Origin of the sequence: Superficieibacter electus, assembly GCF_002915575.1 — a bacterium.
Classification (GTDB): domain Bacteria; phylum Pseudomonadota; class Gammaproteobacteria; order Enterobacterales; family Enterobacteriaceae; genus Superficieibacter; species Superficieibacter electus.
In genome coordinates this window covers 1-56,520 of the sequence record NZ_PQGD01000001.1, presented here as the reverse complement: position 1 = coordinate 56,520, position 56,520 = coordinate 1, and the positions used below count along the sequence as shown (strand labels likewise).

Sequence of the window (56,520 nt, the reverse complement as noted above, 5' to 3'; positions counted from 1 at the left end):
TAAACCTGCAACCGTAAAAATTACCGTTTTTATTATTCTTTCTATTCTGATCTCTTCCGTTGGTGGTATTATATTCGGCTATGATACCGGGATTATTGGCGGAGCTATTGTCTTTATTGGGAAAGAATTCCAGATTAACGATTTGGTGCAGGGCGTTATCGTCAGTATGTCATTATTAGGGGCGATGATCGGGGCGTTGGCAGCAGGGCCGCTTGCTGACAAATATGGACGCAAAGTGAATTTGTTCATCGCCGGGCTTTGTTTTACTTTCGGCGCAGCAATTTCAGGATTTAGTCATCACATCGAAATACTAACCCTGGCGCGAATTCTCCAGGGGATCGGCGTAGGTGCGTCTTCAGTCCTGGTGCCGGTATACATTGCCGAATTATCGCCAGCCAGAATTCGCGGGGTGCTGGTCACGTCATTTCAGTTAATGATCACGGTTGGTATCGTAATGGCCTATGGCGTTAATACGATGGCTGAAAGTCATGGGGAATGGCGTTTGCCTGTAGGAATAGCCGGAATTTTCGGTGTGCTACTGGCGGCCGGCGTGATTTTTGTGACGGAATCTCCCCGCTGGCTTATCGCTGTAAATCGGCACGATTTGGCCAGGCGTACGTTAATCAGGCTGCGGGGCCATCAGCATGTTGATGCTGAAATTAAAGAAACAGAACGCCTGAACGCTATTGAGCAGGATAACATGCGCTGGCGCGATCTTTTTCGTGGGCATGTGCGGCCAATGATCGTGATTGGCGTGCTGGTGGCGTTCTTTTCCAATGCCTGTGGTATTAACCTGGTGATTTACTTTGCACCACAGATTTTACAGTCCAGTGGATTTACCTCTTCCGCATCATGGATTGGTACCGTCGGGCTTGGTATCACCAACGTCGCTTTTACTGTCGTGGGGATGCTGATTGTTGACCGTGTCGGACGGCGACCATTACTGATTTTGGGGGCCGTCGGATTGACCATCAGTCTTGTTATCCTGGCGGTCCTCTTTTCGGTACCGGTTTTTCCCGGTAGTAACTGGCTGGCTTTAGGGTCGCTGGTCTTTTATATCGTGATGTATGCGGTAAGTCCGGGGATGTTGGGATTTCTGATGATCTCGGAGATCTCTCCGCTCAGGGCAAGGGCGAAAGTGACCAGTCTGTCGATATTTATTATTTTTGCGACTAACCTGGTGATTGCATTGTTGTCACTGCCGATGCTGAACGGGATGGGGGCTTCCGCCACGTTCTGGCTGTTTTCAATAATATGCGTGGCGTTTACGCTCTTCAGTTTCTTCGTTCCGGAAACGAAAGGCAAAAGCCTCGAAGAGGTGGAGCTGTATTTCAAACAGAAATACGCTGGCGCAATAGCGATGAAAAGTACTACCCACGAATAGCCAGTAAAGCCCGCGAGACGCGGGCTTTAGCGTTTTACCCCGCCAGCACGCGCAGAGGCGCAGTGGCTGCAAACAGCCAGGGGCGGGCATCACTGTCAACCAGCGGTGAAAGGGCTTCCCGCACCCGCTGGTGATAGTCGTCAAGCCACTGTTTTTCCTGTTCGCTCAGCATGGCCAGTTCAACCTGACTCAAATCAATCGGGATCAGCGTCAGGGAGGAAAAACGGCAAAATCCCGGTTGGCTTTCCACCACTTCAACCTGGTTTTCGATGCGGATACCGTAGCGATCTTCCAGATACAGCCCCGGTTCGATGGTGATGATATTGCCGGCGACCAGCGGCCATGGGTTAGCTTTCTTTGCCATGCGGTGCGGCTGCTCATGGATCAGCAACTGATGCCCAACACCGTGGCCAGTACCGTGATCATAATCCAGACCCAACTCCCACAGCGGACGTCGCGCGAAGGCGTCAATCTGGTGTCCCTGGGTTCCGGCAGGAAATTGCAGGGTGATTAGCGCCAGAAAGCCTTTTAGTACGGCGGTATAGTGCAGGCGACGCTGGGGATCGAGCGTGCCGAACGCCAGTGTACGGGTCGCGTCCGTCGTGCCGTTCGCGTACTGCCCGCCAGAGTCATTGAGATAAAAATTAGCGCCAGTGATGGCCGCGTTGGTTTTCTCACTGGCATGATAATGACACATCGCAGCGTTGCTGCCTGCGGCTGAGATGGTGCTGAAGCTCTGCTCAATAAATCCCGGTTGCTGCTGACGAAAGGCCAGCTGTTTCTCCTGAGCTTCCAGTTCCGTAAGGGGATGGTGAGCGGCTTCACGGGCAGAGACCTCATGCGCCAGCCAGGCCAGAAAGTTAACCCATGCCGCACCATCATAACGATGACATTGTCGATAGCCTTCCAGCTCAGTTGGATTTTTGTTGGCTTTCATTAACGTCACCGGATCGGCCTGCCAGGCGATAGCGCCGCCCGACTGTTCAACCGCGAAACGCAGCGCAACCGGTGCGTTATCCGCATCAAGCTGAATACGCTTACCCGCTGCAAGCTGCTGGAGACGAGGAAGCAATGCTTGCGGTGCTGAGCGCGTCAGCGAGCTGAGAAGCGCCTCCGGCAGCGCGGCCGTTTTGCCTGCCGCCACAAACCACTCCACCTCACCGGATTGGCTTAACAGCGCAAAAGAAAGTGGTACCGGACTCATCGCCACGTCCGCACCGCGCACATTCAGCAGCCAGGCAATATTATCCGGCTGGGTAATGACGAGATAATCCACCGCTTGTTCGCGCAGCAGAGCGGCAACCCGCTGGCGTTTCACTTCGCTGCGTTCACCCGCAATATCATCGGGCATGAGGCGGATAAGTCCATCCGGTGGGGCCGGGCGCGACGTCCAGATTGTATCGAACGGGTCATACGGCAGGGGGACCAGCTCGCAGTGCGTGGCGTCGAGTGCCTCAAATTGGCTGTTAACGATCAACATTGGCTCAAATGCAATACGGCTATCTGCAGCAAGTTCCTGGGCCAGCCACTGTGCAAGCGGTTCATTATGCAGATGATGGATTTCCCAGGCGCTAAGATCTACCTCATTACGTGCTTGTACCTGATAACGCCCGTCGACAAACAGCAGAGCACGGTCGCGCAGTACCAGCGCCAGCCCGGCAGAACCGGTAAAGCCGGTCAGCCACGCCAGTTTATCATCGTGCGGTGCACAGTCTTCGCTTTGGTGGGCGTCCGCACGAGGGACAATAATACCGTCCAGCGACTGCGTAATAAGCAGGTCGCGGAGTGCTGAAAGAGCATTGTCCATAAAGAGTCCTTATTGCGATTAGCGGAATGGCGGTTCGTTGAATGTACGCAACTTGCGCGAATGCAGGCGTTCACCCTCAGCGCGGAGCAAATCAATGGCGCGGATGCCTATCTGCAAGTGCTCAGAAATCGCCCCTTCATAAAAACGGTTGGCCTGGCCCGGCAGCTTGATTTCGCCGTGCAGAGGTTTATCGGAGACGCACAGCAACGTGCCGTAAGGTACGCGGAATCGATACCCTTGCGCGGCAATGGTAGCGCTTTCCATATCAATCGCCACCGCACGGCTGAGGTTAAAACGCAGGGCTGACGCAGAGTAACGTAGCTCCCAGTTTCGGTCATCGGTGGTCACTACCGTGCCGGTGCGCAGTCGCTGTTTAACCTCTTCACCGGGCATACCGCTGACTTGCTTGGTGGCGTCATACAGCGCACGCTGCACTTCGGCGATACTGGGGATCGGGATGTCCGGCGGCAGTACCGCATCCAGCACGTGATCGTCGCGCAGATAGGCATGAGCCAGCACGTAATCGCCAATCGACTGGCTTTCACGCAGGCCACCACAGTGACCAATCATCAGCCAGACGTCCGGGCGCAGGACGGCAAGATGATCGCAAATGGTTTTGGCATTTGACGGCCCGACGCCAATATTCACCAGCGTGATCCCCTGACCGTCGGCGGTGATCAAATGCCAGGCAGGCATCTGATGTTTCTTCCATGCCAGGTCGGAAATCGCCGCCTCCGGCGCTTCGGTTTCAGCGGTGATCCAGATCCCGCCCGCACACGAGAGGGCAATATACGGACTGTCAGGATCGAGGATCTGACTGCATCCCCAACGCACAAACTCATCTACGTAACGGGTGTAGTTGGTGAACAACACAAATGGTTGAAAATGCTCGACCGGCGTGCCGGTGTAGTGGCGCAGGCGGGCGAGGGAAAAATCAACGCGGCGGGCGTCGAAGTGTGACAGCGGGTAAAACTCCGTCGGGTGAAACAGCCCATCCGCCGTTTCATCACCAATTTGTGCCAGCTCGGTAGTCGGGAAATAGCGGGTCAGTCCGGCACTCATGGAGCGATCAAGAGTGATTTCGGAACCATCAATCACATACGGAAAAGGAATTTCATGCTGCGACAGGCTAACGGTAATGTCGGCATCATAATCCTCATAAAGTAGCGTGAGTTGCTCGGCGAGATAACTGCGGAACAGAGCGGGGCGGGTGACCGTTGTAGTATAGCAGCCCGCGTGGGTAAAACGACCATAAGCACGGGTCTTTTGCGCCTTGTGCGCGTTTCCATCCCAGGTGACCGAAATTTGCGGATAGACAAACAGTCCATCGGCGCGGGTCTTGCTGTCGGGCAATGTGCCGTCGGCGACATAACGGCTGATGGCGTCCCGCAAAGCGCTAACCGACTGTTCATAAAGCGCTTCCAGCCGATCCAGCGCCTGTTCCGGGTTAAGACCGGTACCCGTATTGTTCATCATTCGCTCCTTGTGTCAGATAAACTGAATATACCCGATAGTATGTCACAGGAATGTGAAACGAAAGCCAGCAGATAAAACCGAAGGTAATAAGACGCTATTGATCGGGATGGCGGGATTCCACGGCGATCATGGTAACAAAAGGATGATACTGCCATGGCACGCCGTTGCCCTTTTGGTACATCCGGGAAATGGTGCCGTCGAGATAAAGCATATTGCGTACATTGAGTTTTATGCGGGCGTAGCAGGCGAAATCATAGAAGTTAGTTTCGCGGTCACTCAACATAAACACCGCCTGACCTTGTGCCGTAATGCCCACCGCATTGCGAATTTTACGCGAGCTGGCAGAGGGAAGTAGCCGTCGATTGATAATCCCGTTCTCGATCATCAGTGGCCCAGATTGCACCGCGTAATCCATCCCTCTCGACGTTTTAAATTTATCAAGACTGACGATCCCGGCCTGCTGACCCTTTACATAAAACACCCCGCCGGGGCGAATAAAAAAGTTCCCGCCGCCGGAGGCACGGTTTAACGAAGCTAAACGCTTTCCTTGTTCAATATACAGCCCCAGTGGCACGTAAGATTTGGCATAAATTCCGCCGTTCATCACCATCTTTACTCGCCCGTCGGTATTGATGTCTGCCAGCAGATTTTGCAGTGAACCCCAGGCAGTACCGTCGGTTTTTTTCCAGTACATAACAATGCGTTCCTGCGATGGATTCACCTTATAGCTTTGAACGGTGAGCGCTGGATCGCTGAGCGTGCAGTCGCTGGCAAGCGCGCAAAGGGGGAAAGACGCTATGGCGATGGAGAGCAGAAGACGTGATTTCAAGGTGACGGCTCCTTCGGTTAACACGGCGCACAAACGTGCCTGTCCATTAAAAGATGCGGAGGGTTAAGTATGGGATTTTTTGGCGGGGCAGAAAAGCAAAAAGCCCGCTAAAAAGCGGGCTTCTTTAAATCTGGCTCCTCTGACTGGACTCGAACCAGTGACATACGGATTAACAGTCCGCCGTTCTACCGACTGAACTACAGAGGAATCGTGTGAACGGGGCGAATAGTAGCGATGGTTTTTCACCTTGTCAAAGGAAGGATGCAGGCGCAACGTTCAACTGCTGGCAAAATCAACAATCTGTCGTCTTTCGCGCCGCTTACAAAACGTCTGACGCACTTCGCTGGTGCAATCTACCCCTTTATGGGGCATAGCCATTTCCACTGACTGGATGATGAAAACACCGTTTTAAATCAGAATGTCTTATTATCCAGCCGCTTAGCATCCAGAAAAATACATTTAAAAAAACTGGCAACTATTTTGCAGTAGTCCCGGTAAGACTATTGCCAGCAGTGATACTGGCGTTCCTGACCGGAGGCAAAATGAACTTAAGACGGCTGAAGTATTTCGTAAAAATCGTCGATATTGGCAGTCTGACGCAGGCGGCGGAAGTGCTGCATATTGCGCAGCCCGCGCTGAGTCAGCAGGTTGCCACCCTGGAAGGGGAACTGAATCAACAGTTATTGATCCGCACCAAACGCGGCGTGACGCCGACCGAAGCGGGAAAAATTCTCTATGCTCACGCCCGTACCATCCTGCGCCAGTGTGAGCAGGCGCAACTGGCGGTCAATAATGTCGGGCAAACGCTGCGCGGACAGGTATCGATTGGCCTGGCACCCGGAACAGCAGCCTCTTCCGTTACCATGCCGTTGTTACAGGCGGTACGCGCTGAGCTGCCGGACGTACAGGTGTATTTGCATGAGAATAGCGGGTCGGTACTGAATGATAAATTATTGAGCGGTCAGCTTGATATGGCAGTGCTGTATGAGCGTTCGCCGGTTGCGGGCATTACCAGCCAGCCGTTGCTGAAAGAAGATCTGTATCTTGTCGGGACGCGCGACTGCCCAGGGCAAAGTGTCGATCTCGCTGCGGTAGCGGAAATGAATCTGTTTTTGCCGCGCGACTACAGTGCGGTACGTCTGCGGGTGGATGAAGCGTTTTCGCTGCGTCGTCTGACAGCAAAAATCGTTGGCGAGATTGATTCTATCACCACCCTGACTGCCGCGATAGCCAGCGGAATGGGGGTGACTGTGCTTCCGGAATCGGCTGCGCGTTCTCTTTCCGGGGCGGCTAACGGCTGGATGGCGCGAATTTCTACCCCGTCAATGAGTCTGCCGCTTTCGCTTAATGTCTCTGCACGTGGCGCTTTATCGCCACAGGCACAGGCGGTCAGGGAAATTCTGATGTCGCTGGTCACCCGGCCGGCGCTGGAAAATCGCGAATTGTTGCTCGTTAGCTAGACATATAACAAAAAAGCATAAGTTGCTGGTTTTTATTATTTGTTCTGCCAGGCCCGGGACTTTAACAATAGTGTTATGTCATATGGCCCCGGAGGGTAGGGTGAATTTCCAGCAACTGAAAATTATTCGTGAGGCGGCACGTCAGGATTTTAATCTGACCGAAGTCGCTAATATGCTTTACACCTCGCAATCGGGTGTCAGCCGTCATATCCGTGAGCTGGAAGAGGAGCTTGGGATTGAGATTTTCATCCGCCGCGGCAAGCGGCTGCTGGGAATGACGGAACCGGGAAAAGCGCTGTTAGTTATTGCGGAAAGAATTCTTAATGAGGCCAGCAATGTGCGTCGCCTGGCTGACTTATTCACTAACGATGCCTCTGGCGTTCTCACTATTGCGACGACGCATACGCAGGCCCGTTACAGCCTGCCGCCGGTGATTAAAGCTTTTCGCGAACTGTTCAAAGAGGTGCGTCTCGAACTGGTTCAGGGTACCCCGCAGGAAATTGAAGCGCTGCTGCACAATGGCGGCGCTGATATTGGTATCGCCAGTGAACGTCTTAGCAACGATCCCTCGCTGGTGGCATTTCCGTGGTTTCGCTGGCATCACAGTCTGCTGTTGCCCCACGATCATCCTCTGACGCAGATCCCTGCATTAACGCTGGAAGAAATAGCCCGCTGGCCGCTGATTACCTACCGGCAGGGGATCACCGGGCGCTCACGTATTGATGAAGCGTTTAGTCGTAAGGGACTTACGCCGGATATCGTGCTGAGCGCGCAGGACTCTGACGTCATCAAAACCTATGTGGATTTGGGACTGGGTATTGGCCTGGTGGCGGAGCAGTCCGCCGGAGAACAGGAGAACGGCCGGCTGGTGCGTCTTGATACCCGTCATCTTTTTGATGCCAGCACGGTCTGGCTGGGCCTTAAACGTGGCCAGCTTCAGCGTAATTACGTCTGGCAGTTTATCGAGCTGTGTAATGCGGGACTGTCGCTGGCGGAAATCAAGCGTCAGGCGATGGAGCCTGATGAAGTGGTGATTGATTACCAGATCTGAATACTGCCCGCGTAATCGCGGGTTGAGAGGAATGACAAATCTGTTTTGCTACTGTGTTCGCCGTTTGCCGGGTGGCGGCTTTGCCTTACCCGGCCTACAAAAATCACAAATATCAATACGTTATGTGTTACCGTAGGCCTGTGCAAGCGAAGCGCCGCCAGGCATGATTCCAATGGTATAACGTTGGTCAGCAATCTGTGCCCGCATAATCGCGGGCTTTTTTATGAAATATTCACCCGGAAATATACCCACTACGGTATATTTTTATTTTTTAACTTAGCTTATGCAAAACCACTTAATATATTTATTACCAAAAAGTCTTTTTCGCCATGGGATTTTATTCATAGAGTTGATTTTCTGTTAATCATGAAGGAAATCAACAATGACCTCAGCCATTACTGTTGCCCATGGCGACTTTGATCAATTAGATGTTCATCCCGTAGCCGGAAACATTGGTGCGGAGGTTCGTAATATTTCCCTGTCTGCCGACCTGAGTGATGACGTTATTCAGCAGATAGAAAATGCACTGGTAAAATATAAGGTTTTATTTTTCCGTCGTCAGCATCAGTTAACGGATGAAGCGCATCAGGCATTTGGTGCTCGTTTTGGAAAAATCGTTGCGCATCCAACGGTTCCCTCGCCAGAAGGCACTAAATTATTTGAGCTGGATGCCTCCAAAGGCGGCGGGCGCGCTGACTCCTGGCACACCGACGTGACTTTCGTTGAAGCCTTCCCCAAAATATCGATCCTGCGCGGTGTGACCATCCCGGAATATGGTGGGGATACCGTCTGGGCAAATACCGCGCGGGCTTATGAATTATTGCCTGAAGCCCTAAAACAATTTGTCGGGACATTACGCGCGGTGCACACGAATAATTATGATTATGCTGCTGAGCGCCTGGAAACCGATGAAAAGCGTTTGCATCATCATAAAAAGGTCTTTGTCTCTTCAGTATGGGAAGCGGAACACCCTGTTGTTCATGTTCATCCGCTGAGCGGGGAGCGGGTGTTATTACTCGGCCATTTTGTGAAAAACCTGGTGGGATTCAGTAGTCGTGAATCCGCGCAGCTTTTTGAGCTATTGCAAAACCGAATCATCCGTCTGGAAAATACCGTGCGCTGGCAGTGGCAGCAAGATGACGTGGTTATCTGGGATAACCGCAGCACGCAGCACTACGCTGTTAACGATTACGGCACGCAGCCTCGCGTGGTGCGTCGGGTAACGGTGGAAGGTGAACCCGCTGTAGGAATTGACGGTAGCCGTAGTCGCACGGTGGCGCGTCCACAGGATGCGGTTAATGAAGTGCCTTCTGACAACCTGACTGCGGATGTGAAATATGCAGCGTCGTGATTTGTTAAAAGCGATGGCGGCATTCGGTGTGTATAGCATGGTGCCTGCCATCGCCCGTGGCGCGAATACGGCGCGCAAATATGCGGGCGTCACGCTCAATGTTTCCACCTTCAGTACCGCCTGGCCGCAGCTTATCCGACAATGGCTACCGGAATTCGAAGCCCTGACCGGCGCGCGGGTACAACTGGATACGCCTGCTTTTCCGGTCTATAACCAGCGCGCCGACCTGGAGTTATCGACCCGCGGGTCCGCCTACGATGTAGTAAATGTCACCTTTATTTACACCAGCCGCTGGATCAATGCAGGCTGGCTGACGCCGCTGAATGACTTTATCGCTAATCCCAATCTGACCCCCCCGGACTGGGGCTTACAGGATTTCCTGCCCGCTACGCTTGCCGCAGAAACCGGGCGCGACGGACAACTCTATGGTATTCCCTATGTTGTGGAAGCCATGCTGGCGGGGGCCTCGCGCTACGATTTGATCCAGCAGGCGGGGCTGGAATTTCCAACAACCACCGATGAACTGGTCAACGTCTTACAGGCGGTGAATAAGAAACAACGCGTGGCGGGTTACGTCACCGATAACCACTATGGCTGGACTTTTATTCCTTATCTCCAGGCGTTTGGCGGCAATGTCTTCCGTGCGCCACCGGACGATTTGTTTCCCACGCTGGATACGCCGCAAGCCATTGCGGCGGCGGATTATTTTGCCCGGCTTATCCGTGATTTCGGACCTAACGGCGGCATTACCTACACCGCCGATCAGTCGCTACAGGCGCTTAAACAGGGGCGGGTTAACTTCTCTGATGCCAGTCAGACGTATCTGGCGCAGCTCGGTAATGTGCAAAGCTCACGCACCGTTAAGACCTCGCACTTTGGCCCGATGGTAAGGGGACCTGAAGGCGCGTTTCCCGGCATGGCAACACATGCGCTGGGGATACCGGCGGGGGCGAAAAATAAGGAAGCTGCTTGGGCCTTTATCCAGTGGTCACTGTCAAAAGCGATGACAGCTCGCGCGCTGGCGGCAGGTTACGGCTCGCCGACCCGTCGCAGCGATATTGATTCTCAGGTGTTTCGCAGCAAGCAGGTGATCAACGGCGTGGATTTGGCGCAGTTGTCCATCGACGCGATTGATCGGGCAGGACAGGGTGGCTACATGAAATACCGTACCGTGGAATTTTACCCGCAGGTCGATCAGCAACTGAACAAAGCCATTGCGCTTATCGTCTCCGGCCAGCTATCTGCCAAAGCGGCAATGGCTAAAGCGCAGGCGGGCACAGTGGCCGATTTACGACGCGCGGGCGTGAAATTGTGAGGGGGCGAAAATGGCGTCATCACTAAGCTGGCGGGTGCGCCAGCGTAATGCCTGGTTACTGGGTCTCGCGCCATCGTTGATCGTACTGACGCTGCTCACCCTGGTGCCTGCCACGGCGCTGCTGGTGACCAGTCTGACGCCGTTCAGTCTGACAGATCCTGTGACCACGTTCACCTTTACCAACCCGCTGGTTAACTATCAGCAACTACTGCACGATGAACGTTTTCTCGGTTCGCTGGTGACACAACTCAAGTTGTCGGTGGTCAGCGTTTTTTTCCAGGTGCTGATAGGTTTGCTGCTCGCGCTGCTGCTGAACGGGACGTCACGCTGGCTTAACGGCGTGCGAACCCTGCTGCTGATCCCAATGGTTCTGCCGCCCATCATCGTGGCGCTGATCTGGAAAATCATTTATACCCCGGATATCAGTCCCCTGCATCAGGTACTGGATCGCCTTAACTTGCCGCTGGACTCGCTGATTGCCAATCCTGACACGGCGCTGTGGGCCATTGCGCTTGCCGATATCTGGCAATGGTTTCCTTTTACCATGTTAATGGTGCTGGCGGCACTGCAAATGGTCCCTAAAGATCCGCAGGAAGCGGCGAGCCTGGACGGGGCCTCAGCGTTTAACATTTTTCGTTTTATCGTCCTGCCACACCTCAAGCCGGTTCTGGCCGTCTGTGTTTTATTCCGCCTGATCGACAGTTTTAAGGCATTTCCGCTGATTTATATTCTGACCGATGGCGGGCCAGGTTCGGTGACGGAAGTGACTAACTACTACGGCTTCATTCAGGCCTTTAACTTTTCCTGGTGGGGATACGGCAGCGCGATCGCGGTTGTTATTCTGGTCGGTGTTTTCATTTTAAGCTGGCTGATTGGCCGGGCGGGGTGGAATGATGACAGTGCAACACACTGATGTGCGGCCACAGGCCAAGGTCACCGCGCGGCGTAAAAAATGGCGGCTGAAGGGTACGCGAACGTTTCTGGCGCTGGTGGTGTTAATCGTCTTGCTCGCCCCGTTTTTGTGGATGGTCATTATGTCTGTGCGACCAGCCCTGGATGCCTTTGAACTGACGCTGTGGTTTACGCCAACGCTTGAGGCTTATCGCGCGCTTATCGCCGGTAACTTCCTTCAGCCGTTTGCTAACAGCCTGATGGTCAGCGTTGTATCGACGGTGTTTTCACTGCTGCTGGGCGTGCCTGCCGCATGGGTACTGACGCGCTGGCGTTTTCGCGCGCGCCGCTACGTGGCGCAGTGGATACTGGTTACCCGCATGGCACCGCCTATCGCTTTTACCATCCCGTTTTTCCTTGCCTGGCGCTGGCTGGGCTTGCAGGACACCATCGCCGGGCTGGCTATTGTTTATCTGACGTTTAATCTGGCAATCGTCATCTGGCTGATGCAAACCTTCTTTTCTGCCATTCCGGTGGTGCTGGAAGAAGCGGCCTGGATGGACGGCTGCCCGCTGTGGCGCAGTTTCTGGCATATCTCGCTGCCGCTGGTCAAACCGGGCCTCGCGGCGACGGCCATCCTGTGTTTCATCTTTTCGTGGAATGACTTCTTCTTTGCGCTGATCCTCACGCGTACCAACGCCATTACCGCACCGGTCGCGATTGTGAATTTCCTGCAATACGAGGGTTGGGAATGGAGCAAAATCGCCGCCAGCGGCACGCTGGTGATGCTGCCGGTCGTGGCATTCACACTGCTGGTGCGCCGCTATCTGGTACACGGCTTAACTGCCGGAGGCATTAAGGATTAACTATGGCAACGCTGAAACTACATAATATCAGTAAAACCTTTAACGGTCAGACCATCATCCCGGATCTGAACCTGACCATTCAAGGCGGCGAGTTTATCGCTCTGGTCGGCCCTTCCGGCTGTGGAAAATCGACGTTGTTACGGATGATTGCCGGGCTGGAAAGCGTTGACGGCGGAGAGATGGTGCTGGAAGGCGAGGTGATTAACGATCTCTCACCGCAGGATCGCAATATGGCGATGGTGTTTCAGAACTATGCGCTGTATCCGCATATGACGGTCGCCGAAAACCTCGGCTTCTCGCTTAAAATGCAGCGTGTGCCCGCCTCGCAAATTGATCAACAGGTGCGGCAGGCGGCGGAGACGCTGGGACTGACAGCCTTGCTGACCCGTAAACCCGCCCAGCTTTCCGGCGGACAGCGCCAGCGGGTTGCGATGGGACGGGCGATATTGCGCCACCCGCGCGTGTTTCTTTTCGATGAGCCGTTATCAAACCTCGACGCGAAGCTGCGTGTGGAGCTGCGCAGCGAAATCAAAGCGCTTCACCAGCGGCTGAATACGACCATGATTTATGTCACTCACGATCAAATCGAAGCCATGACCATGGCAGACCGGATTGTGGTTTTACGTGACGGGCATATCGAGCAGGTCGGCACTCCGCTGGAGCTGTATGACCGTCCGGCCAATGCATTCGTGGCAAGTTTTATCGGATCGCCTTCGATGAATCTGTTCAGTGGACGCGTTGAGCAGCAGGGCGTTGTTGTAACGGATGACGGCATAGCGCTGCCGGTGAGGCAAGGCGCGGGCGTGGATATCGGGCAGCGCGTTGTTTACGGTGTCCGCCCGCAGCATTTTATCCTGACGGCGGAGGCGGCGATTGATGCGCAGGTTAACGTGGTCGAACCGACCGGCTCCGAAACCCAGATCCTGCTCAACATCGGTCAGCAAAAAGTGACTACGCTGTTTCACCAGCGCGTGACAGCCACGCCTGGTGAAACGCTGAAAATTGCGCCTGACGCCCGCCATGCCCATCTTTTTGATGCAACCAGCGGGCTGCGGTTGAATTAAGGCGTTATACCATGGAATTATGCCTGGCGGCGCTTCGCTTGCACAGGCCTGTGGATAGAGCATAACGCATTGATATTCAATGTTTGGTTGGCCGGGTAAGGCGAAGCCACCACCCGGCCATACGGCGTAAAAAAAGCAAAATCAGGTTGGCCATCAGTCTGAGGTGCCCGGGTGCGTCTTAGTTCTTAACGATATAATAATTAAATCCTGACCTACTCTCTGAGGATTTTTACCCGCGCTGACCATATAAAACTGATTTGCGCAGTGTACTGCCTTTAATGAGGCATATTGCACAGCGTTATACATGCTATAAACCGAGTTGGTCCTTCATGTGCTTTTCTTCAATCGCTTTAGCGATGGCATTTCTCATGACCTTCAGAATGATACCGCTGAACATAGCCGTTAAACCGATGGTAAAGAAAGCCGTGACCGTAAGGTCTACTAACCAGAATTCTGAATGAACAAGAACGGGTCGGTAGAGGGCTACACCGGCAAAAACGACCCAGTGGCTGAAACAATAAAAACAACTGAAAAGATAGCCCGCCATGGCATTTTTTTTGACTACCCATTCCCGTAGCGGACGGAACATTTCCTGTTGCGTAACGGTGATGGAAATACAGCTGGACACCAGGGCAATGACCAGACAAAGCCAGAACTGTTCTAAAACGTAAGCGAATGACATAGAAAACTCTCTCTGCATAGATTTCATGTAATAACATAAGATATATGATATGCTTCCTTTCATGCAATAACAAAAGTTACATGATTGATGATGCATTGGGCAGGGATAAGTGAGTAAGGATTACCGGCTATCTTGTACGTAAGCTGTGCTGAAGATGGCTACTGAGCTCAGATTCAACCATCCGTTTTCCTGATGCCGAGGGTCAAATCAAAAGGCATCAGTAAGAATGGTGCACTGACATCTTATATCTTAAATATCGACTTGATTATTTTATGTGATTTTTAATATCAGGCTTTGAACGCTTGCAGTTCTGATAATTCCACATGCAATTCCTCTTGCTGAGAAAAAGCATCCAGCAAATAATCAACAACAACGCGTACACGTGGGGCAATAAGGGCACGATGCGGGTATTGCAATGTCATTGCAAAACTTCCGGGATTATGGATATCGTATAGCAGCACCTTTAGTTGCCCGGTCACCAGATATTTCCAGGCCAGGTGCACGCCCACATTCGCTACACCAACACCAGAAACCGCCATTTGCGTCAAGATTTCCGGTGAGGAAAGCGTCATTAGTGCCGACTGAGTATCCAGGGTGAGACTGCTTCCATTCTCAGTATTGAAAATCCAGGGAACGGTTTTTCCCCCCAGGAAACGCCGTGTCAAGAGTTTGTGGTACATAAGATCAGTGGGTAATTTCGGTACACCATATTGTGCAAGATAAGCAGGGGAGGCAACCAGAATCCGATGAAGCTGACAAACCTGCCGGGAGATGAGGGAAGAATCGGTAATCTGACCGCCTCTGAACGCGATGTCATATTTATCATGGACAAGATCAATAATGCGGTCATCAAAATACTCCGGCTGACAGATAGCGCCCATCTGTGGGCAGTATGATGGTTATGCACCAGCCCAACTCTTTTACTGCGCTATCCGGTATGTTGATTCAGTAATTGTTATGTTATAACATTCAATATTAACCAAGGGGAGACATCTTGAGTGGGTCTGCCAGCAGGTTTTGCGGACGAAACGGTTAAATTGCTGCGGCTGAGCAATCAGCGTTGAGACAAGACGAATGGCGCAATTATGCAGAATGGATTCGTTTACTGCCAGGGAACGGACAATCCTATAGGTATCCGGCATCTGATGCTGAGACTGACGGCAGGACTGAGTAGTAAAAACAATATCAGGCAGGAACAATGTGAAGCGTACTACAGTAAATAGTCCGGTGATAAAAGATGCCTCGGGTTCTGACGAGATCGTCCTCAGCGTCAATATTCAGTCTTTACCGCACCCGGATGGCGGTGAACTCCTTTCAGATATTCATTTTGAGGTCCGGGCGGGAGAGTGTCTGGCCATCGTCGGTCCTAACGGTAGTGGTAAAACCTCTTTACTTCGGGCAATAAGCCAGGAGCTAACGCTTCTGAATGGCGAAATTCGGTTAATGGGTCACGACATTTCAGCGCTATCCCGCCAGCAGCGAGCCAGGCTGGTTGCTGTTCTGGCACAAAGTGACACCCCCGATATAAGGCTGACCCTGGAGGATTATGTGACTTTGGGGCGAATCCCCTACGCACGGGATCTGCCGCGCCATGTGCATGATGAAATTGTAGCCAAAGCGATAAATGAAACCGGATTACAACCGTTACGCAGGCGATCGCTGTCTGCGCTTTCCGGCGGAGAAAAACAGCGGGCAGCGCTTGCGCGGGTACTGGCTCAGACACCTGAGCTGGTGCTGCTTGATGAACCTACCAACCATCTCGATCCTCTTGCGCGAGTGGAATTACTTTCGTTGGTGAAAAATAAGGGGATCACGGCAGTGGCGGTACTGCATGAGCTTTCACTGGCAGAGTCATTTGCTGACCGGATTCTTCTGTTGTCGCAAGGCCGGTTGATTGTCTGTGACGCCCCTGAGCGGGTATTGATATCCGAATATCTTTATCCTGTTTTTGGCTTAACCAGCTTTACCGTGCCCCATCCCGATACCGGCAAGGCGTTGCGTATTTTTGAAGTTCCTCACTGTGCCTAAATTAAATGGCTGAGAAACCATAATGAAAAAAATCGTAGTAAGTTTAATGTTGTTGATATCCGTTTCTGCCGCCAGCGCGGCTGATTTTCCTGTCACCATTGAAAGTTGTGGAACTCCAGTGACATTCACTGAACCACCGAAAAGAGCCATTATTAACGATCTTAATATGTCAGAAATGGCGTTCGCGCTGAATTTGCAGGATCATATCGTTGGGCTGACCGGAATCAGCGGCTGGTACAAAATGACGCCGGAATTTAAACAGGCGATGGGGACGATCCCTGAACTGGCACCGAAGTATCCCTCACTGGAAACATTACTGGAGGCTGAGCCTGATTTCTTCTTTGCTGGCTGGAATTACGGTATGAAAGTGGGTGGCGAGGTGACACCGTCCTCACTTAGCAAATATGGTATCAAAACTTTTGTCCTGAGTGAAAGTTGCGTGCATACCGCTGCACACAAACAAAAAGCCACGATGGACCTGCTTTATAACGACGAACTGACCCTGGGAAAAATCTTTGGCAAACGAAGTGACGCTCAGGCACTGGTAAGTGGCTGGAAGAAAACCCTGAGCGAGCTCCCCCAACCCACTAAAGGAAGCCATCCGCTGAAAGTCTTTGTCTATGATTCAGGCGAGGACAAACCGTTTACCAGCGGTAAATATGCAATGCCTACTGCCATTATAGAAGCGGCTGGCGGTAAGAATGCAATGGAGAGTCTGGATACCAGTTGGGGAACCACTTCATGGGAAAGTGTGGCTGCTACTGAACCGGATTTTATCATTCTGCTGGACTATCAGACAGGAAGCGGGGCAGATGCGCTGCGTCATTTTCTGGAAAATCATCCATTGATGAAACTGACGCCAGCTGTTAAACATCAGCGTTATCTGAAGCTGCAGTACACGGAACTGACGCCTGGCCCGGCCAATATTCATGCCATTGAGAAACTGGCTCAGGCGATGTATCCGCAGGCAGACCAATAATGTCAAAATGGTGCCGTTACCACTGGGCGATGTGGGTTGCTGTGGTGGTGCTGATCGGGCTGATGCTGTTCAGCATTGCCACTGGAACAGTTTCATTATCACTAATGCAGGTGCTGGGCGCATTAAAGCTGGTGGATGTTCCTGTGTCAGAGATGATCGGCAAGATTGTGACTGATTTACGTGTCCCGAGGACGCTTCTTGCCGTCCTGACGGGCGCAGGTCTGGCGATGGTTGGTGCGCTCCTGCAAACCACCACGCGTAATGATTTAGCCGATCCTTTTCTCTTCGGTTTGTCATCCGGTGCGTCTGCCGGGGCGGTACTGGTAATTACGCGTTTTGGTGACAGATTGGGTCCATTAACGCTTCCTGTATCGGCATTTGTCGGCGGGATCTGCTCCGCGATAGCAGTGATATTGTTGTTCCATTTTAAGAAGCAGCGTGGTGCTGAGCATCTGGTCCTTTGCGGACTCGCGATCTCTTTTTTATTTGGTGCGTTAACAAGTTATCTGATTTTTTCAGGCGATCAACGCGCGGCCAGCTCAGTGCTATTCTGGTCACTTGGCGGTCTGGGACTTGCCAACTGGGGAAATCTGCCTTTTGCCTTATTCAGTCTGGTACTGCTGAGTGTCTTTGTGCTCCTGCGCTGGCGTTCGCTGGATGGTGTCCTGGCCGGTGAACAGACTGCCGTGTCTCTGGGGATCAACGTCAGTCGCCTGCGTATGGAAATCTTCCTTTGCTGTGCGCTGGCAACGTCTTTTCTGGTGGCATTAACTGGCGTAATTGGTTTTGTCGGGTTGATGGTGCCACATGTATGTCGGCATTTTTCGGGTGTTAAGCATCTGCGGTTACTACCTCTGTGTGGCATCTGGGGCGCTGTTCTGTTATGCGGTGGTGATATTGTGAGCCGTACAATACTGGCTCCCCAGGAGCTGCCTATTGGCATCATTACCGCAGGGATTGGTGGGTTGTTTATTATTACCTTGCTCACCAAATCAGGTTCATGAAGGTTTTATAAATATCATGTATCGGGGCAAACAGTCGCTAGACCAGGGTCTTTGCCTGATGAATGTCAGGCAGAGTAACTGCAAATTACGCCATTAACGGTCAAGGCGCTTTCATCATATACGGCCGACATTCAGCGATGCCTGCCGTATGGGAGGCAACCACAAGTGATCCTGGCGCACTATCTCCGTGCAGCTTTTGTAGATTAAATTAACGATGCGCGCAGTTGCCGGTATTTTCCCGGAGAATGATATTCCAGGGCACCGTGCGAGTGGTTTAAATGGTAATGTGTGAACGCTGCAATAGAGTACTGCAGTGCTGTTAGCACACCCGGTTTTGCCACGTACGTGATGTCATCCACTATCATTGTTTTCATGCACTGCTCTAACACTCGTGTGAGGTTTTTAAACTGGACTGGCAGTGGGGGCAGATAACACTCATTTCAATGTGATCATTCTTTATCATATATCCTGATTTATCTGTGATTTTTTTTAAAATGTCTTTAAAAGTACTGTCAGAAATTTCTTTCACAGAACCGCAATCAGAACAGACCATATAGATACTCGTTTTTTCATTGATACTTTCTTTTTTAACGATAAATTTACTTTTACTTTCAATTTTAATAATGAGTCGGGTTTCTAGCAAAAAATTGAGGGAGCGATAGATGGTTGCTGGCTGTGCCTGCGGGTTGTGACGCTTCATCATATCGAGTATCTGGTAGGCACCAATACCTTGATCCTTTGCGCGGTAAACAAAAAGATAAACAAGCTGACGCAGAGGTGTAAAACGAAAGCGCTGACCGCTTTGTACCGGCTTGAGTTGATCCAGCATACTACGCTCTGATGCAGAAATAATAACCCCGGTTTTTGCATGCAGCCAGGCTGGTGTCGTTGTTTTTTCAGTCATCTTACTTGTTTTCCCTCGCCATGCAGGCCGAATCCTCACCCCATCTGTTCGTAACCAAAACCTCTGGCAGTGTTAAATCATTACTGAACAGGCATAGCAAGGCTAATGTGTTTATGTTACGTTATAACATAACATAAAGGGGTGTGAGGCGCGAATGTTTGACAGACTTGAAAAGGCGAATGCGGGGCAGTTTTTCCCTTTAGATCAAATAATGCCGGTTATTCCCTGGGGCAATACAAGGCTTATTGCAGCGGTCGCTCAGCAATATAACACCGGCGAGGTACTGATGCTGGCCTGGATGAGCCGACAGGCGCTGGAAGAAACGATCGCCACGGGGTTTGCGTGTTACTGGTCCAGGTCACGACAAACATTATGGCGTAAAGGTGCGACATCAGGATGCAGGCAAAAAATACATGACATCCGACTTGACTGTGATGGTGACGCATTACTGCTGTTGGTTGATCAGACTGGCGGAGCCTGCCACACGGGACGGCGTAGCTGTTTCTACAACGCTATTCGTGGAAAAGAGATAGTTGTGCTCACTAATCCAGGTAAGCCCACTTCAGAGACGTAATATTTCGAGGAGATGTGAAAAGATGTCAGAAATAATTGAAACCCTAACAAAGGATAATCGCCTGCCCGTCACTGTATTATCAGGTTTTCTGGGCGCAGGGAAAACAACCTTACTTAATCACATCCTTAATAATCGGGAAGGCAGACGTGTCGCCGTGATCGTCAATGATATGTCGGAAGTGAATATTGACGCCGCTCTGGTCAGAGAAGGGGGCGCTGAACTTTCCCGTACCGATGAAAAACTGGTCGAAATGAGTAATGGGTGTATTTGTTGCACGCTTCGTGAAGATCTCCTGCTTGAAGTTAACCGTCTGGCGAAAGAAGGCCGTTTTGATCAACTTGTTATTGAGTCTACCGGTATTTCTGAGCCGCTGCCTGTCGCTGAAACGTTTACTTTTGCGGGTGACGATGGCGAAAGCCTTTCAACCGTCGCTCGCCTTGATACGATGGTCACCGTTGTTGATGCCTTCAATTTTCTGAATGATTATGGCTCGGAGGACAGTATTCAGTCACGGGGAGAATCTCTGGGGGAGGGCGATGAGCGTAATGTGGTTGATCTGTTAATCGATCAAATCGAATTTTGTGATGTGCTGATACTTAATAAGGCTGACCTGATCAGTGAAGCGCAAAAAGCACAGCTGATGGCAATTTTGCGCTCACTTAATCCGCGCGCAAAAATTGTTGTTTCACAGTTCGGTCAGGTTCCTCTGGATGAGGTATTGAATACCCGACTGTTCGATTTTGATAAAGCGGCCGAGGCACCAGGATGGCTTAAAGAACTGCGTGGCGAGCATACCCCGGAAACTGAGGAGTATGGGATCACCAGTTTTGTATTTCGTGCCCGTCGCCCCTTCCATCCAACCCGATTCTGGCAGGTGATGGAAAATGACCTGAAGGGCGTTGTCAGATCCAAAGGTTACTTCTGGCTGGCAAGCCGTTCCGCTTTCGCCGGGTCATGGTCTCAGGCGGGGGGTGTGGCAAGGCAGGGGCTGGGAGGGATGTGGTGGGCGAGTGTTCCAAAAGAGCGCTGGCCAGAGGATGATGAATCTCTGAAATTTATCATGTCCAACTGGGTCGAAGGTATTGGTGATGCCAGACAGGAGCTGGTCTTTATCGGGATGAACATGGACGAACCTGCGCTGCGTTCCAGGTTGAATGCAGCACTGTTAACGGATGAAGAGATGACTGAGGGGCCACAAAACTGGTGTCTCTATCCTGACCCCATTGAACCCTGGTTTGACAATTAAATGAAAGATACCCGGCCCGTGCCGGGTATCAAGTGCGGTCATTCTTGCGAAAGTTCTTCTTGTGCCTTTTTTAACCAGCCAATAATACTCTCAAGATGAAGGTGGCCGTAGAGCGAGGCGAAGTGTCGGGTCTCCTGGTTTTTAGGATCTTCAAGTACTGCGAGACGATGTGAAAGAAACGCCTGGGTATACGTCCCACGGTCAGGACGGCCTCGTGGATGCGACGGGTTATGTTTTGAACGAGCCGACAAAAGACGTTCTTACCCGGCAGGCGCTGGCGCATGCCGAAGCGGGAGCCGATATCGTCGCACCCAGCGATATGATGGATGGCCGCATCGGACATATTCGCCAGGCATTAGAAACGCAGGGCCTGTTTAATACCCAAATCATGGCGTATTCAGCGAAATATGCTTCGAATTATTACGGTCCCTTTCGCGAGGCCACTCAGTCTGCGGCGGCTCTTGGTAAACGCGACAAAAAAACTATCAGATGGACCCGGCAAATGCGAGGGAAGCCCTGCATGAAATTGCCCAGGATATACAGGAAGGGGCAGATATGGTGATGGTTAAACCGGGTATGCCTTATCTGGATATTATCCGGGAAGCCAGCAACACCTTTGCTGCCCCTGTTTTTGCCTATCAGGTTTCTGGCGAATACGCGATGCACATGGCCGCTTTTCGACAAGGCTGGCTGGACAAAGAAAAAACAGTGTTTGAATCCCTTATTTGCTTCAAACGTGCCGGAGCAAGCGGCGTACTGACTTATTTTGCCGGTCAGGTTGCGCAATGGCTTAAGCAACATAAAGGAGAATACTGATTTTGTAATCAGTAAAACTCTTCACTGCCCGGCATGATAACAACACAGTACACACGTGATGAGCCGGGAAAATTCTATACTTTATTGCTCATGCTGATGGTGAATGACACTGAATCATGGCTATCAGCAAAACAACGATGAGGACGTTATTATGGTTAAAACCAGCACGTTTGTTTCCGCACCCTTGAAGCACGTCGTATTAAATGTATTGGGTGGAGAATCACAAGACAGTATGGTGTCGGGCAACTGATATAAAGGAGCCGGGAATGTCGGTCAAAAAAATAGCAGTTATCGGTGCCGGTGTGCTGGGGCTCTCTGTGGCCCGCTCCCTGGCGCAACAGGGAGCAGACGTGACGGTTTTTGAGCGCAGCCATGTGGGGGCGGGGACAAGCAGCACGACGTTTGCGTGGATTAATTCAAATGGCAAAGCGCCGGAAAGCTATCATCACCTCAATGCGCTGGCTATAGCAGAGCATATCCGATTACAGCAGGAGCGGACGACAGAAGGTCAGTGGCTTAAAAGGACAGGGACGTACGAATGGGCTGTTGCGCCATCAGATCAGAAGCGGTTGCAGGAGCGCGTCAGTCGCCTTGCGGCACTAAACTATCCGGTTAAGCATCTTTCCAGGGATGCGCTTAAGCGCAGCGTCCCTGAAATCCGTGTCGACCCTCATGCCAGCGATATCTGGCATTTCCCTGGTGAATGCTTACTGATTCCTTCCGCTTTTATGGCATGGCTGATTTCTGAACTTCACGTTTACAATGCCTTACTCAGAACCCAAAGCGAAGTAATTGATTTAACCGAAACCGAAAACGGGGCAGGGATCGTTCTTGCGGACGGTGAACGCTGGCAGGGGGACTGTGTGGTCATTGCGGCGGGGAGATGGTCTGCTGAATTGACCGCGCTTGTGGGTCAGCAACTGGCGATGATCGATCCGAATCAGCCCAATAAAATCGCCTGTGGTTTTTTAGCTTATACGCGTCCGGTATTAACCCAGTTACAGGCGAATCTGATTACCCCGGGATTAAATGTCCGGCCAGAAGGTGGAGGGCGTCTGTTGCTTCAGTCTCCAGACCTGGACAGTTTTGCTAATCCGGCAAGCCCGGCACAGGTTGATAGCTATATCGGTCATGAAATGCTCAGACGGCTGCGAAAACTGTTCAATAATATGGAGCCAGCACAGCTGGAACATATCGCGGTGGGGCAGCGTTGTCGTCCGGCGGATGGCCTTCCGGGAATCGGTTATCTCTCAGACCGACGGCGCGTTTACCTGATGGTCACGCACAGTGGAATGACGCTGGCACCCTTGCTGGGCAGGCTATGTGCGGATGAGATTATTCAGGATAATCGTTCCTCACTTATGAGTGATTTTTCTCCTCAACGATTACTTGGCAAAAGGGCTGAGGATTTTCCTGGATTTTCAACATTACACTTTCCTGCCGCTCAATAGTGTTGCGTGGTGATTTAGTTGATGAGTTGTGACCCCAGGCCTGCCCGCTATGGACAGGTCCTGGTGTGACGGGTAAGGGGAAGTCAGGTCGGTCTTTTACCTTCATATCCTATTTTGCTTGGATGGAAATGTGATGTTATTTCATAACTTCATGGCGTATGATGATGGCTATATGAAAAGTAACTGCAAATGTTTTTGCCTGAAAAACAGAGGTTGATATGAAAATCAGTAAGATAATTGCGTTGTCTCTGACCATGGCCTCTACTCAGGCTCTGGCCTTTCAGGCAAAAGACGCCTTTGACGCAGATCGTGCAAAGCAACCCTTACGCGCCGTTGAAGAAAACGTCATCGGCAATTTTTACCATCATTATGGTGCACAAAACCAGGCCATTAACCTGGCCACGGGCACCTGTGCCGCCGTACCGGTGGCCGGATGCGGTTGCCCCTTCTGTTCAATGTTGCGCAGTCAGAAGGTTTAAGGGCTACGTCATCCTCATTATTGCTGCGGCAAACCTGTCCTGAAAATGCTGATGCACGTTATCAGAGAATAAAATGCATCAGCATCAACTTATTAAAAGTTATAGGTTACACCGACGCGGTAGCGGGTCTGGCGCTCATCGGTATATTTATTCCCTGCCACATTGCCCAGTGCAAAGTAGGGTTTCCAGTTTTTATCCACTGACCAGGCCAGTTTCAAATCATGTGTCCACTGGTAGCTCTTTCCGTCGGCAACCGGTGCATAATAGGCAGTATTTGTTTTATGGTATTCCAGTTCGTAGTCCAGCCCCCAGTTTTCCAGAAAACGGTATCCCACCACTGAGGTAATGGTTACGCCATCCTCAGAGGTTTCTTTTTCGGTATGGATATTCGAACTGTATCGTTTATAAAAAGGACGATAGCGTAATGACCAGTTAACATTATCGGTGATATTGACGATACTTTTTATGTAGGGGCGGTAATTAGTATAACCACTATCAGACACCAGGTTAAGTCCACCCTCAAGTGAAAATATTTTGTTAAAACCATACAGGTAGCTGGGAGTGACTTCAAAACCATCGCTGGTATTTTCATGATAAAGCTTATTATTACTTGCTTCTTTGTCGCCGGTTTTCCACTTCACTTCGGATGATAAGCCAAAGCCGTTATTAAAACGATGGGAGATCAGCAGCCTGTCTTTATGGCTATTTTCAGCGCGATCCTGAACTTCATGGCGATAGTCGATGCTAAACGCAAAAGCCTGCGTACTGCACAAAGAGGTGAGTACAAATAAAGATACTTTGATATTCATTGATATCATCCCAAAAATATATTTAAAACAGAGGTATCAAATTAAGTCAGTAGACCCGCACCAGGCAGATCTACTGAATAAACTGAATTACTGATGAGCAGCGTGATCGTGTCCTTCCTGACCGTTATGCTCTCCATGAACTTTTCCTGAACCACCCACCGCAACAATATTAAATGGTTGCCCTTCGACGCTAATGTCGCTGATCTTTTTAAAGGACACGGCATCCAGCACGATGATGTTGCTTTTCAGCGGATCGGTCACAAAAATTTTATTGTCAGCAACGGCAATTCTCGGACGAGGATCGTTCCAGTGGCCATCCATGGAGTATGGGTCTGTCACGCGCACAGACCGGGTAATTTCCCCTTTGAGGATATCTATCTGGTTTAGTTTGCCATCTTCTGTAAATACATAGGCGAACCTGGCGCGTATCGGATCAACCACAAAATGGACACGGCGGGTCGGCAATTGAACCAGGCGGAAGCTATTTGCTTCGGCCGGGTCCACCAGAATAATTCGGTCTGGCCCATAATTACCGATGAAATATTGCATTCCCTTACCGCCAATCAGGGTCGAGGTGCTTCCTTCCGGCAATGTTTTTGCATAGGGCAGGTGCCTGATCACGGGGGCCGCATTTTTCTGCGTAATCAGCAACAGACCGGTCTCGCATGACAGGGCAAAAGTGTCACCCGACCCTGCGGAACCGTGCAGACCAGGACATAAGGCATCTTCACCCACTTTTTTACCTTGCAGGTCAACCACCCGAGCGCCAACAGGACGTTTTGAGGCATCGTCAGGGTTGGGAATGGAAACGACCGCATAGTTGTCGTAAGGAACCGCCACACCGTGATGCGGTGCCACAACATTGACTTTCGTTATGTCCTTTTGGCCTTTAAGGACAGCGCTTTCTCCAAGGATCTGCGCGTTGTCTTCCCCGTCGAACCACTGGGCAATTTTGCCCTGGCGTTCAACAAAGTGACCCGGCTTTTTACCCGTAAGTTCGAGCGGTAATAATTTGGCATCGTCAATATCAATATCGGCATGATCTCCGTGATCGTGGAAGGCAATACCGGAAGAAATGGTTGATACTACGTTGGCACTTCCCTGAATGGCGAACACTGTCGCGCCACTTTCGCTGCGATATAAATTGGCAGGCCCTTTGACGTTAAATGTTGCGAGCCTGTCCCCATCCAGTGCATCAATCACATTGACCACAGGTTTATCATGATCGGCCACAAACAGTCGCCATGCGGTGACGTCTTCATCTGCAAACGCGGGCATCACCGAAAAGCTCAACAGTAGTGCCGAAATAGATGTCGACAGTATGCGTTTCTTCATCGTTATCTCCATAGGTATAAAATGATCGTGTAGTTTTTATGGCTGGGAATTACGACGATGACTTGCCGCAGCAATCGTCGTGACGTTATGTTGCATCATCGCAATATATGAAGATGCCGGGCCTTCTGGCTCAGATAAGGCGTCTGTATACAGAACACCCGCTACCTCAAGGCCTGCTTCTCTGGCGATTTGTTCAACCAGGCGGGGATTAGAAATATTTTCGGAAAATACTGCTGATGCGTTATTTTCTTTTATTTGCTTCAGAATGCCTGCAACATCCGCTGCAGAGGCTTCTGATTCTGTGGATATGCCCTGGGGGGATAAGAAACGTATTCCATAGGCCCGCTCAAAGTATTTGAATGCGTTATGACCGACAACTATCGTCCGTTTCTTTTCAGGGATGGTCGCGACAACGTTAATGACTTCGTTTTCCAGCGCAGCAAGCTTTTCATCATAGGCACGGGCATTAGCCTGATAAAAATCACAATTATTTTTATCTTTTGCGCAAAATGCCACGGTAATATTTTTCACGTAAATTCTGGCGTTGCTTACTGATTGCCATGCATGGGGATCAAATGGCGCAGCATGAAAAACTGCTTTGCCATCGTAAAAATGATAATGGCCGCCAGCCGGGTCTCTAAGGATATCTGCGCCTTTTGTCGTTTCGATAACCGGAGCGGAGGTTTCGCTTGCCTCAATCAAGCGCGAAATGAAACCTTCAAGTTGTAATCCATTGACCAGAATAACATCTGCTTTCGACATAGCGATGGCATCAGACGGAGAGGGTTCATAAACATGAGCATCTCCGTTAGGGCCGACAATGGTACGCAATTCAATGCGATCCTGACCGATATTTTTCGCCATATCACCAATAATTGAAAAACTGGCGATGACGTTTAATTTTGCTGTCGCCGGAATAGCAGCAAATAAAAATAGTAGTGATGTCATTAACTGATATAAAAGAATAATGCCTGATTTTCTCATTAAATATGTCCCCCTTCGGTGTGAATAAAAATTAATGGATTTTCTTTAAGCGAATGTCTTTCGCCATCACTGCGGCAGCAGAAAAAAGATACATACACCCTGCGGATAATATGATCGAGGGTCCTGAAGGCAGTGAAAAATGAAATGAAAATAACAGGCCGCTTACACAGGAAAGCAAACCGGTCAGAATAGACGCGATGCACAGAGTCACGACGCGTTGCGTCCAGAACCGAGCCGTTACGGCTGGCAGGATCATTACCCCAACGGAAAGTAACGTGCCCAGCGCCTGAAAACCGGCGACAAGATTAAGCACCACCAGGGAGAGGAAAATAAAATGTACTGACGATCCCAGACGTGAAACTGAGCGAAGAAATAAAGGGTCAAGACATTCTGCAATCAGTGCGCGCCAGAAAAGCCATATCAGCGAAATAGTCAGCAAGGAGACGGAGAGGATTAAGATAAGTGCTTCCTGATTAAGCGCAAGGACAGTGCCAAACAGGACATGCATAAGATCGACGCTTGACCCACGTAGCGAGACAATAAGCACGCCGAGCGCCAGTGAGATTAAATAAAAAGCCGCCATTGATGCGTCTTCTTTCTGAATGGTTAAGCGCGAAACCATACCTGCAAAAATAGCGACGATCAGGCCGGCGGCAAGCCCGCCAAGAGTCATCGGTAAGATATCTAATCCATACAGCAAAAAGCCGATTGCCGCACCAGGCAAGATTGCGTGCGACATCGCATCGCCCACCAGGCTCATCCTTCGTAACGTCAAAAAGACACCAACCGGACAGGCACTTAAACAAAGCAGAGAGGAGCCGTAAAGTGCCCGGCGCATAAAACCGAACTCCATAAACGGTGCCAGAAACCATTCATAAAGTGAGTTCATTGGTGCACTGTCTCATGCTGTACAGGTAACGTACCGGCAGTATCCATCCCTTGCATCAGTAAAAGCGCACGATGGTTTAAGACCTGTTCTGTGCTGCCACAGGCAATTAATTCTCCATTGACGAAAATGGCCTGTGTGAAATGATTTCTGACCAGGCTGAGATCGTGCATCACCGCCAGTACCGTGCGTTTTGCGGCGTGCCAGGCTTTAATCAGGGTGAGCAAATCATTGATTGTAGAGGCGTCGATCGCGTTAAACGGCTCATCAAGCAGGATGATATCTGCCTGTTGCAGAATGACCCTGGCAAACAGCGCACGTTGAAGTTGTCCTCCGGATAATGCACTGAGTGGCCTTTTTTCAAATCCGGCTAATCCTACGGAAACCAGCGCATCGTTAAGGCGTTTTCGATCCTCCTCTCTGTGTGAACGCAACAATCCTCTTTCTGGCCACAATCCGAGGGAAACTAAATCGGCAACGGTGGCAGGGAAGGTACGATCCAATTCTGCTATCTGCGGCAGATAGGCAATGCGCGCATTTGGGTCTATGGTACAGGAGCCACTTAACGGAGCGAGAATCCCTGCGATCCCTTTAAGTAGAGTTGACTTACCAGAACCGTTAGGGCCAATGATTGCAGTAAGGGTGCCTTTTTGTATCGTTCCGGTAATATTTTGTATCGCCGGTAAACCCTCATAGCCCAGCGCCAGATTTGTAAAACGTAAAGAGAAATCGTGCATGACATCCATTCCATATAATTAGTTACTATTTGCAACGTTATAACATAACAATTGTGATGTAAACGATTAATCTGTTTTTGATATGGAGTGGCGGTACGAAACTACGTTTAAAGGAGCGCTAAAGTTGATAATCGTTTCAGAAAAAATAGAAAAGGGGGGCAACGCCTTCAGATAACAGCGAGACTGGCGGAGTGAGTGGAGAATCAGGCTGTTGCTATAAAAATGGTGCCGATAAGGGCACCTTATCCCGCTATTGGATCTGATACATAACTGCTGAAGACCGTGGTCGCTCGTCTCATCAGGAACGTAGCCAACTAAAGATAGCGCGAGGGGTACCCGGAACTGTGAGAATCGGAGACTTTAAAGGGGTTATCAGAAGACTTGCGAATGCGGATGTTTGCGTCGGTAAGAGGCATATGGGGTCACGCCATTATCACATTAACCAGTCCCCGTAGTTGACCAGCATTTTTTCTGATACGGAGGATAAATCAAAATGCACCGGGAAGGATTTTCACGCTAACTTGTTGAACAGACAGTAGACAGGAATTCATAAAGCGGCATGAAAATAAAAATTTGGCTCCTCTGACTGGACTCGAACCAGTGACATACGGATTAACAGTCCGCCGTTCTACCGACTGAACTACAGAGGAATCGTGTGAACGGGGCGCATATTACTGGCCCCCTTGTTTCATGTCAACGGTAAATTTAACCACTTAATTCAACTGGTTAATAATGATTCAGACTGCGTTTTTAATGTACCAGCGAGTGCCGGCTTTCCGGTTCGCTGTTTTCCCGAAGACGTTGAAGCGGGTCCTGCTGATAGAAGCGACAAAAACGTTGCCACAACGCCGGAAAGCGCGGAGCGAAAAGCTCTGGCGCACTGAAAAAATACTCTGAAAGCACGGCAAAACACTCTGCTGGATCGGTTGCCGCATAGGCATCAATGCTGGAGGCACTTTCCCCCACCATATCAATCTCATCCTGAATATTGTTCATTGCCGCGTGCAGGTCATGCTCCCAGCCAGCGACTTCACGCAGGGGGATAAAAGGGACACCGCTGGCACGATCGCCATTACGGGTATCCAGTTTATGTGCCACTTCATGCACAATCAGATTAAAGCCTGAGGCGTCAAAGGAGTCCTGAATATCCAGCCAGTTAAGTATGACTGGCCCTTGCTGCCAGCTTTGCCCCGATTGCACCTGACGCTGATTATGCACCAGCCCGATATCATCTTCCCATTCGTCATCAACCACAAAAGGTGCCGGGTAAATCAGAACCTCATGAAAACCATCCAGCCACTCGATGCCCAACGACAGTACCGGCAGGCAGAAGAGCAGGGCGATGCGACAGTTTTGTAGTGTATCCAGCTCAAGACCTTGTAGGGCGACAATGCGTTTATGCTGAACAAAACGCTCGGCAAGCTGGATAAGTTTCGCCTGCTCATCTATTGATAAGCTGGCTAAAACAGGGATCGCAAGGGCCTGCTCCCACGGGAAATCAGGGCTACGGGGTGATTCATGTGCTTTCCAGGGCCACTTAATCATCGTTTTGCTCGCAAACTCATCACTTGAACATAATTGAAGGGACTGGGACTGTTAAAATGCCAAATTTCCTGGCATTATTGCAACCATCAAAACGGAGAGATGCCGGAGCGGCTGAACGGACCGGTCTCGAAAACCGGAGTAGGGGCAACTCTACCGGGGGTTCAAATCCCCCTCTCTCCGCCATTATTCAAACACTTACCCGCTTCGCTTTCAACGACACTCGTCACAGTTGCTTTTTTTACCCACCAATGATTATTTTATAACCGCTTACGGCCTGGCGCGATCGGAATGCTCTTTTATTAAAACAAAAAAGCCCGCACGCGGCGGGCTTCGTTGAAGCGTGAAAATCAGAACTGATAGACCAGACCTACACCCACGATATCATCGGTGGAAATACCGTTTTCATCATAGAAGTTAACATCTTCGTCCAGCAGGTTGATTTTGTAATCAACGTAGGTGGAGAAGTTTTTATTAAAGTAGTAGGTTGCGCCAATGTCGATATAGTTAACCAGCGCTTTATCGGTATATTCGATGACAGAACGGTTATCGTGTCTGCCTTTATAGCCGCCCATGTCTTTGCCTTTGGAGTAAACCCAGGCTAACGTTGGACGCAGACCAAAATCGAATTGATACTGTGCTACAGCTTCGAAGTTCTGGGTCTGGTTGGCGATACCATCAGTTCCGTAAGGCGTCATATTACGGGTTTCAGCGTACATCATTGCCAAATACAGTTCGTCATTGCCCATAACGCTGGCGCTGTATCTCGCACCCACCGTCCAGGCTTCAGCAGTATCACCGCCTGCGTATTTGCTGTAACGGTTATTATGATGAAGGCCAGCAGCAACCTGCTCGTCAGTACGGTCAGAACTGGAGTAGGCTGCACCCAGGCTCAGGCCAAAGTCAAAGTCGTAGCTGGTGGACATCCCGAAACCGTCACCGTTGTCGAGGCGGAAGTCGTCGCCATCATGACGGTTTTTGGTTCCTTCATTCAGGCCGTCATCGGTGCCGCCGTTTTCGTTGTTGCCCTGATATTGCAGCGCAAAATTCCAGCCGTCCACCATACCGAAGAAGTCGGTATTACGGTAGGTGGCAACGCCGTTAGCACGGCCAACCATATAGTTATCGGTCCAGGTGTAGGAATCCCCACCGAAGACGGGCAGCATATCGGTATAGGCTTCAACGTCATAAATCACGCCGTAGTTACGGCCATAATCGAAAGAGCCTGCCTGGCCGAATTTCAGACCAGCATACGCCAGTTTCATATAACCGTTACCGCCGCTATTTTCAGTATCGCTGGCGATAACTTTACCCAACGCCTCGCCGAAGCCGGTCAATGCATTGTTGCCATCGGTGTCATTGGTGATCTGCGTTTCGCCTCTGAAACCTACTTCAATATACGTTTCATCGCCATCATTACCTGTGTCATCTGAGAAGGTATGACGGGCATCAACTTTGGCATTAATATCAAATTTATTGCCATTATTGTTATAGATTTCGGCCGCATTTGCAGCACCTGCCATTAATAAGGCAGGCACAATAATCGCCAGTACTTTTCTTTTCATTATATATTTCCTTCCAGGGATAATTTTTATGAATATATGTAATCCGATCTGGATCACACATCTGATACTATTCTATTAAGTTCATTATAATTGCAAGGAAAGATGTAAGTAAATTATATCTAACATTACAAAGTGTTTCTAAAGACTCTGGAATTCACACTTGTTATGAATGCATCTCTTGTCATTTAACTTATTGATAAATTGGCATTTATTTAATTTATGTTGAACATTTAAGTATATCAAATGTAAATTTAATTCATGTTGATGATTGAAATGGTTTTTATATAGATAATGCGTATGAATTATGAGCCACCAAAAAAAAAGCCTGACGGCGTAGTCAGGCTTGTCGATGACAACAATACATAGAATAATAACAAGTGCAGTGGTAACAACAAAAGGCTAATAACGGGCTAATAGTTACATAGTTAATTTTCTAAATAAAGCGATTTTTTATATTATTTGTATTTGTTTGATGAATTTTAAATATATTTTCATATATATTTTTAATTAATTTACCCTGGCCGACTCAAGAACCTGACTATACTGTGAACGCTGTCACAGATGTAGTGAAACCGTATTGGTTGCCAGATAAAGAAACGATGATCACAAGAGATAATTTTATGGACGAAAAAATGAGCCGTAGCCCGGGTGGAAAGTTGGCACTCTGGCTATTTTATGGCTTTTGCGGCTACTTTGCCTGGGCCATGGTGCGCTATTGCTGGGTGGTGAGCCACGTGCAGAGCATTCCCGGCGCGACAGTAGACGGAGACTGGGGAACGGCAACCGGTAAATGGCTTGGTGCACTGCTGGGATTTTTGGTATTAAGTTCGATTACACTGCTTTTAGGTGGGCTGGCATGGTATACGCGTGCTCGTCAGCCGGACCTTTAATGACTTATTTGCAGGAATGTTATGGACCTTATCTTCTGGCAGCAACGTTATGAACGCTGGTTTCAACAGCATTATCACAGCGCAGATGCTGCTCACGATCTGGCACATTTTCGTCGGGTATGGAGCACGGCCCGTCAGCTTGCGCAAGGGCTTGTGGTGGATGAACTGGTTATCCTTACCGCCTGCTATTTCCATGATATCGTCAGCCTGCCGAAGAATGACCCGCAGCGTCACCGCTCGTCGCAACTGGCGGCAGAGAAAACCCGGCGCATTTTGGCGACAGACTTTGCCGATTTTCCTGCAGAGCGCTATTCAATGGTGATGCATGCGATTGAAGCCCATAGCTATAGTGCCGCAATTGGACCACGCACGGAGGAAGCACGAATTGTGCAGGACGCCGATCGGCTGGAGGCGTTGGGGGCGATCGGGCTGGCGCGAGTTTTTGCCGTGGCGGGTTCCCTCAACGTTGCGCTTTTTGACGCGGACGATCCCTTTGCCGAAACTCGGGTGCTGGATGACCGGGCCTTCGCGCTGGATCATTTTCAGCAGAAGCTATTGCGTCTGCCTGCAACAATGCAAACGGTAAAGGGCAGGGCGCTGGCACGGGAGAATGCCCGTTTTCTCGTACACTATATGGCAAAGCTTAGCGCTGAGTTACAGGGGAGCCATGATTCGCTGGATGAGCAGGTGCTTGCGCGTTTTACGCCGAAGGGCTGAAACGCTGGCGGCAAATTTATGATACTCTGAGAAATATTTGTCTTCTCCGGTTAATGTTATGCAGGAAAACCTTTCTCTCCTGGCACCAGCAGAGCCCGACGCGCAAACGCCATCTTCCCGCGTCCATGCGTTGCTGCGCCAGGTGATGGCGATTTATGACGTGAAAACGCTGGTCGCCGAACTAAGTGCGTTGGGGGAAAACCACTGGAGTCCAGCCATTCTCAAACGAGTGGCAACCAGTGAGCGGGCCTGGCTGCGACTGAGCGAAAATGAGCAGGCTCATTTGGCCGCGCTGCTTCCACCGCCTCCGGCCCACCATCCGCATTATGCGTTTCGTTTTATCGACCTGTTCGCCGGTATTGGCGGCATCCGTCACGGTTTCGAAGCCATTGGCGGGCAATGCATTTTTACCAGCGAGTGGAATAAACATGCAGTGCGTACCTATAAAGCGAACTGGTACTGTGACCCGGAGCAGCATCATTTTAACGAGGATATTCGTGACGTTACGCTAAGCCATCAGCCTCAGATTAGCGATCAGCAGGCCGCAGAACACATCCGTCGCGTCATTCCTCAGCATGACGTGTTATTGGCGGGCTTTCCCTGCCAGCCTTTTTCACTGGCTGGCGTGTCGAAGAAAAATGCGTTGGGCCGCGCCCATGGTTTTGCCTGCGATACGCAGGGCACGCTGTTCTTTGATGTGGTGCGGATTATCGACGCCCGTCGCCCGCCTGTCTTCGTGCTGGAAAACGTTAAAAATCTGAAGAGTCATGACGGCGGGAAAACGTTCCGTATCATCATGCAAACGCTCGATGAACTGGGCTATGAAGTCTCAGATGCTGCAGAGATGGGGGCGGACGATCCAAAAATTATTGATGGTCAACATTTTCTGCCCCAGCACCGCGAGCGGATTGTGCTGGTGGGTTTTCGCCGCGATCTTAATCTGCACAAAGGATTTACTTTGCGCGATCTGCCCGCGCTCTACCCTGAGCGACGCCTGAGTTTTGCGGAGCTGTTGGAACCCACCGTGGATGCCAAATTTATTCTTACGCCCGTGCTGTGGAAATATCTTTACCGCTATGCGAAAAAGCATCAGGCGCGCGGCAACGGCTTTGGTTTTGGACTGGTTGACCCGACAAACCCACACAGTGTTGCCCGCACGCTTTCTGCCCGCTATTACAAAGACGGGGCGGAGATCCTCGTGGATCGCGGCTGGGATCGGGCCTTAGGCGAGGTGAATTTCGATGATGCGGTAAATCAGCAGCGTCGCCCGCGTCGCCTGACTCCCCGCGAGTGCGCCCGCCTGATGGGGTTTGAAGCGCCTCAGGGCTATCAGTTCCGCATTCCGGTATCCGATACCCAGGCTTATCGCCAGTTTGGTAATTCGGTCGTGGTCCCGGCTTTTGCCGCGGTGGCAAAATTACTCAAGCCGCGTATTCTTCAGGCGGTCGCGCTGCGTAAAGAAAGGGCCGGGTCAGGTGGACGTCCATAATAAAGCCACGCGCAGTAAGAATATGCGGGCAATTGGCACCCGTGACACGGCTATTGAAAAACGGCTGGCGCTGTTGCTGGAGCCGCCCGGTTTTACTTTCACCGTACAGGATGCCAGCTTACCGGGTCGTCCGGATTTTGTGATTGCCGACTACCGTTGCGTTATCTTTACTCACGGGTGTTTCTGGCATCACCATGACTGCTATTTATTTAAGGTTCCGGCGACGCGGACGCAATTCTGGCTGGAAAAAATTGGTAAAAACGTTGAACGTGACAAACGCGATGTTATACGCCTCAGAGAGCAGGGATGGCGAGTGTTAATCGTCTGGGAGTGTGCACTTCGCGGACGCGAAAAACTCAGCGACAGCGCCCTGAGTGAACGGCTGGAAGAGTGGATCTGCGGTGGTGGTGACGCCGCGCAGATCGACACTCAGGGTATTCATCCACTTTGCGTTATTTCTTGATCTCGCAGGGTGTGACTACCGGGCGCGCCGGGAAGAGATATTTACCCAGCGTGACCAGCACCACCGCAAAGATAATAACGCCCAGCGCCAGCCATTCGACCGCCGACAGACTTTCTCCACCAAAACCGGTACCCAGTAAAACAGCGACAACCGGGTTAACGTAGGCATAGCTGGTAGCAATGGCAGGTGAGACGTTACGAATTAAATACATATAAGCATTAATGGCGATTAACGAGCCGAAAATCGCAAGGTAACCGACCGCCAGAAAACCGGACAATGTCGGCATTGCGGTTAATTTTTCACCGGTTAAGAACGATGCAGTCAACAGCACAATGCCTGCCGCCAGCATTTCAATCGCCCCAGCCATCATGCCGACAGGCAGTTCAATACGCGAACCATAGACCGAGCCAAATGCCCAGCTTACCGAACCTATCAGGATTAAAATCGCGCCCCAGGGATTGCCGCTCAGGTTTCCGCCACTGTTAAGCAGGACGATCCCTGCCAGACCAATTGCGATGCCCAGCCATTCCAGCTTACGGGTGGCAATGCCAAAGAAACGACTAAAACACAACGTAAATAGTGGGACGGTAGCAACCATGACGGCCGCAATTCCGGAAGGCACATGCTGATGCTCAGCGATGGTAACAAAACCGTTGCCTACGGCGAGTAACAGCACGCCAATTAACGCGGCGTTAAGAATGGGCCGTAGCGCGGGCAGTTGATGCCCGCTGATTGCTAAATACGCCATTAGCAGCACGCCAGCGGCGGAAAAACGCACGCCTGCCATCAGCAAGGGGGGCCAGCTTTTCACCCCGATACCGATCGCAAAGTAGGTGGACCCCCAGATAATATAAAGTGCAAAAAGTGCACTAATTAGCGGTAAAAGTTGCCTGAAACGCATACTGCCTCGCAGAAATAAAGAAAGGACACATAGAGTAAACGTGAAAACTATCCGCCTGGCGAACAGTTAATCTTAATTTGGGTGTTAATTAAATGTTGACATTATTCTGCTATACCCGAGTCGGCACTTTTATTCCATACTATTGACTTGATAAGTTTTTAAACGAAGGAAGATATTTTGGCCGGAACGAGTTTGTTAACGCTTTTAGATGATATTGCCACGTTGCTTGATGATATCTCAATGATGGGAAAACTGGCGGCAAAGAAAACAGCTGGCGTACTGGGTGATGATTTATCGCTTAACGCCCAGCAGGTTTCCGGCGTCCGCGCCAATCGGGAGTTACCGGTCGTCTGGGGAGTGGCAAAAGGCTCGCTTCTCAATAAAGTGATCCTGGTGCCGCTGGCGTTACTCATCAGCGCGTTTCTGCCGTGGGCGATTACGCCGTTGCTGATGATTGGCGGAGCATTTTTGTGTTTTGAAGGCGCAGAGAAAATCCTGCACAGTTTGCATGCCCGTAAACATAAAGAAAGCCCGGAAGCGCGTCAGCAGCGCCTGGCCACCCTTGCCAAACAGGACCCGAAAACCTTCGAGCGTGATAAAGTCAAAGGCGCAATCCGTACCGATTTTATTCTCTCCGCAGAGATTGTGGCGATCACCCTTGGCATCGTTGCCGAAGCGCCGCTGCTTAGTCAGGTGCTGATCCTCTCCGGGATCGCCGTTCTTGTGACAATCGGCGTATATGGAATTGTTGCCATTATTGTTAAGCTGGATGATATGGGCTACTGGCTGGCGGAAAAAACCAATGCACTGGCGCAGGCCGCCGGCAAAGCGCTGTTGTTTATTGCCCCGTGGCTGATGAAAATTCTCTCCGTTGTCGGCACGCTGGCCATGTTTCTGGTCGGCGGGGGCATTGTGGTGCATGGTATTGCGCCGTTGCATCATGCCATTGAGCATTTTAGCGAGCATCAAAGCGCGGCAATCCAGTGGGCGATCCCGTCACTGGCGAATCTGCTGCTCGGTTTTGTGCTCGGGCTGATTGTCGTGGCGCTGGTGAAAACGGTGTCGCGCTTGCGTCAGCCTGCTCATTAAATATCCTTTTTGGGTATGCAAAACGTCAGAAATTCGTCTAAGGTGAAAAAGTTTCACTCTGATACCGGAGGCAAAAATGGTCTTTAAGGTCAGCGATGAAGTTATGACAAAAAACGGTGAGCGGCGAATGGTTGTCACGGGCTATGCCAGCGGAATGGTAGAGTGCCGCTGGTATGATGGTTTTGGCGTAAAACGTGAGGCGTTCCGGGAAGAGGAATTGTTACCCGGTAATGGCAATTTTCGCTATCGCTCAGACGCATAAGAAGGTTCTGTGTCTCCCCCATGAAGCCCGGTTTGCCATAAGCCGGGTATTTTACTCATCCCGGCAAGATCCTGGTCAGAGAAGGCGACGCCTGGAGTTTGCACATAGCGCGAGATATTAGTGGAAAAACGTCAGTGGCCAGGCAAACCTGGCCTGCGCTTTACTCCCGGTCAGGTGGTCAGCCTTTGTTTTATCGTGGTCCTGATTTGCTCCTCTTTTTTGACCTGGCGAGAAGTTAGGGTACTGGAAGATAGCTATGTCAGCAGCCAGCGTAACCGTCTTGAAAGTGTGTCGCATGGGATGGATATGCAGCTGCAGTTCAATATGGACCGGCTATTTTTTCTGCGTAACGGTATGCAAGCCGCGCTGAAAACACCCCTACAACTGGAGAGTATGGTTACCGCCCGTCGTCAGTTTGACTGGAAACGGCAGCAGGACGCCTGGTCACTTTATTCTGGCAGCCGGCTTTTGCTGACCGTGAACGGCGTATCGGATGAATTCGTCGCGCATGGCGCAGACTTAAACCGGGATGACGCGCTTTTGCATAATGAGTTGACGGCGGCACTGGAGCTGGGTTATCTCCTGCATCTTTCTTCCAGTAGCAGTAGTATTGAACAGCGCACGCAATATGTTTCACGCGCCGGTTTTTTTGTCACCAGCGACCCGGCAGAAATGTCGGACATCATCTCGTACTATGCCGGACTGATTGGCAAGCCATGGTTTTTTACCCAGTCGGCCCGCGACAATCGGGGACGTGGCATTCGCTGGTACACCGAGCAGGGAAAAGAGCGGGGCGTGCAGGTGATCACCGCCAGTATCCCGCTTGATCTCAACGAATACTGGTACGGCGTGCTGGCAATGGATGTGGAGGTCAGCGCGCTTCAGCGTTTGCTGATGGAAGCCATTGGCGGGCAACATGAAGGCACCTGGCAGCTCTATGATAGCCATCTACTCTGGCTGGCATCGAGCGTGGCGGGCGCGGAAAATGGACCCACGCTTACCGCGGCCGACCGTCAGCACATTCTTGATGCCATGGAGCACGATACGCGTGGAGGATTTCTGACCGCCAGCAGTTATATCAGCTGGCAAAAGCTCAAGAATTTCGACGGGATTTTATTGCATGTGCATACCTTGCGCGAAGGGCTTGGTGGTGCATTTGGCAATATTATCATCGCCCTGACGCTATTATGGTTGGTATTCACGTTAATCCTGATTTTGTCATGGATCGTCATTCGGCGCATGGTCCGCAATATGATTGCAATGCAAGAATCGCTTGAGTGGCGAGCCTGGTATGACACATTGACGCGGCTTCCCAATCGCGGGGCATTATTTGAACGAGCGGCAGAAGCAGCCAGAGTATGTCAGCAGGCGCAACAGCCGTTGTGCGTCATCCAGCTCGACCTGGACCATTTCAAAAGCATAAATGATCGTTTCGGTCATCAGGCCGGGGATCGGGTGCTCTCACACGTCGGTACCCTTATTGCGAATGCCCTGCGCGAGAATGATGTCGCGGGTCGCGTCGGAGGCGAGGAGTTTTGCATTGTCCTGCCAAATACTTCCCTGGACATGGCTGTAAAAGTCGCAGAACGTATTCGCAAACGTATCAGCGCAAAAGAATTGCTGATACGTAAAAATACGACGCTACGGGTCAGTGCGTCATTAGGTGTCAGTAGTTCAGAAGAGAGCGGGCGCTATGACTTTGAACATCTGCAATCCGTTGCCGATGGTCGTCTCTATCTGGCCAAGCAAAACGGACGGAACTGTGTTTATTGCGCAGGATGATGCGAAGGAAAAAAATGCGCCATGCCTTCACTCCAGCCTGCCGGGCCTTCCTGCGCCGTGTGATAAACGCGTTGAGGATCATTACGTTGAAGTTTAATGCCATCGCGAGTTAATCCCTTCACCACGACGGCGTAGTCAACGACGTCCAGTAAAGGAGCATCATTAGGTCCATCACCCAATCCCAGCGTTGTACGGCGTTTACCTTCACGTTGTTGATAAAGATTGAGTAAAAAACTTACCGCCTGCGCTTTATCAGCGGACCTGTCGTGCACATGCCAGAACCGCGCCCCCTGTACAAAGTGCATTCCAAGCGATGTCAACGTTGCCGCAAAATCCGCCATCCGTTCATCGCTGTCACGCCAGATAAGGGTCTCTGAGGCTTCCTGCTGGCGGGCGAGCGTAGCATGGACATTATTCAGGCCCGTCCAGTCACTAATCACCTGCTCATCAACATCAGAAAACGTGGTGAACTTAAATCCTTCCTTCTCGCGAAGTTGATTCAATATACGGATGATCTCCTGCTGAGGAGAACCTGCAATTAGCCGGGGAAAATGCGCTTCGTCCTGCCAGTGAGCATCAAGCTGGATCACGGCTCCGTTTTCCGCAATAAAAGGCAGACCTTCCAGATTGAGTTCCTTCTGAATTTGTAGCATTTCAGCGGAGGTTTTGCTGCTGCATAAAATGACGGGTATTCCGGCTTCCTTCAGCCGGTCAAGCCACGGTGCCGCAGGCTGCCAGTCCCAGGTGTGACTTTCCAGAAGCGTTCCTTCCAAATCGGTAAATACCAGTAACGGTTCACGCAGGTCGGGCATAACGTTCTCCTTTGGTCCGCAATGATTGGCCTGAGATAATTCCTAAATAACGATAAAGCGTTTTTGCGCCTGCGTTGGGAACGAACCCAAAAAACGAGGCGCGACGCCATTCACCACTGTTTAACTGCCCAAAAAGGGTGCTCTGGATTCGATTCATATCATTAATATATCTTGTCATGCAAAAAAATTGCGGATATGTTGACTATCACATCAGATTTCCTGGTGTAACGAATTTTAAAGTGCTTCTTGCATTCGCAAGCTTCAACCCGACCCTGAGGGCCGGGTTTTTTTTCGCCTCCGGCTAGCGATTCACTTCACTAATACTGAAATCATGGATATCCAGTTCGAACGCTTCCGCCAGTTCCCGCCAGGTGTGGTAATCATGCCCGTTCACGCTTGCGTGATGTGGGTCGCCATCATCGGCACGGGTGACTTCACTTTCACAAATTTCATTAATCGCCGCCAGCAGGGCATCTACGTCAACGTCCACCTCACGTTTTGCCGTGTCATCATACTCTTTTGCGGTTTTCATCATCATTTCCTCACAGGCTGCCGCACTGTCTAAGTATAGACCGTCCAGAAAAGCAGCATTCATCACGTCAGACGCAGCCAGCGCGGCGGTTTTGTTCTACACTGGCACAAAAACATGTGGAGGTGACACTATGCAGATTAACGATCGGGTGACGGTTAAAACCGACGGCGGCCCGCGCCGACCGGGCGTGGTACTGGCGATTGAGGAGTTCAGTGAAGGCACGATGTATCTGGTGTCGCTGGAGGATTATCCGTTAGGGATCTGGTTCTTTAATGAATTGGGGCATCATGACGGCATTTTTGTCGAAAAGGTGGAAGCCTGATTCAGGTGAGCTGGCGGGTAGCCCCGCCAGCATGAGTTTTAGCGCATATTGACATAAATCCCGGTAGTAACGTTGTCTGTCAATCGGACAACATGATAAATAACCTGTTTATTATGCGTTTTTATCTTTCTTTTAATATTACCTTTGTGTGACGATACGGTTTTCGCTTTGATATTCATTTGATCTGAGATTTGAATCGTTCCTTGTCCTGACATCCACATTCGCAACATAAAAGATTCAGTCCGACTTAACGACAGTGTCGGCATATTATTGGCGCTAAAATGTTCACTCCCTTTTTTCAGACAATTACCCAAAATGTCGTCCAGAGATTCTGGTTTGATTGACTTCGAACTAATTAATAAGTTTTTTCTTACCAGCAAATACTCATCGAAATGGAGATTCGCAATCGCCATAAATACGATGAATAATGTGTCGGGGTGTTGATTAATGATCTGCCTGATTTGTTGACTACTTTCAGGGTCGTGGATAAAACAGTCCTCATTAATAAACACCACGTCAGGCCGGCTCTCTTCGCAGGCCGCCGCAAGCGCTTTAGCATCCTTTGCATCCCCAATCTCGCGTCGTTTAACCCCCCGACTTGCCAGATATCCGATTAATCCTAATCGGGTGTAACTGCACAAGTCCATAATAATCGTTGACATGGCATACCCTCACTCAATGCATAACGATAATTAACCCATTGCCTTGTTGATGTCACAACGTCCTGTGGTAATAATTTTTCAGATTAATAAGACAGGCAGAGTTTTTCAGGCCAGAGCACTATCCCGTAAACTTGCGTATAAGTTGCCAGGAATCATCTTAAACTAAATTACAGATAAGATTATGTGATGGGAATTAAAACAATGATTCGCCAATTGGTATAACGTGGAGGGTAATGGTTGATTTTTATTTTAGGATTATCCTCAGATAACACTTATTAATTATCGGGACGTTATTTTGGGTAACTCACTGATAATGTCAGCAAGTAAATTAAAAATTTCGCTAAATAAATGTTCACAGAAAGGTGCAATCAGCGGCATTAATACCGACATCAGCAAAATCCCCACGCTGAGCGTCAGTGGAAAGCCAATGACAAACACGGAGAGCTGGGGGGCCATCCGATTGAGCATGCCCAGCGCGAGGTTGAGGGTTAGCAACAGAGTGATCACCGGCAGCGCCAGCATCAGGCCGTTGAGGAAAATGAGTCCACCGGCCCGGGTAAGCGCCAGGAAGGCATTACTGTTAAGCGGTACACCGCCGATGGGTAGGGTATGGAAAGTATCTGACAGCATGGAAATCAGCCACAGATGACCATTAAAGGTCAAAAAAAGCAGTAGCGCGAGCATGTCCATCAGCCGTGCCAGCACCGGCATGTTGAGATTACTGGCCGGATCAACGAAGGTGGCAAAGGAGAGCCCCATTTGCAGGCCAATAACTTCACCGGCGGTACGTATGGCGGCGAAGGCGAACTGCATGGTAAACCCGAGCGCGATACCAATCAGGATTTGTTCCAGCCCCAGCCCCAATGCCTCAACCGAGAACAGCGGGACCTTTGTCGCAGGTAACGTCGGCGCGATAATCAGCGTAATCAATACCGCCAATCCGATCTTAACCCGCTTTGGAACGCTTTTTTCACTCAGGATGGGCGCAGTCGAAACCAGTGCCAGCACGCGCAGCAGCGGCCAGAAATAGAGGCTCAGCCAGCAGAGCCATTGATCGCTTGTGACCTGCACCATCGGCGTTATCCGATGATGTAAGGAATATTGCTGAACAGGGTGCGCATATAATCCAGCAGCAGATTCAGCATCCACGGCCCGGCAACAATAATAGCGATAAACACCGCGACGATTTTCGGGATGAAGGAGAGCGTCATTTCGTTAATCTGGGTGGCCGCCTGCAAAATGCTGATGATAAGACCGGTTACCAGTGCGACCAGCAAAAGGGGAGCGGCCAAGGCCAGGGCGACCTTCATCGCCTCAGTGCCCATCATCATGACTGATTCAGGTGTCATTTTGCGCTCCCTAACTGTAAAAGCTCTGCGCCAGCGAGCCGACCAGCAATTGCCAGCCATCCACCAGCACAAACAGCATGAGCTTAAACGGCAGGGCAATGGTGGCCGGCGGCACCATCATCATCCCCAGTGCCATCAGTACGCTGGCGATCACCAGGTCGATAATCAGAAACGGAATAAAAATGGTGAAGCCAATCTGAAAGGCGGTTTTCAGCTCGCTGGTCACATAGGCTGGCAGCAGAATGCGTAGCGGCACCGCTTCCGGCCCGGCAATCGGGCCGCTGTTTGCCAGCCGGGCAAACAAAGCGAGGTCAGCTTCGCGCGTCTGGCGCAGCATAAACTCGCGCAACGGCTGAGCGCCTTTCTCCATCGCCACATCCAGCGAGATTTTATTTTCGCTGAACGGTTGATACGCGTCGGTGTAAATTTTGTCGATCACCGGCGACATAATAAAAAAGGTCAAAAATAGCGCCAGCCCCAGCATAACCTGATTCGGCGGTGCAGAAGGCGTACCAAGCGCGTTACGTAACAGGCCGAAGACAATAATAATGCGGGTAAAGCTGGTGGTCATCAGTAACAGCGCGGGCAAAAAAGTCAGCGAGGTAATAAATACCAGCGTCTGCACCGGCAAAGACCAGCTCTGGCCACCGTTGGCAATCGGCTGGCTGACCAGACCAGGAAGCTGTGCCATGGCCGCAGGGGCTGCCAGCCACAATCCGGCAAACAAAAAGGGAAGTACGCGGCGCATCAGGATCTCCCGGAACGCGTAAGGAGGTTTTTCATGATTGACGAAAAATCCGCTGTGGCTGGTGTCGCCTGCGGAGTATCCGGCGCGGCGGGTGGCAGCGTATGCAATAACGAAATCTGTGCGGCGGTCACGCCCAGCACCAGCCGCGCGTCTTCAACCTCAACAATTACAATCCGCTCCCGTGGGCCGAGGGTGGCACCGGCGCTGACTTTCAGGCCACGCGCTGCGCTACCTTTCCCGCCAAACCCTGTGCGTTTGACTACCCATGCTACCACCAGGATCAAAAAGATAATTCCCAGTAGTGCGCCGCTGACCTGCATCAGCGACGAGGCGGGAGAGACGACCGGCTGGACGACCGTAGCCTGGGTTTTCATTTTATTTGCTCAGACGACGCATACGTTCTGACGGCGTAATGATATCGGTAATACGCACGCCGTATTTATCGGCCACGACGACCACTTCACCCTGCGCGATCAGATAACCGTTAATCAGAATATCCAGCGGCTCGCCGGCCAGACCATCGAGCGACACCACCGAACCCTGCGTCAGGCGCAGCAGCTCTTTGATGGTCATCCGGGTCCGGCCCAGCTCGACGGTCAGCTTGACCGGAATATCCATAATCAAATCGATATCCTGTAACGTGCCGCTCACATCACCGCCGCCCAGTTGCTGGAAGACCGCATCTGCCGCGCTTTTGCCGCTGGTATTCTTTTGTTCATTCAACGCTTCAGCCCACAGATCGTCCATTGCTCCGCTGTTGTCATCAGACGAATTATTCATGTCACTCATTAGGGCTGTTCCTCATTCAGCGAATTCAAAATCGGGTTGATCAGATGCTCAACGCGTAGCGCGTATTGACCGTTAACCGTGCCATACTGGCTGGTCAGCACGGGCACACCGTCCACATGAGCAATGATGCGATCGGGCTTGTCAATCGGTAGCACGTCGCCGGGTTTTAGTTTCAGGATCTGCGACAGGCGCAGCGAAATATCGGCAAAGTTGGCCACCAGCTCCAGTTCGGAGTGCTGTACCTGGCGCACCAGGTTTTCCCGCCAGTTCTGATCTTCACTGCGGGAGTTTTCCAGCGGCGGGTTGACCAGCACTTCGCGCAGCGGCTCAATCATGCTGAAGGGCAGGCAGATATTAAACTCGCCGGTCAGGTTGCCAATCTCCACATGGAACGGCGTGTTGACCACGATATCGTTTGGCGAGGTAGTGATATTGGTAAATTTGACCTGCATTTCCGAACGCACATATTCCACGTCCAGCGGATGAATAGCTTTCCACGCGTCGCTGTAAGACTCCAGCGCCAGTTTCAGCATCCGGTTAATTACCCGCTGCTCGGTATGGGTAAACTCGCGACCTTCCACCTTAGTGGGGAAACGACCATCGCCGCCGAACAGGTTGTCCACTGCGATAAACACCAGGCCCGGCGAGAAAACAAACAGCCCGGTGCCGCGCAGCGGTTTCAGATGGATCAGGTTCAGGTTGGTTGGCACCGGCAGGTTGCGCGCGAATTCATGATAAGGCTGAATACGAATGGCACCCACGGTAATATCCGGGCTACGCCGCAGCAGGTTAAACAACCCCATCCGGAACTGACGGGCAAAACGTTCGTTAATGATCTCCAGCGCCTGTAACCGCTCGCGCACCACGCGACGCTGGGTATTAGGATCGTAAGGACGAATGTCGCTGTCGCTGGATTTCCCCGGTTGCGGTTCATCCGTTTTGTCGCTGTCGCCGTTCAACAGCGCGTCAATTTCGGCCTGAGAAAGAATGCTATCGCCCATGCCGTTACCGCAATATAAAGGCTGTATAGAGAACGTCGGTCACTTCCTGACCCTTTTGCCCGGCGATCAGCGGCTGGGCCAGCGTGGACTTAATGTCCGCCACCAGTTTTTGCTTACCATCATTACTGGCAAGCTGGCTGGCGTCCTGACGTGAGAACAGCAGCAGCAGGCGGCTGCGGACTTCCGGCAGGTATTCGTTAAGACGAGCACGGGTGGCTTCGTCTTTCAGGCGCAGCGTAATGCCGATGTACAGTACCCGATCCGCATCACCCAGATTAACGGTAAAAGTATCCAGCGCAAAAAAGACGGGCGCAGCGGGCGGCGGCGCTTCCGCGGTAACGTGAGCTGCGGGCTGCTGTTGCATACGCCAGTAGCTATAGCCAGCAGTGGCGCACGCGGCAAGGGTGATTAACACCAGCAGCGGAACCCATATGGCGCGTTTGCTTTTTTTGGTGGTGATGGCGGAGTCGGTCATCTGATACGTGCTTCCTGTTTCGGTACTGCTTATGGGGTGATTATCCCGTGTCCGCTGCCTGTCAAAGCGTGGAACAGACGGGAATAATCACGCTACCTCTGGCGTTTAAGCAAAGATATCGACGGCGCTGCTCCCGCGTGACAACGCGTGCAGGCTCGCGGGTGCTGCCAGGACTTCATCGTCTTCTGCCGCAAACTCACTGCCCGCCGGGGCATGGCGGGAGGACTGTTGCTGCGAGGAGGGCTGCTGTTGACCGGCAAAACTTTCGCTGCTGATATTGCTCTGACCCAGCTGGATGCCGTTCTCAGCCAGTTGGGTACGCAGCATGGGCAGGGCAGCTTCGAGCGCGGCGCGAACGTGGCTGTGCGGCGACACCATCTGAAGCTGGGCCTGGTTATCATCCATTTTGAGGGTAATTTGCACCTGGCCCAGATCGTCCGGGTGCAAACGCAGTTCGGCAGTCTGCTGGCCCTGACGGGTAAACAGCGTAATGTGCTGACTGACCGTCTGCTGCCAGTCCGGGCTGCCCAGCGGTGCGCTCACGTTGGCGATGGCTGCCGCATGTCCGGCGGATGGCGTAATCGTTGGACTGATTACTGGCGCAACGTTTGCTGGCGTCGCGGCGGGAGATGGCGTACTTTCGGTTTCGACGCGGACCGCGGCGCTATTCTGGGCTATGGCAAAAGACGGCGCGGCTGCTGCCATCTGTGCGCGTGATGACATGTCGGCCGTCAGCGCGCTGTCTCCACGGGTAAAGTCGGGTTTATCGCTACCAGGCGTGCTTTTAAATTGAATACCGGTCGCAGGTGTCGCGTTGCTTTCACCCTGGGCTACCGGCGTCGCTACCGGGGCGGCAGGAGAGGGCAGCATAGCCATCAATAGGCTGAGATCGACCAGCTCGTCTTGCGCAACATCGGCTATCGGTTGCTCTTTTGCTGGCGCGTTATCTTTCAGCGCGGGCTTCTGGGCGGAGGCCAGGCCGCTAAGCAGGTTACGGATATCGCTAAGGTCGGTAAGATCCCTGTGCGTTTCGCGATTGAAGACATCCTGCAAATCGCCCTGCAGCGACACGTCTTTGCCATTGGATTGCCTATCCGCCAGCGTCTGTTGCAGACTGGCGAGCGTGCTTTGCCCCCTTTCGCCGTCCAGTACGCCTGCCAGTAGCGTCAGAAAATCCTGCGTGCCATCGGTGCTGTTGTCGGACAGTACGCGAGTCGTGTCTGCATCGCTGATGCTGATTTTAGGCAATGTAATCACTCGTATTTCCTTTGGGTTGCACGCTGTGCAAACTCATCCATTCGTTTTTGATCAAGACGGTTTTCGGCCAGCAGGGCGGCGGACGCCTGTCGGTCGGAAAGCGTCTGCCACGCCTGCAGGCGCTGTTTTTTTTCTCGCCAGACGCCCAGCGCCTGATCGACTTTCTGATGCCACTGCGTTAACTGCTGACGATGCTGGTCAATGGCTTTTTCCAGCGTCTGAATGAATTGTTGATAATTCTGCCAGCGCTGGCTGCCAATACCCCGGCTCATGTCGTTATTGAGGCTGGACTGGTACTCATCCTGGTAGTTCATCAACATTTGCAATTGCTCCTGCGCCTGCTGACAGCCACGGCGCATTTCTCCCAGCCGCAGGGCGGCGGTATCGACATCTTTTTCCGCCAGGTCTTTTAAGGTGGCTAATGCGCTATTCTGCGTCATGTTCATTCTCCCGCTTTATTACGCGGTGGGGAAAATCAGTTCCAGCGCCTGGAGCGACTCTTCCCAGCCTGCTTTTTCAAAGATGCCCTGTTGTAAAAAAGCTTCCAGTTGCGGCCAGAGCACGATGGCCCGATCCAGCAGCGGATCGCTGCCTCTGGCATAAGCGCCGACGCTCACCAGATCGCGGTTGCGCTGAAAACTGGAAAGCAACTGTTTAAAATTGCGCACCCGCGCATAGTGGCGTTCGTCAATCAGCGCCGTCATCGCACGGCTGATTGAGGCCTCAATGTCGATGGCCGGATAGTGTCCCGCTTCCGCCAGGCGGCGGGACAAGACAATATGACCGTCAAGAATGGCGCGCGCGGAGTCGGCGATCGGGTCCTGCTGGTCATCACCTTCGGTGAGCACCGTATAAAAGGCGGTAATCGACCCGCCGCCGGTGATCCCGTTCCCGGCGCGCTCAACCAGCGCGGGCAGTTTGGCAAATACCGACGGTGGATAGCCTTTAGTGGCAGGCGGCTCGCCGATGGCCAGCGCAATCTCACGCTGCGCCATGGCATAGCGGGTCAGGGAATCCATGATCAGCAGGACATGCTGGCCGCGGTCGCGAAAATCTTCAGCGATCCGGGTGGCGTAGGCGGCACCCTGCATCCTGAGCAGGGGAGACACGTCAGCCGGGGCGGCAATCACCACCGAGCGGGCGCGCCCGTCGGCACCGAGAATATTTTCGATAAAGTCTTTAACTTCGCGTCCACGTTCGCCGATAAGCCCGACCACAATCACGTCAGCTTCGGTATAGCGCGCCATCATGCCGAGCAGAACGCTTTTACCGACCCCCGAACCGGCAAATAGCCCCATTCGCTGCCCGCGCCCCACGGTGAGCAGGGCATTAATCGGACGCACGCCGGTATCCAGCACGTGTTCAATAGGCGTGCGTTGCAGCGGGTTAAACGGTTGGGTGATCAACGCCCCGGTTTCGGTGGTATCCGGCGAAGGAAGGCCGTCGAGCGGCTTACCGCCACCGTCAAGCACGCGCCCGAGCAGCGCCGGCCCCAGGGGCAGTTGTTTGCTGCTATGCAGACCGTCACCGCTGCCATTACGGGCATAAACCCGTGCGCCAGGCAGAATACCTTCCACCTCTTCAAGCGGCATTAAAAAAAGGCGCTGACCATTAAAACCGACCACTTCGCTTTCCACTTCCTGGGTTTCGCCCCGATCCTGACGTTCTATAATGCAGGTTGCGCCCAGCGGTAGCTGTAAGCCGGTAGCTTCCAGTACCAGCCCGGTAGCGCGGGTGAGCCGACCGTAGCGACGCACAGTGGGAAGCTGAGCCATACGCGCTTCAATGTTATCCAGCGTGGTCAGCCAGCGGCTCAGGCGGGACGTCATTAGCAGGCTCCTGGTGCCGCCAGGCGGCAAAGTTCCTGCCAACGCGTGGCGACGCTGGCATCCAGATCGCCTTCATCGGCGGAAACTTTGCATCCCCCGGGATGCAACGTGGTATCGCCACGCAGCCGCCAGCCATGCAGGCTGAGGGTTGCGCCAAGCACATCTTCAACGCGCTGCAAATCATCCGGGTGGACCCGCAGTTGTGGCTTGCCGCTGAATAACGGCTCCTGCGCAAGCAACTGTTGAATTTGTTGGATTAATCCGTTGTTACCCACCGCATTCAGGTCGCCGATAATCTGTCGCGCCGCCGTCAGCGCCATCTGGGTCAGGCGTGAGGCAATAACGCTGTCGAGTGCATCCAGCGTATTCTGGAATTCACTGACCAGTTGCTGCATTCGGGCATGCAGCGGTTCCTGCAACTGACGCGCCTGAAGCTGCCCCTGTTCCAGACCCTGCGCCAGTCCTTCCTGATAGCCCTGAGCGTGACCGGCCTGACGGCCCTCGGCCATCCCGGCGGCATAGCCCTGTTCATGGGCCTGCATTTGCAGTTGCGCCAGTTGCTGTTGTGACTGCTGCTCAGCGGAAACCTCTTCCTGGGGCGGCTGCGACGGTTGTTCGTCAACCTCAATCGTTGCCGTTCCGGTCAGCGGTGCAAACAGGCTGTCAGGCTGCCAGACTTTCCACGGCAGTTGATCAGACATAGGTATCCTCGCCGCTGCCAATCACCATTTCGCCCGTTTCCGCCAGACGACGGACGATCAACAGGATTGCTTTCTGCTCGTTTTCCACCTGCGACAGACGGACCGGGCCACGGTTGGCGAGATCGTCGCGCAAAATATCGGCGGCGCGTTGCGACATGTTGCGCAGGAATTTCTCGCGCAGCGGCTGTTCGGCACCTTTGAGCGCCACCAGCAGCGATTCGGAATCCACTTCCTGCAACAGACGCTGGATGCTGCGGTCGTCGACCTCCACCAGATTTTCGAACAAGAACATCTCGTCGATAATTTTTTGTGCCAGCTCGCCGTCGAATTCGCGCACCGCGGTGATGACCGCTTCTTCCTGCTGTGTTTTCATCAGGTTGATAATTTCGGCGGCCGTTCTCACGCCGCCCATTTTGCTGCGCTTGAGATTCTGGCCGTCGAGCAGGTTGTTAAGCACTTCAGTCAGCTCTGCCAGCGCGGCAGGCTGTACGCCACCGAAGGTGGCAATTCGCAGCATCACGTCGTGGCGCAGGCGCTCGTCGAACAGCGCCAGAATATCCGCCGCCTGGCCGCGTTTGAGGTGGACCAGAATAGTGGCGATAATCTGCGGATGCTCGTCGCGAATAAGATCCGCGGCGCTCTGCGGCTCCATAAAGTTGAGCGTTTCGATACCGCTGGACGTTTCGCGGGTTTCCAGAATATCTTCCAGCAGGCTGGCGGCACGCTCTTCGCCCAGCGCCTTGACCAGCACGGAGCGCAGGTATTCGCTGGCGTTGACGTTGAGGGCGGCGAACTGTTCCGCCTCCTGCTCAAACTCCCCCAGCACTTCGGTCAATTGCTTATTGGAAATCTGCCGCACATTGGCCATCGCCGAACTCAGGTGCTGTACCTCGCGGTTGGAGAGATGTTTAAACACCTCGGCCGCGCGATCTTCACCGATGGTCATCAGTAAAATGACGCTCTTTTCCGTTCCGGTAAGACTACTCATGTTCGTTATTCATCCACTGGCGAATGACCAGCGCGACCACGCGCGGATCGTTATCTGACATCTCACGAATACGCTGGCTCATCACCTCGGCACCCATGCGCTGGTTGGCGCGACGCTGCTGGGTGAGTTCATCTTTAGTCAGACGAACCTCAACCCCGTCGTTGCTGCTGCTTTCAACACGAGCCTGCGCTTCTTCCTGCACGGCTTTGATCTCTTCCTGACGGCGCACCAGTTGCGGACGCACCGCTTTGCGCCACAGCAGCCATGCCACCAGCAGCACCAGCAACCAGCGTCCGGCAATCATCAACTGATCGATAAACGACTGCTGTTGCCAGAACGGCAGCTCGCCACCGGTCTCATCCACGGCGCTGAATGGCGAGTTAACCACGTTGAGGGTATCGCCACGGTTAGTGGAGAAGCCCATGGCCTCGCGGGTGAGATCTTCAATTTGCTTCATCTGATCGGCCGTCAGCGGCAGCGGTTTACCGTCCGCCAGCGTGCGGTAGTTGACCACCACCGCGACGGAGAGACGCTGCACGTCCCCGACGTTTAATTTGGTATGGCGAATAGTGCGATCAACTTCGTAGTTAGTCGTTTCATTACGTTGCGAATTACGCGGACCGGCATTGCTGCTGCCTGTTGAGGCCGTTTGCGTATTTTGTTGACCGTTTTGCGCCGTGGTGGTCGGCGGATTGGCAATCGGCGCAGTATTGGCGGGGGCTGGCTGGTTTGACAGCGCGCCCGGCACGCCGCCCACGATGCCGCTACCGTTTTGCTCACTGATGTTCAACTGACGGGAGCGCATCGCCGCCTGGCTGCTGTCGCCGTTCGGGTGATACTGTTCTTCGGTCTGTTCTTTATCGGCGAAATCAATCTGCGCGGTAACCTGCGCATGTACGTTGCCAATACCCACGATAGGTCCAAGAATCGATTCAATGCGGCGCTGAACGCGGCCTTCCACATCGGAGGCATATTTTAGTTGCGCATCGTTGAGCGCACGGTCGCTGGTATTTGACTGGGTTAACAGATGACCACCCTGATCAACCAGGGTGACATTACCCGGCGGCAAGCCTGCCACTGCGCTGGATACCAGATGAACAACGGCGCTAATCTGACCTTCATCCAGCGCGCGACCCGGCTCCAGATTGACCGTGACCGAGGCGGAAGGGGATTTTTGCTCGCGCACAAAAAGAGAAGGTTTCGGCATCGCCAGATGCACGCGGGCGGTTTTCACCGGACCGAGCGTTTCAATAGTCCGTGCCAGCTCGCCTTCCAGCGCGCGCTGGTAGTTAACCTGCTCGCTGAACTGGCTAATGCCAAATTTTTCCTGATCCAGTAGCTCGAAACCGACCGCGCCGCCTTTCGGCAGGCCCTGCTGCGCCAGACGCAAACGCAGTTCATGCACTTTATCGGCGGGGACTTCAAGCGCGCCGCCGTTATCGGCAAAGCGATAGGGGATATTCATCTGCGTCAATTGCTGGACGATGGCCCCGCCGTCCTGATCGGACAGATTGCTGAACAGGGTGCGGTAATCAGGGCTTTTTGCCCACAGCACCATAGCGACGACAACGGCCACGGCAGCAGCGCTTATTACCATCAGTGGAATTTTGGGGTTGGCACGCAGGCGATTGATCCACTCAGCGGTTTTCGCTTGTGTCGTTGTCGTTGCAGCCGCGCTCATTGCGCACCTCGTAAATTCTGGTGGATGGCGGTAAACGTGTAGTGAAACAAAACAGACTCCCGGGTCGGCAAACGCATACTGTTAGCCCCGCCATTATTTGACGATTTACGATTTTCGATGGGCGAAATAACCTGTTTTTTCTACGTTATTTAACGCCTTTATCCCATTGACAAACTGGTAATCTCACCGCGTTGAATTTCACCAGGGGTAAATAATGTCCATCCAGGGTATTGAAGGGGTGCTTAGCACACTACAGGCAACGGCCAGTGCCGCGCGCAATCAAAGCGTGCAGCAAGAGCCAACCGTTGGCTTCGCCGGGCAGCTTCATGCCGCCATCGATCGCATCAGCGACACGCAGAATGCCGCGCGCGTACAGGCAGAAAAATTTGCGCTCGGCGAGCCGGGCGTGGCGCTCAATGACGTGATGACCGATCTGCAAAAATCTTCGGTGTCCCTACAAATGGGCATTCAGGTACGCAATAAGCTGATTGCGGCTTATCAGGACATTATGGCGATGAGCGTGTAAATTTTGTCTTTTGGGGTCCTCTGCATTAGGGTAAGGAAAATGCATTGCGCAGGAGGTGCGTATGGACCTGAAGACTGTTGCCGTCATACTGTTCGATGATTTCGAAACCCTGGATGCGATGGGGCCGGTAGAAGTATTTGGTTGTTTGCCCGGCTGTCAGCTACGTTTTCTTTCCCGCTACGGTGGCGAGATTACCAGTTCGCAGGGCGTAGTGGTGAAAACGGAGAACGCTATCGGGCAACCGGATGCCATTTTGATCCCCGGCGGCCAGGGTACCCGCGCGCTGACACAGGACGCGGATTTTCTTCGCTGGCTTTCTGTGTTCATTGAGACTGTCCCACTCTGCATGACAGTCTGCACTGGCTCCGCGCTGCTGGCCGGTACTGACTTACTCAATGGCCACAACGCCACCAGCAATAAACGCGCCTTTTCATGGGTTACGTCCCTGAACCACAAGGTGCACTGGCAGCCCCGCGCGCGCTGGGTCAGGGACGGTAAGTTTTATACGTCATCCGGCATCAGCGCAGGTATTGATATGGCATTGCAGGTAGTGGTTGACTATCATGGCCGCGAGCAGGCTGTGGATATCGCTCACAGAATGGAATATGTCTGGAATGACGCCCCCGGTAACGATCCTTTTGCCGTGGAGTGGTAACGGCAGGCGGTTATTTATGCGCTACACCGGGCAAAACGTCCTGCATCATTCTCTGCGTTGCAGAATATGCCGGTAGTACTTTCTCATCAGGTAAATGTTGATCTGATTCCAGACGATCACGGCTGGTAGCACGCAAAAAAAGCTTTTCAGGAAAGCATTTATTCCCGGAAAAAAATGGGCGAATAAGCGCGTAAAAAACAGTATTAACACAATGTAAATCAATATCCCTAACCAAAATTGATAGTGGGAACGTACCATGCGAAAGGCATCGCGATAATTTCGATTTCGTAATCCTGAGGGTAAACCTTTAAGTTCCGGGATGCTTTTTCTTCTGAAGTAAATCATTTTACACCACTCCTTTGATCCCCTTTCTTAACCTGCCAGTTTTTGGGGTCAGAAAAATCTTATCTCAATGATACACTTCGCAGGCTGATTTTCAGCCTCTGGTGATAAATAAATTAATAAGGCAATTACATGTTTAGTTTTGAAAAATTAATTACCCCGAAAATAATTTCGGCACTGTACATTTTAACACTTGTTTTATTTCTTATCAGCGCAGTGATTAGTCTGGTATACGGCAGCATTGGCGGCGCGGTGGGTTGCGTGATATCCGCTATTTTCTCGAGGGTATTTTATGAGTGCGTTATTGTAGTTTTCAAAAATAACGAGTACCTGCGTCGTATTGCGGAATCGCTGGAGAAAAAGAGCCTGTAAGGTATCAGGGCCGGAGTGGATCTCCGGCCCGGTGGTTTATTTCTGAATCAAATAACGTATTGTCGGGCCATCCTGCTGAATATCCAGCACCGTGTAACCGTGGTTACGCGCGTCCAGCGGAATATTATTAATGGACTGCGGGCAGTCGCTGACCACTTCAAGAATTTCCCCTTTTTTCAACTGCGGCAGGGCTTCCAGGGTGGCGACTGCCGGATAAGGGCAGGGTTCGCCGACCATATCCAGACGGTAATCCGGTACAATCGTTTTCATGCGCTCTCCTTGAGAGTAGTGGTAGCGAGGTCTTTACGACGGAAAAAGCGTTTTTCCCAGCCGATAATCAGCATCAGCGCGATAAACAGCATCGCGTAGGTCATCAGCAGGCCGCCGAGCGGACCAAAGGTGTTGAGTAAGTTAACCTTATCCCAGCTGGTGGCGAGCGTCGGGGCGAGATCGTCCCAATAAAATGCCAGAATCGTTGAGCCGATAACGTTACCCAGCCCGACCCACCAGTAGTGAACCTGGCCTTCCACCGCGCGATACATCCAGCCAGTTTCGCAGCCGCCCGCCAGTACAATGCCAAAGCCAAACAGCAGGCCGCCAAGTACCGCGTTCGGACCGGCCCACATGATTTTCGGCGCAACACCCAGTTGCACGTAGCTGAAAATACCGATGGCGCTCACCGCCATGCCGAAAATAATAGCCTTCGCCATATGGGTGCGGCCGGTGATCCACATATCGCGGAACGCTGAGGTAAAACAGATTTGTGCGCGTTCGATCAGTAAGCCAAAGCCTACGCCAAACAGCATCGCCAGGCCCAGCTTCGGCTGATTCATCGCCGTCAGGATTGCCCAGCCCAACATGCCGACAAAGACCAGCATCCCGAGGCGGAAACGGCGGCGCGCCTGTTCCGGTTTTTGCGTCAATGGCGACGCGGCGGAGACTTTTTGCATCTTAACCGGAATACGGAAGACAGGCAGAAGGGTGAAACGTGCGCCAAACCACGATCCTAATGCTGTGGCCAGCGCGAAAAACCAGGCGTGCAGGGAGAACTGAGGAATACCAGTAAAGAACGCAGCAAGATTACACCCCATTGCCAGGCGCGCGCCGAAACCGGCAATAATACCGCCCGCGATGGCCTGTATAATGCGAATCCGGCTGCGCGGAAAACGTAATTTGACGTTATTGGCCCACAGTGCCGCGGCAAAACAGCCGCCGAACATGCCGATAATCATCATCCCGTCGATGCGGGTTAAGGGCGAACCGTCAAGATGAATGATTTTGTAATATCCCCATTCTTCGGTGTGGACCCCGGCCAACTGGAGTAATTGCCCGCCCCAGCGGGTAAATTCGCCAGTCACGGCCCAGAAGGTGCCGGTAATACCAAAATAATAGGTGGAGAGGATACCCGCTGCGATAACGGCGGGAGCAGGTGCCCAGAATTTAATCAGGTAAGCCTGTTTGAAGTGTTGCCAGGTCATTAATATTGCCTCTGAACTCAGAAGGATGTAATACGCACGATGAGAGGGTGCTGGAGAAGAGGGGATATTACGCGAAATGATAAATATGACTAATGAAAAAAAGACAAAATGTCGATGAGATCAATTTATAACGCGCGTGGGGAATGGCTGGCAGGCTCAGGGCTTTAATGCCACAATGATTTTTTTGTTGGTTGCAGGATAGATGATGAAAAAAGTAGCGTTTGCCGGCCTGCTGCTGGCCCTGACAGGCTGTGCCCAGATCGATAACTATGAGGAAGTGGTGAAAACCCCTGCTCCTGGCGATCTGGTGGGGTACTGGCAGTCGAGCGGTCCGCAGAGCAAGCTGGTCAGCCCGGAAGCGATTGCCAGCCTGATTGTGACGCGTGAGGGCGATACCCTCGACTGCCGCCAGTGGCAACGGGTGATTGCGCTGCCAGGCAAGTTGATGAAACGGTCAGATGATTATTATAACGTCACCAATAAACTTGAGGTTTACAACCTGGAGCGTAGCGGGGCAGAGCTGGAATATGCCGGTATGACGCTACATCGTGTCGACCGCCCGACGCAGGAATGCGCGGATTATCTGGCAAAAAATCCGCTGTCGGCTCAACCGGTAGTGACAAAGCCTGCGGCAGGGAAAGTTGAAAGCGTTAAGCCGAAAGAGAAGAAAAACCGGGTTTACCGTTGAGAATGAGTCACCCAACGTGATTATACGTGGATTCAGCCCGGCTGACTGAAATGCCCGGTGGCGCTGCGCTTACCGGGCCTACGGGGGACGTCCAGTCTGGATAACAGGTAGGCCGGATAAGGCGAAGTCGCCATCCGGCATCACAACCACACTATGGATGCTTTGGGCTACCTGCCCGGTGGCGCTGCGCTTACCGGGCCTACGG

At 51.9% G+C, this 56,520-nt stretch carries 58 protein-coding genes, 3 tRNA genes and 2 pseudogenes (1 of these 63 only partly in view); 29 read left to right on the top strand and 34 right to left on the bottom strand.

Translation table 11 applies throughout. From position 1 onward, the window contains the following. Positions 1-1,384 carry the 3' portion of a sugar porter family MFS transporter gene (locus tag CHU32_RS00320; protein ID WP_103674106.1) on the top strand. Its footprint begins 32 nt before the window's first position, so only the last 1,384 of its 1,416 coding nucleotides appear in the window; its start codon lies beyond the left edge, outside the window; the stop codon is at positions 1,382-1,384. A gap of 34 nt (positions 1,385-1,418) precedes the next feature. Here CHU32_RS00320 and CHU32_RS00315 read toward each other — a convergent pair whose 3' ends face one another. From CHU32_RS00315 to CHU32_RS00300, 4 genes are all read right to left on the bottom strand, one after another. Next, the gene (locus CHU32_RS00315; RefSeq protein ID WP_103674105.1) at positions 1,419-3,191 is read right to left on the bottom strand and encodes an aminopeptidase P family protein; all 1,773 of its coding nucleotides are present in this window, start codon (positions 3,189-3,191) and stop codon (positions 1,419-1,421) included. 18 nt (positions 3,192-3,209) lie between these two features. After that, the gene (locus tag CHU32_RS00310; protein ID WP_103674104.1) at positions 3,210-4,664 is read right to left on the bottom strand and encodes an AMP nucleosidase; all 1,455 of its coding nucleotides are present in this window, start codon (positions 4,662-4,664) and stop codon (positions 3,210-3,212) included. A 97-nt stretch (positions 4,665-4,761) separates the two neighbouring features. Continuing rightward, positions 4,762-5,496 (bottom strand): phosphodiester glycosidase family protein, encoded by a 735-nt coding sequence (locus tag CHU32_RS00305; RefSeq protein WP_103674103.1) that lies wholly within the window; start codon positions 5,494-5,496, stop codon positions 4,762-4,764. Between the two features lie 131 nt (positions 5,497-5,627). Next, a tRNA-Asn gene (locus tag CHU32_RS00300) sits at positions 5,628-5,703 on the bottom strand. Between the two features lie 335 nt (positions 5,704-6,038). Between CHU32_RS00300 and nac the strand changes: the two genes are divergently transcribed. From nac to CHU32_RS00265, 7 genes are all read left to right on the top strand, one after another. Further along, positions 6,039-6,956, top strand: coding sequence for a nitrogen assimilation transcriptional regulator NAC (gene nac / locus CHU32_RS00295; protein ID WP_103674102.1), 918 nt, complete (start codon positions 6,039-6,041; stop codon positions 6,954-6,956). A gap of 100 nt (positions 6,957-7,056) precedes the next feature. Further along, positions 7,057-8,007 carry an HTH-type transcriptional regulator Cbl gene (gene cbl, locus CHU32_RS00290; protein WP_103674101.1) on the top strand — a complete coding sequence of 317 codons (951 nt, stop codon included), beginning with the start codon at positions 7,057-7,059 and terminating at the stop codon, positions 8,005-8,007. A gap of 382 nt (positions 8,008-8,389) precedes the next feature. Continuing rightward, complete coding sequence (locus CHU32_RS00285; RefSeq protein ID WP_103674100.1) at positions 8,390-9,358, top strand: TauD/TfdA dioxygenase family protein; 969 nt, start codon at positions 8,390-8,392, stop codon at positions 9,356-9,358. After that, positions 9,345-10,673 (top strand): ABC transporter substrate-binding protein, encoded by a 1,329-nt coding sequence (locus CHU32_RS00280; RefSeq protein WP_103674099.1) that lies wholly within the window; start codon positions 9,345-9,347, stop codon positions 10,671-10,673. Before CHU32_RS00285 ends, CHU32_RS00280 begins: the two co-directional genes overlap by 14 nt. Before the next feature lie 10 nt (positions 10,674-10,683). Then, entirely contained in the window at positions 10,684-11,586 is a 903-nt protein-coding gene (locus tag CHU32_RS00275; RefSeq protein WP_103674098.1) for a carbohydrate ABC transporter permease, read from the top strand. Beyond that, positions 11,564-12,430 carry a carbohydrate ABC transporter permease gene (locus tag CHU32_RS00270; protein ID WP_103674097.1) on the top strand — a complete coding sequence of 289 codons (867 nt, stop codon included), beginning with the start codon at positions 11,564-11,566 and terminating at the stop codon, positions 12,428-12,430. Before CHU32_RS00275 ends, CHU32_RS00270 begins: the two co-directional genes overlap by 23 nt. A 2-nt stretch (positions 12,431-12,432) precedes the next feature. Next, on the top strand, positions 12,433-13,494 hold the full coding sequence (locus CHU32_RS00265) for an ABC transporter ATP-binding protein (RefSeq protein WP_103674096.1): 1,062 nt from the start codon (positions 12,433-12,435) through the stop codon (positions 13,492-13,494). A gap of 307 nt (positions 13,495-13,801) precedes the next feature. On the opposite strand, the gene CHU32_RS00260 is transcribed toward CHU32_RS00265, so the two are convergent. Continuing rightward, on the bottom strand, positions 13,802-14,176 hold the full coding sequence (locus tag CHU32_RS00260) for a hypothetical protein (RefSeq protein ID WP_103674462.1): 375 nt from the start codon (positions 14,174-14,176) through the stop codon (positions 13,802-13,804). 287 nt (positions 14,177-14,463) lie between these two features. Then, positions 14,464-15,057: a substrate binding domain-containing protein gene (locus CHU32_RS00255; RefSeq protein ID WP_103674095.1), complete on the bottom strand. Its 594-nt coding sequence runs from the start codon at positions 15,055-15,057 to the stop codon at positions 14,464-14,466. Between the two features lie 319 nt (positions 15,058-15,376). Here CHU32_RS00255 and CHU32_RS00250 point away from each other — a divergent pair, with 319 nt between their 5' ends. Genes CHU32_RS00250 through CHU32_RS00240 form a run of 3 tightly spaced genes read left to right on the top strand, consistent with a single transcriptional unit; the run spans position 15,377 to position 18,187 of the window. Continuing rightward, positions 15,377-16,204 carry an ABC transporter ATP-binding protein gene (locus CHU32_RS00250; protein WP_103674094.1) on the top strand — a complete coding sequence of 276 codons (828 nt, stop codon included), beginning with the start codon at positions 15,377-15,379 and terminating at the stop codon, positions 16,202-16,204. Between the two features lie 22 nt (positions 16,205-16,226). Further along, positions 16,227-17,183, top strand: a complete 957-nt coding sequence (locus CHU32_RS00245; protein ID WP_103674093.1) for an ABC transporter substrate-binding protein — start codon at positions 16,227-16,229, stop codon at positions 17,181-17,183. Then, positions 17,183-18,187 (top strand): FecCD family ABC transporter permease, encoded by a 1,005-nt coding sequence (locus tag CHU32_RS00240; RefSeq protein WP_103674092.1) that lies wholly within the window; start codon positions 17,183-17,185, stop codon positions 18,185-18,187. The genes CHU32_RS00245 and CHU32_RS00240 overlap by 1 nt, the downstream gene beginning before the upstream one ends. A gap of 382 nt (positions 18,188-18,569) precedes the next feature. Here the strand turns inward: CHU32_RS00240 and CHU32_RS00235 are convergent, their stop codons facing one another. Continuing rightward, positions 18,570-19,091: a Fur family transcriptional regulator gene (locus tag CHU32_RS00235; protein ID WP_103674091.1), complete on the bottom strand. Its 522-nt coding sequence runs from the start codon at positions 19,089-19,091 to the stop codon at positions 18,570-18,572. 154 nt (positions 19,092-19,245) lie between these two features. Here CHU32_RS00235 and hisI point away from each other — a divergent pair, with 154 nt between their 5' ends. The 5 genes and pseudogenes from hisI (at position 19,246) to CHU32_RS00210 (ending at position 23,657) form a co-directional block, all read left to right on the top strand. Continuing rightward, positions 19,246-19,665 (top strand): phosphoribosyl-AMP cyclohydrolase, encoded by a 420-nt coding sequence (hisI, locus tag CHU32_RS00230; protein ID WP_103674090.1) that lies wholly within the window; start codon positions 19,246-19,248, stop codon positions 19,663-19,665. Between the two features lie 22 nt (positions 19,666-19,687). Continuing rightward, the gene (gene zigA, locus CHU32_RS00225; protein ID WP_103674089.1) at positions 19,688-20,911 is read left to right on the top strand and encodes a zinc metallochaperone GTPase ZigA; all 1,224 of its coding nucleotides are present in this window, start codon (positions 19,688-19,690) and stop codon (positions 20,909-20,911) included. 187 nt (positions 20,912-21,098) lie between these two features. After that, a pseudogene (gene hemB, locus CHU32_RS00220) lies at positions 21,099-21,727 on the top strand (porphobilinogen synthase); the annotation flags it as partial. Between the two features lie 266 nt (positions 21,728-21,993). Then, the gene (locus CHU32_RS00215; RefSeq protein WP_103674088.1) at positions 21,994-23,178 is read left to right on the top strand and encodes an NAD(P)/FAD-dependent oxidoreductase; all 1,185 of its coding nucleotides are present in this window, start codon (positions 21,994-21,996) and stop codon (positions 23,176-23,178) included. A gap of 218 nt (positions 23,179-23,396) precedes the next feature. Further along, positions 23,397-23,657, top strand: coding sequence for a hypothetical protein (locus CHU32_RS00210; RefSeq protein ID WP_103674087.1), 261 nt, complete (start codon positions 23,397-23,399; stop codon positions 23,655-23,657). Positions 23,658-23,749: 92 nt separating this feature from the next. Here CHU32_RS00210 and CHU32_RS00205 read toward each other — a convergent pair whose 3' ends face one another. The 7 genes from CHU32_RS00205 to mtfA form a co-directional block, all read right to left on the bottom strand. Then, positions 23,750-24,466 (bottom strand): oligogalacturonate-specific porin KdgM family protein, encoded by a 717-nt coding sequence (locus CHU32_RS00205; protein WP_103674086.1) that lies wholly within the window; start codon positions 24,464-24,466, stop codon positions 23,750-23,752. Between the two features lie 87 nt (positions 24,467-24,553). Continuing rightward, positions 24,554-25,801, bottom strand: coding sequence for a zinc metallochaperone AztD (aztD, locus tag CHU32_RS00200; protein WP_103674085.1), 1,248 nt, complete (start codon positions 25,799-25,801; stop codon positions 24,554-24,556). Between the two features lie 36 nt (positions 25,802-25,837). After that, positions 25,838-26,785: a zinc ABC transporter substrate-binding protein AztC gene (gene aztC / locus CHU32_RS00195; protein WP_103674084.1), complete on the bottom strand. Its 948-nt coding sequence runs from the start codon at positions 26,783-26,785 to the stop codon at positions 25,838-25,840. 31 nt (positions 26,786-26,816) lie between these two features. Further along, complete coding sequence (aztB, locus tag CHU32_RS00190) at positions 26,817-27,674, bottom strand: zinc ABC transporter permease AztB (protein ID WP_103674083.1); 858 nt, start codon at positions 27,672-27,674, stop codon at positions 26,817-26,819. Beyond that, positions 27,671-28,408, bottom strand: coding sequence for a zinc ABC transporter ATP-binding protein AztA (aztA, locus tag CHU32_RS00185; RefSeq protein ID WP_103674082.1), 738 nt, complete (start codon positions 28,406-28,408; stop codon positions 27,671-27,673). Before aztA ends, aztB begins: the two co-directional genes overlap by 4 nt. A 574-nt stretch (positions 28,409-28,982) precedes the next feature. Next, a tRNA-Asn gene (locus CHU32_RS00180) sits at positions 28,983-29,058 on the bottom strand. Between the two features lie 100 nt (positions 29,059-29,158). Beyond that, complete coding sequence (gene mtfA, locus CHU32_RS00175; protein WP_103674081.1) at positions 29,159-29,953, bottom strand: DgsA anti-repressor MtfA; 795 nt, start codon at positions 29,951-29,953, stop codon at positions 29,159-29,161. A 93-nt stretch (positions 29,954-30,046) separates the two neighbouring features. On the opposite strand from mtfA, the gene CHU32_RS00170 reads away from it, so the two are divergent. After that, positions 30,047-30,136, top strand: a tRNA-Ser gene (locus tag CHU32_RS00170). A gap of 164 nt (positions 30,137-30,300) precedes the next feature. Here the strand turns inward: CHU32_RS00170 and CHU32_RS00165 are convergent. Beyond that, on the bottom strand, positions 30,301-31,515 hold the full coding sequence (locus CHU32_RS00165) for a porin (protein ID WP_103674080.1): 1,215 nt from the start codon (positions 31,513-31,515) through the stop codon (positions 30,301-30,303). A 620-nt stretch (positions 31,516-32,135) separates the two neighbouring features. Between CHU32_RS00165 and drpB the strand changes: the two genes are divergently transcribed. From drpB to CHU32_RS00145, 4 genes are read left to right on the top strand one after another with little or no spacing between them, the layout of a single operon-like run. Further along, positions 32,136-32,405, top strand: coding sequence for a cell division protein DrpB (gene drpB / locus CHU32_RS00160; RefSeq protein WP_103674079.1), 270 nt, complete (start codon positions 32,136-32,138; stop codon positions 32,403-32,405). A 21-nt stretch (positions 32,406-32,426) separates the two neighbouring features. Then, complete coding sequence (locus CHU32_RS00155) at positions 32,427-33,122, top strand: phosphohydrolase (protein ID WP_103674078.1); 696 nt, start codon at positions 32,427-32,429, stop codon at positions 33,120-33,122. 58 nt (positions 33,123-33,180) lie between these two features. Next, positions 33,181-34,611, top strand: a complete 1,431-nt coding sequence (locus CHU32_RS00150; RefSeq protein ID WP_103674077.1) for a DNA cytosine methyltransferase — start codon at positions 33,181-33,183, stop codon at positions 34,609-34,611. 22 nt (positions 34,612-34,633) lie between these two features. Further along, positions 34,634-35,074, top strand: a complete 441-nt coding sequence (locus CHU32_RS00145; RefSeq protein WP_245880165.1) for a very short patch repair endonuclease — start codon at positions 34,634-34,636, stop codon at positions 35,072-35,074. Here the strand turns inward: CHU32_RS00145 and yedA are convergent. After that, positions 35,064-35,975 carry a drug/metabolite exporter YedA gene (yedA, locus tag CHU32_RS00140; protein ID WP_103674075.1) on the bottom strand — a complete coding sequence of 304 codons (912 nt, stop codon included), beginning with the start codon at positions 35,973-35,975 and terminating at the stop codon, positions 35,064-35,066. The genes CHU32_RS00145 and yedA overlap by 11 nt on opposite strands. Before the next feature lie 174 nt (positions 35,976-36,149). Here yedA and CHU32_RS00135 point away from each other — a divergent pair, with 174 nt between their 5' ends. From CHU32_RS00135 to dgcQ, 3 genes are all read left to right on the top strand, one after another. Then, entirely contained in the window at positions 36,150-37,064 is a 915-nt protein-coding gene (locus tag CHU32_RS00135; protein WP_369522142.1) for a DUF808 domain-containing protein, read from the top strand. A gap of 76 nt (positions 37,065-37,140) precedes the next feature. Then, entirely contained in the window at positions 37,141-37,326 is a 186-nt protein-coding gene (locus CHU32_RS00130) for a YodC family protein (RefSeq protein WP_103674073.1), read from the top strand. A gap of 120 nt (positions 37,327-37,446) precedes the next feature. Further along, on the top strand, positions 37,447-39,108 hold the full coding sequence (dgcQ, locus tag CHU32_RS00125) for a cellulose biosynthesis regulator diguanylate cyclase DgcQ (RefSeq protein ID WP_103674072.1): 1,662 nt from the start codon (positions 37,447-37,449) through the stop codon (positions 39,106-39,108). Here dgcQ and CHU32_RS00120 read toward each other — a convergent pair. Continuing rightward, positions 39,093-39,920, bottom strand: a complete 828-nt coding sequence (locus CHU32_RS00120; RefSeq protein WP_103674071.1) for a mannosyl-3-phosphoglycerate phosphatase-related protein — start codon at positions 39,918-39,920, stop codon at positions 39,093-39,095. The genes dgcQ and CHU32_RS00120 overlap by 16 nt on opposite strands. Positions 39,921-40,221: 301 nt before the next feature. Further along, entirely contained in the window at positions 40,222-40,452 is a 231-nt protein-coding gene (gene yodD, locus CHU32_RS00115; RefSeq protein WP_103674070.1) for a YodD family peroxide/acid resistance protein, read from the bottom strand. Between the two features lie 130 nt (positions 40,453-40,582). On the opposite strand from yodD, the gene dsrB reads away from it, so the two are divergent. Beyond that, positions 40,583-40,774, top strand: coding sequence for a protein DsrB (gene dsrB, locus CHU32_RS28175; protein WP_176691591.1), 192 nt, complete (start codon positions 40,583-40,585; stop codon positions 40,772-40,774). Positions 40,775-40,812: 38 nt separating this feature from the next. Here the strand turns inward: dsrB and rcsA are convergent, their stop codons facing one another. The 14 genes from rcsA to fliF form a co-directional block, all read right to left on the bottom strand. Next, the gene (rcsA, locus tag CHU32_RS00105; protein ID WP_103674069.1) at positions 40,813-41,436 is read right to left on the bottom strand and encodes a transcriptional regulator RcsA; all 624 of its coding nucleotides are present in this window, start codon (positions 41,434-41,436) and stop codon (positions 40,813-40,815) included. 279 nt (positions 41,437-41,715) lie between these two features. Beyond that, positions 41,716-42,510, bottom strand: coding sequence for a flagellar biosynthetic protein FliR (gene fliR / locus CHU32_RS00100; protein WP_103674068.1), 795 nt, complete (start codon positions 42,508-42,510; stop codon positions 41,716-41,718). A 5-nt stretch (positions 42,511-42,515) separates the two neighbouring features. Beyond that, positions 42,516-42,785: a flagellar biosynthesis protein FliQ gene (fliQ, locus tag CHU32_RS00095; protein WP_103674067.1), complete on the bottom strand. Its 270-nt coding sequence runs from the start codon at positions 42,783-42,785 to the stop codon at positions 42,516-42,518. A 10-nt stretch (positions 42,786-42,795) separates the two neighbouring features. Continuing rightward, on the bottom strand, positions 42,796-43,533 hold the full coding sequence (gene fliP / locus CHU32_RS00090; protein WP_103674066.1) for a flagellar type III secretion system pore protein FliP: 738 nt from the start codon (positions 43,531-43,533) through the stop codon (positions 42,796-42,798). Beyond that, the gene (gene fliO, locus CHU32_RS00085) at positions 43,533-43,907 is read right to left on the bottom strand and encodes a flagellar biosynthetic protein FliO (RefSeq protein WP_103674065.1); all 375 of its coding nucleotides are present in this window, start codon (positions 43,905-43,907) and stop codon (positions 43,533-43,535) included. Before fliO ends, fliP begins: the two co-directional genes overlap by 1 nt. Before the next feature lies 1 nt (position 43,908). Next, positions 43,909-44,322, bottom strand: a complete 414-nt coding sequence (fliN, locus tag CHU32_RS00080; protein ID WP_103674064.1) for a flagellar motor switch protein FliN — start codon at positions 44,320-44,322, stop codon at positions 43,909-43,911. After that, positions 44,322-45,323 (bottom strand): flagellar motor switch protein FliM, encoded by a 1,002-nt coding sequence (fliM, locus tag CHU32_RS00075; protein WP_103674063.1) that lies wholly within the window; start codon positions 45,321-45,323, stop codon positions 44,322-44,324. The genes fliN and fliM overlap by 1 nt, the downstream gene beginning before the upstream one ends. 4 nt (positions 45,324-45,327) lie before the next feature. Then, positions 45,328-45,798, bottom strand: a complete 471-nt coding sequence (gene fliL / locus CHU32_RS00070) for a flagellar basal body-associated protein FliL (RefSeq protein ID WP_103674062.1) — start codon at positions 45,796-45,798, stop codon at positions 45,328-45,330. A gap of 105 nt (positions 45,799-45,903) precedes the next feature. After that, positions 45,904-47,055 carry a flagellar hook-length control protein FliK gene (locus CHU32_RS00065; RefSeq protein WP_103750750.1) on the bottom strand — a complete coding sequence of 384 codons (1,152 nt, stop codon included), beginning with the start codon at positions 47,053-47,055 and terminating at the stop codon, positions 45,904-45,906. Then, positions 47,052-47,495, bottom strand: a complete 444-nt coding sequence (gene fliJ / locus CHU32_RS00060; RefSeq protein WP_103674460.1) for a flagellar export protein FliJ — start codon at positions 47,493-47,495, stop codon at positions 47,052-47,054. The genes CHU32_RS00065 and fliJ overlap by 4 nt, the downstream gene beginning before the upstream one ends. 18 nt (positions 47,496-47,513) lie before the next feature. Then, on the bottom strand, positions 47,514-48,884 hold the full coding sequence (fliI, locus tag CHU32_RS00055; protein WP_103674060.1) for a flagellar protein export ATPase FliI: 1,371 nt from the start codon (positions 48,882-48,884) through the stop codon (positions 47,514-47,516). Next, positions 48,884-49,585, bottom strand: a complete 702-nt coding sequence (fliH, locus tag CHU32_RS00050; RefSeq protein ID WP_103674059.1) for a flagellar assembly protein FliH — start codon at positions 49,583-49,585, stop codon at positions 48,884-48,886. Before fliH ends, fliI begins: the two co-directional genes overlap by 1 nt. Next, the gene (gene fliG / locus CHU32_RS00045; RefSeq protein ID WP_103674058.1) at positions 49,578-50,573 is read right to left on the bottom strand and encodes a flagellar motor switch protein FliG; all 996 of its coding nucleotides are present in this window, start codon (positions 50,571-50,573) and stop codon (positions 49,578-49,580) included. Before fliG ends, fliH begins: the two co-directional genes overlap by 8 nt. Beyond that, positions 50,566-52,254 carry a flagellar basal-body MS-ring/collar protein FliF gene (gene fliF / locus CHU32_RS00040; RefSeq protein WP_103674057.1) on the bottom strand — a complete coding sequence of 563 codons (1,689 nt, stop codon included), beginning with the start codon at positions 52,252-52,254 and terminating at the stop codon, positions 50,566-50,568. Before fliF ends, fliG begins: the two co-directional genes overlap by 8 nt. A gap of 211 nt (positions 52,255-52,465) precedes the next feature. Here fliF and fliE point away from each other — a divergent pair, with 211 nt between their 5' ends. The 3 genes from fliE (at position 52,466) to CHU32_RS00020 (ending at position 54,149) form a co-directional block, all read left to right on the top strand. Further along, positions 52,466-52,780: a flagellar hook-basal body complex protein FliE gene (gene fliE, locus CHU32_RS00035; protein WP_103674056.1), complete on the top strand. Its 315-nt coding sequence runs from the start codon at positions 52,466-52,468 to the stop codon at positions 52,778-52,780. Between the two features lie 61 nt (positions 52,781-52,841). Continuing rightward, complete coding sequence (locus CHU32_RS00030) at positions 52,842-53,435, top strand: DJ-1/PfpI family protein (RefSeq protein WP_103674055.1); 594 nt, start codon at positions 52,842-52,844, stop codon at positions 53,433-53,435. Positions 53,436-53,909: 474 nt separating this feature from the next. Then, positions 53,910-54,149 carry a DUF4282 domain-containing protein gene (locus CHU32_RS00020; protein WP_103674053.1) on the top strand — a complete coding sequence of 80 codons (240 nt, stop codon included), beginning with the start codon at positions 53,910-53,912 and terminating at the stop codon, positions 54,147-54,149. 36 nt (positions 54,150-54,185) lie between these two features. Here CHU32_RS00020 and yedF read toward each other — a convergent pair whose 3' ends face one another. Together yedF and yedE are read right to left on the bottom strand one after the other, a co-directional pair. Then, positions 54,186-54,419, bottom strand: a complete 234-nt coding sequence (gene yedF, locus CHU32_RS00015) for a sulfurtransferase-like selenium metabolism protein YedF (RefSeq protein ID WP_103674052.1) — start codon at positions 54,417-54,419, stop codon at positions 54,186-54,188. Continuing rightward, on the bottom strand, positions 54,416-55,627 hold the full coding sequence (gene yedE / locus CHU32_RS00010; protein ID WP_103674051.1) for a selenium metabolism membrane protein YedE/FdhT: 1,212 nt from the start codon (positions 55,625-55,627) through the stop codon (positions 54,416-54,418). The genes yedF and yedE overlap by 4 nt, the downstream gene beginning before the upstream one ends. 205 nt (positions 55,628-55,832) lie before the next feature. Between yedE and yedD the strand changes: the two are divergent. Next, a pseudogene (yedD, locus tag CHU32_RS00005) lies at positions 55,833-56,228 on the top strand (lipoprotein YedD); the annotation flags it as partial. Positions 56,229-56,520: the final 292 nt, after the last annotated feature.

Coding starts and splice junctions, on each gene's coding strand:
- CHU32_RS00315 (WP_103674105.1), bottom strand. CDS start 3,191: ATGGACAATGCTCTTTCAGCACTCCGCGACCTGCTTATTACGCAGTCG.
- CHU32_RS00310 (WP_103674104.1), bottom strand. CDS start 4,664: ATGAACAATACGGGTACCGGTCTTAACCCGGAACAGGCGCTGGATCGG.
- nac (WP_103674102.1), top strand. CDS start 6,039: ATGAACTTAAGACGGCTGAAGTATTTCGTAAAAATCGTCGATATTGGC.
- CHU32_RS00285 (WP_103674100.1), top strand. CDS start 8,390: ATGACCTCAGCCATTACTGTTGCCCATGGCGACTTTGATCAATTAGAT.
- CHU32_RS00280 (WP_103674099.1), top strand. CDS start 9,345: ATGCAGCGTCGTGATTTGTTAAAAGCGATGGCGGCATTCGGTGTGTAT.
- CHU32_RS00275 (WP_103674098.1), top strand. CDS start 10,684: ATGGCGTCATCACTAAGCTGGCGGGTGCGCCAGCGTAATGCCTGGTTA.
- CHU32_RS00270 (WP_103674097.1), top strand. CDS start 11,564: ATGATGACAGTGCAACACACTGATGTGCGGCCACAGGCCAAGGTCACC.
- CHU32_RS00265 (WP_103674096.1), top strand. CDS start 12,433: ATGGCAACGCTGAAACTACATAATATCAGTAAAACCTTTAACGGTCAG.
- CHU32_RS00260 (WP_103674462.1), bottom strand. CDS start 14,176: ATGTCATTCGCTTACGTTTTAGAACAGTTCTGGCTTTGTCTGGTCATT.
- CHU32_RS00255 (WP_103674095.1), bottom strand. CDS start 15,057: ATGGGCGCTATCTGTCAGCCGGAGTATTTTGATGACCGCATTATTGAT.
- CHU32_RS00245 (WP_103674093.1), top strand. CDS start 16,227: ATGAAAAAAATCGTAGTAAGTTTAATGTTGTTGATATCCGTTTCTGCC.
- CHU32_RS00240 (WP_103674092.1), top strand. CDS start 17,183: ATGTCAAAATGGTGCCGTTACCACTGGGCGATGTGGGTTGCTGTGGTG.
- CHU32_RS00235 (WP_103674091.1), bottom strand. CDS start 19,091: ATGACTGAAAAAACAACGACACCAGCCTGGCTGCATGCAAAAACCGGG.
- hisI (WP_103674090.1), top strand. CDS start 19,246: ATGTTTGACAGACTTGAAAAGGCGAATGCGGGGCAGTTTTTCCCTTTA.
- zigA (WP_103674089.1), top strand. CDS start 19,688: ATGTCAGAAATAATTGAAACCCTAACAAAGGATAATCGCCTGCCCGTC.
- CHU32_RS00215 (WP_103674088.1), top strand. CDS start 21,994: ATGTCGGTCAAAAAAATAGCAGTTATCGGTGCCGGTGTGCTGGGGCTC.
- CHU32_RS00210 (WP_103674087.1), top strand. CDS start 23,397: ATGAAAATCAGTAAGATAATTGCGTTGTCTCTGACCATGGCCTCTACT.
- CHU32_RS00205 (WP_103674086.1), bottom strand. CDS start 24,466: ATGAATATCAAAGTATCTTTATTTGTACTCACCTCTTTGTGCAGTACG.
- aztD (WP_103674085.1), bottom strand. CDS start 25,801: ATGAAGAAACGCATACTGTCGACATCTATTTCGGCACTACTGTTGAGC.
- aztC (WP_103674084.1), bottom strand. CDS start 26,785: ATGAGAAAATCAGGCATTATTCTTTTATATCAGTTAATGACATCACTA.
- aztB (WP_103674083.1), bottom strand. CDS start 27,674: ATGAACTCACTTTATGAATGGTTTCTGGCACCGTTTATGGAGTTCGGT.
- aztA (WP_103674082.1), bottom strand. CDS start 28,408: ATGCACGATTTCTCTTTACGTTTTACAAATCTGGCGCTGGGCTATGAG.
- mtfA (WP_103674081.1), bottom strand. CDS start 29,953: ATGATTAAGTGGCCCTGGAAAGCACATGAATCACCCCGTAGCCCTGAT.
- CHU32_RS00165 (WP_103674080.1), bottom strand. CDS start 31,515: ATGAAAAGAAAAGTACTGGCGATTATTGTGCCTGCCTTATTAATGGCA.
- drpB (WP_103674079.1), top strand. CDS start 32,136: ATGGACGAAAAAATGAGCCGTAGCCCGGGTGGAAAGTTGGCACTCTGG.
- CHU32_RS00155 (WP_103674078.1), top strand. CDS start 32,427: ATGGACCTTATCTTCTGGCAGCAACGTTATGAACGCTGGTTTCAACAG.
- CHU32_RS00150 (WP_103674077.1), top strand. CDS start 33,181: ATGCAGGAAAACCTTTCTCTCCTGGCACCAGCAGAGCCCGACGCGCAA.
- CHU32_RS00145 (WP_245880165.1), top strand. CDS start 34,634: ATGCGGGCAATTGGCACCCGTGACACGGCTATTGAAAAACGGCTGGCG.
- yedA (WP_103674075.1), bottom strand. CDS start 35,975: ATGCGTTTCAGGCAACTTTTACCGCTAATTAGTGCACTTTTTGCACTT.
- CHU32_RS00130 (WP_103674073.1), top strand. CDS start 37,141: ATGGTCTTTAAGGTCAGCGATGAAGTTATGACAAAAAACGGTGAGCGG.
- CHU32_RS00120 (WP_103674071.1), bottom strand. CDS start 39,920: ATGCCCGACCTGCGTGAACCGTTACTGGTATTTACCGATTTGGAAGGA.
- yodD (WP_103674070.1), bottom strand. CDS start 40,452: ATGAAAACCGCAAAAGAGTATGATGACACGGCAAAACGTGAGGTGGAC.
- dsrB (WP_176691591.1), top strand. CDS start 40,583: ATGCAGATTAACGATCGGGTGACGGTTAAAACCGACGGCGGCCCGCGC.
- rcsA (WP_103674069.1), bottom strand. CDS start 41,436: ATGTCAACGATTATTATGGACTTGTGCAGTTACACCCGATTAGGATTA.
- fliR (WP_103674068.1), bottom strand. CDS start 42,510: ATGGTGCAGGTCACAAGCGATCAATGGCTCTGCTGGCTGAGCCTCTAT.
- fliQ (WP_103674067.1), bottom strand. CDS start 42,785: ATGACACCTGAATCAGTCATGATGATGGGCACTGAGGCGATGAAGGTC.
- fliP (WP_103674066.1), bottom strand. CDS start 43,533: ATGCGCCGCGTACTTCCCTTTTTGTTTGCCGGATTGTGGCTGGCAGCC.
- fliO (WP_103674065.1), bottom strand. CDS start 43,907: ATGAAAACCCAGGCTACGGTCGTCCAGCCGGTCGTCTCTCCCGCCTCG.
- fliN (WP_103674064.1), bottom strand. CDS start 44,322: ATGAGTGACATGAATAATTCGTCTGATGACAACAGCGGAGCAATGGAC.
- fliM (WP_103674063.1), bottom strand. CDS start 45,323: ATGGGCGATAGCATTCTTTCTCAGGCCGAAATTGACGCGCTGTTGAAC.
- fliL (WP_103674062.1), bottom strand. CDS start 45,798: ATGACCGACTCCGCCATCACCACCAAAAAAAGCAAACGCGCCATATGG.
- fliJ (WP_103674460.1), bottom strand. CDS start 47,495: ATGACGCAGAATAGCGCATTAGCCACCTTAAAAGACCTGGCGGAAAAA.
- fliI (WP_103674060.1), bottom strand. CDS start 48,884: ATGACGTCCCGCCTGAGCCGCTGGCTGACCACGCTGGATAACATTGAA.
- fliH (WP_103674059.1), bottom strand. CDS start 49,585: ATGTCTGATCAACTGCCGTGGAAAGTCTGGCAGCCTGACAGCCTGTTT.
- fliG (WP_103674058.1), bottom strand. CDS start 50,573: ATGAGTAGTCTTACCGGAACGGAAAAGAGCGTCATTTTACTGATGACC.
- fliF (WP_103674057.1), bottom strand. CDS start 52,254: ATGAGCGCGGCTGCAACGACAACGACACAAGCGAAAACCGCTGAGTGG.
- CHU32_RS00030 (WP_103674055.1), top strand. CDS start 52,842: ATGGACCTGAAGACTGTTGCCGTCATACTGTTCGATGATTTCGAAACC.
- CHU32_RS00020 (WP_103674053.1), top strand. CDS start 53,910: ATGTTTAGTTTTGAAAAATTAATTACCCCGAAAATAATTTCGGCACTG.
- yedF (WP_103674052.1), bottom strand. CDS start 54,419: ATGAAAACGATTGTACCGGATTACCGTCTGGATATGGTCGGCGAACCC.
- yedE (WP_103674051.1), bottom strand. CDS start 55,627: ATGACCTGGCAACACTTCAAACAGGCTTACCTGATTAAATTCTGGGCA.